The organism is Vreelandella sulfidaeris, assembly GCF_042429665.1.
GTDB lineage: Bacteria > Pseudomonadota > Gammaproteobacteria > Pseudomonadales > Halomonadaceae > Vreelandella.
In genome coordinates this window covers 345,347-402,025 of record NZ_JBHMAC010000013.1, presented here as the reverse complement: position 1 = coordinate 402,025, position 56,679 = coordinate 345,347, and the positions used below count along the sequence as shown (strand labels likewise).

Below are 56,679 nucleotides of genomic sequence, written 5' to 3'. Positions count from 1 at the left end.
TAGACATTTATACTCCTGCCAAATAGACGCTGGGTTGCCAATCTAAATGAAACGCTTGCGTAAACGCTGGGAGGCCACATCAAGCAACGTGACGGCGACGATGATGACCAGCATGATGGTGGCGGTTTCAGCGAACTGAAATCCGCGCATGGTTTCCCACAGCGCTACCCCAATGCCGCCGCCACCCACCATGCCGAGTACGGTGGCAGAACGAATATTCGACTCGAAGCGGTAAAGGCTGACCGATATCCATAGCGGCAGCACCTGAGGGATCAGGCCAAATGTGATCTCCTCGATACGCCCTGCCCCTGTCACGCGAATGCCCTCCATTGGGCCCGCATCGCTGGCTTCCACTGCCTCTGAAAAGAGCTTGGCGAGTACACCCGTTGTGTGTACAAACAGTGCCAGCGTGCCGGCAAAAGGCCCCAGCCCCACGGCCACCACGAACAGCATGGCAAAGACCAGCTCATTGATGGCACGGCACCCGTCCATGAGACGACGCATCGGCTGGTAAACCCACCAGGGCACCAAGTTTTCGGAACAGAGCAGGCTGCAGGGCACCGCGACAATGATGGCCAGCAATGTGCCCCAAATAGCGATTTGGATCGTTACCAGCATTTGATTGATGTAATGACCAAGATTGCCGAACTCGGGGGGAAAGAAATCCCCAGCCAACGTGGCCATGTTGTCAGCATTTGTCACCAGCAAGCTTGGGCGCATTTCGGCACCCTGCCAGGACCAGGCCAGCACACCCAAAAACACACCCCATGCGATTAGCGAAAACCAGCTGCGTCGACGCAGCAGCGGTGCGGTCATTTGAGAAGCGTGAGTATTCATGTTCTCTCCGGGCTGGAGGGGCGGCCAGCGCTCCCCCGCCGTCGATAATCAATTAAGCACGTGAACGTTATTCGGCGTTGGCCACAGAGGGAGCGTCCGATTCAGCCTCCTCCATTTCCTCGAGGCGTTGATTGAGTTCATCCAGCTGCTCGTCTAACGCCGTTAGCTGCGCTTCTCGCTCAGCGTCAGAGAGGCTCTGATCATTGGCGATATCAGCACGCTGGCTAAACAGCTCAAGCTGACGAATCGGTAATAGGCTATCGTTGCTGGAAACAGCAAAATGACTCCATTGCAGGGGGGCCAAAATTTCCTGCTGCTCATCGCTTTCGCCATAGTTGAAGAAGAAGTCTCGCAAGTTCTCCTTGGTCTCTTCGGGCAGGTTGCTACGCCATACGAGGGGATCAGAAGGGATCAGCGGCGATGTCCACACCACGCGAAGTTGCTCCGCTTTATCAGGTGCAGTGATCTCCAGGCGTGCCATACTCTCGGTATTAAAGGTCGCCACATCGACTTGACGGTTGGCAACCGAAAGCGCGTTCGTTTCATGATTGGAGTTCAAGGTGCGCTTAAAGGCAGAGGAAGCATCCACACCATTCTTGGCAAACACGTAGTAACCTGGCACCAAGTAGCCAGACGTTGAATTTGGATCGCCGTTACCAAAGGTGAGGTCAGACGCATTAGCTAGAACATCTTCGATGCTGTGCAGGTCGCTATCCTCATGCACAATCATCAAGCTCCAATACCCTGGCTCACCATTCTCCGGAATCGTCTGGGCAAACACCTCGCCACCCGCACGATCGACGGCTTCCATTGCCGACTTATTGCCGTACCAGGCGAGATCGATCTGATCGAAGCGCATTGCCTGGATCACCGCGGCGTAATCGGTAGCAAAGAAAGGCTCAACTTCTACCCCGAGACTCTGCGACATATCATCTAGAAACGGCTGCCACATAGGCCGCTGGTTCTGGCTCGACTCGGTGGAGATAATGCCAAACTTGAGTGTTTCGGCGGCGAAAAGCTGAGCGCTAGCCACCAGACCAATTCCCGCCAACAGCGGCAGAACCAAACGGCGATATTCAAACGTCATGGGTGTCTCTCCAGAGTAATAGGGTTATCAATGGCAGGTTTCATACGTGATCGGCACAGGTATCAGCCCAGCACCGGCGTTACGACGGTAGGTGGCGTTCTATCTCTGCGATCGCTGGGCAGCGCTTCGCCGTTTGAGGCTTCGCTTGCGCGGAGCTCATCCAGATCGGCATTTTCATAAAGCGCTTGTAGGCGTTCATCGGTGAGTTCGTTAATGGGGCCATCGAAGTACAGGCGGCCACCCTTAAGAGCAACGGCACGGTGGCAATAGCGACGCGCTATATCGACTTGATGAAGAGTGACGACGACAGTGCGGCCGTCTTCGGCATGGATACGACTGAGAATTTCCATGACTTCCCGGGCACTACGCGGGTCGAGTGAAGCAATGGGCTCATCCGCCAGGATCAGTTCGGCGTCCTGCATGAGTACCCGAGCAATGGCCACCCGCTGCATTTGTCCACCCGAAAGCGTATTGGCGCGCTGATCAATGAGCTCTTCCAGCCCCACTCGGGCCAAGCAAGCCCGCGCACGCTGACGCTCCTGATCGGTAAAGCGGCCGCAGAGAGCTCGCAGCCGCGACATGCTACCCAACTGCCCAACCAGCACATTGGTCAGTACGCTGAGGCGACCGACTAAGTTGAACTGCTGAAAGATATAACCGGTACGGCAGCGCTCGATGCGAGCGGCTCTGCGCAAACGACCGCTCGTCTGCACTTCACGTCCCATCAGCGACACACGGCCACCCTGGTTGCGATTTCCACAAGTAAGACCGACAAGGTGACGTAGTAACGTGGACTTGCCTGAGCCGGATGGCCCAATCAACGCAACCATCTCGCCTGTTGCAACGCGAAAGCTGACGTCATTTAACACCTGACGGTGTCCAAACGACTTGTTTAAGCCTTCAGCGTTAATAGTAGGAATAGACATGGCGCTTCTCCTTTAGGAATAGCGCCATTCTGGTTGAAGGAGATGACCCCCAGTTGTCTAGACAATGTCATTTTGATGATAATTTCAGCCCCTCCCCAGCCTCCTCTAAGCAACGCCAACAGTGTCGTTCACCCAATATCAAGGGCTTATCTCTTAATGACACACGTTTGAAACGTGTATGTCACCCGGTCGTCATAGTGTTATCCGACCACTCTCCGGCCACCCCGCTTGGCGTTATCCACCTCTAGCTCCTATGTTGTTTAAAGATTGGTTTTAAGGTCTGGCTTTAAAGACGGGGTACCGACAGCGCGATCCAGCGATTCCCCAAGCTCCAATGTTTCAACGAGCCATCACCTTGAGGGATGACAACCTGGAGTCACCGTTAAGCATCCGCTCACTTGCCAACGAACTAGGTATTACGTGGAGACGACTCAACCGTCTCTTCGCCCGTCATTTAGCGATATCGCCTCAGCAGGCGTACCTGGCTCGGCGCCTAGATCATGCTTGCTGGTTGCTGAGTAAAACGCCACATAGCATCATGAACATCAGTCTGGCCTGTGGCTTTACCCCCAAGTTGACATTAGCCAGTTTGGAAAGCTTACCAACGCGCGGAAGGCGATGGTCTCGTTCGCAATCCTTATCGACGACATTTATGAGTTCTGCACTGAGTACATAGGCAACTTTTCAGATTCGACTTGTTAACGCCCTAACCATGCGACATATAGCGTCGCACATTACAGGTATGCTGTGACTATATATAGCAAAGGAGCAGCGTAGCTTTTCCTAAAGTAATCAGGCTAAGTGCCGATAACTAAACAAATAACACCTAACCACTAATTAAAATTTACGTTTTCCAGAGAGAAGACTTTGGCATGACTTTGCTCCTAAGTTAACTAGGCTCATAAGTCCCTATGGTGTGTAAGCTGGAAATTCAGATGTATACACAAAAAGCATAACTATATGACATCAAGCGAGAAATTGATTAAGTGGATAATTTCTATGCATGACCACAAAAGTTGGCATCACATTGACTAAACACAAAGAGCAATCTTCAGTCACTCCTCTTCCTTTCAATATAATCATTTTGGCGACAATGAGTGCGGGGAAATCCTCATTCATCAATGCACTTATTGGGGATGACTTGCTGCATGCTGCCAATGAAGCCTCCACTGCATGTATCACGACTCTTAAACATGATGACCAAAGCGACTCAACCAGTGCTTATTGTTATGCCTACAACGGCGACCTGTTGGATTCGGTGGCCAATGTTCGGGCTGAGCAGTTAAAAGCATGGAACAGTGACGACCGAGTCAAAAATATTTCCTTGCGAGGGAACTTTAGTACTTATTGCCAACCTGCGCAGGGCCTAGCGCTGCATGACACTCCTGGCCCCAATAACAGCCAAGATCCCCGCCACGCCCAACTGACTATAGATGCCATTCAGAACATTCCATTCGATATGGTTTTTTACATTCTGAATGCCACTCAGCTTGGAACACACGATGACAGGGTTCTATTAACAACCGTCAAAAAAGAACTGGATCGGCTCCCCCATTCCTATGAGGTCATTTTTGTCCTGAATAAAGTCGACCAGTTGGATTGCGAAAAAGGTGAAAGTCTCACGAAACATGTTGAGCAAGCCTTTTCTTATCTTGTCGATATTGGCTTTACCAACCCCATCATCGTTCCCATGATCGCCAATGCGGCGCTTTATGCTAGGAAAAAACTGATAGGTAAGCCTCTTTCAAGAAAACAACGTCTTGAATTAACAAATTTCAAAGACGCCTGCTTGCAAGACAGTAGCGCTCTTATTAAAGCTTCGCATGTACCTGAAATTATTAACAAAAACGTTAAGAAGTACATGCAGTTCGAGGCTAGAAATGCAACTGACACCCCTGCTGACAAAAGTGAACTCTATCTTCTGATGGCGTATAGCGGATTGGCGGCAGTGGTTCTAATAATCAATCGGCAGCGGGCAGCACTCTTACAGGCACAACCCCGTAAAGAAAAAGCAAAACATAAGGTATCAACATGAATAACATTGAAATCATCCACAATCCCTTTACGGTAGATACCCAATTTAGGATCAACGGCCAATCACCGGCGGCTAGCTGCAAATTGTCTAGCTATTCCCAGTCACGTCTACAACAGTGGGTCGAAGGTCTATTCAACGAATTGAGCGAACTGTTCAACGGTGACGATAATTTCCACATTGTTTTCCAAGGTGTGGAATCAGACTTTCTAGATGTCCAGGAAGCTGCTAATGAAGCTATCGCCAACGGTATACAGGTAGAACTGGTATGGATAGAGTCCGAGCCAACCGATCAACGCCTGAAAAAAATCAGTAATCTAATAGATGAAGCGCACGAACATCCCAAATTCAAACGTTTTGTCGAAGAAAACGACGAAGCCCGCCAATCCTTAGCGGAAGCCTTCAACCGGGACTTTGACGTTTACGTCGTTGGCACTATGTCGTCGGGCAAGTCGACTTTGATCAACGCTATGCTGGGCCGCGACCTACTGCCCTCCGCCAATGAAGCTTCTACCGCCACCATTGCCCGAATTACCGATAATGACCAGATGCCCGATCACTTTAAGGCCAAACGCTACAACCGCAGCAGTCAGTTGGTAGGTGAGGAAGACAATGCCGACCAGGGGCTACTGAAGGATTGGAATGGAATGGACGATACCCAACTGATCGACATCGAGGGCAACATCGTCGCCATTCAGGAGCGTCCTGATGTACGGTTAGTGCTGACCGACACTCCCGGCCCAAATAACAGCCAAGATGAAGAACATCAGCTTACGACTATGGGCTTCGTTCAGGATTCCAATCGTAACCCGCTGATTCTCTATGTACTCAATGCTAGCCAATTAGGTACCAACGACGACCGCAATTTACTAGGCTTGGTCGCCGAATCCATGCGCAAGGTAGGAAAGCAAAGCAAGGACCGCTTTATCTTCGTAGTCAACAAGATGGACGTGTTCGACCCAGAAAGCGGCGAACACCCCTCACAGGTACTGGCGCGGGTTAAACAATACCTGATCGATAACGACATCCTTAACCCGCTAATCTACCCGGCCTCGGCTAACCTGACGCGCTTGATCCGCAAGCCCCAGGACCAGCACACTCGCAAGGAGCGCGGCGATTTCCGATCCATGGCCGACCTCTTCAGCGAAGAGCCGAGCATGAACCTGTTGCAATATATGCCGATCACCGAAAAGGTGAAACACAGTTTGCAGCAGAAAAACCTGTCTTCTTTGATGCTAAGCAGTGGCTTGCCTGCCGTCGAGACTATGATTGATGAGTACATCGATAAATACAATGTTCCACACCGCCTAAAGCGCGCCTATGACGCCTTGACCCAAGCCATTGACGTTGGCCTGAACGAAGCCGAAATGATTCAACAGCTCGACCAGAGCGAACGGCAATTGGAGCAACTCAACGAAGAGATCCAGACATTACAGCAGCGCCAAGAAAAAGGTTTTGATACAGTAGCCTACAAGGACGAATTAGAGCGAGAAGGCAGGGCATTACCTCAACAGACAGTAGAAAAACTAGTTGAATTACAGGGAAGCTTTATCCCTCTTCTTCAAGAGTTGAAAAAAGAATTTTCTAACAATAAGGCACAACCACATATCGCTAAGGAAAAGCTTCAAGAAGCAGAAAAAACCTTAAAGTTTGAGCATAAAAAATTAATTAATGAATACGAAATACTATTTATTACAAATCAAGAAGCTATCCGTAACGATTTATACAAAGAATACCAACGTTATATCGCTGATTTATTCGAAGATGTTGAAAATTTAAACCTTCCGATATTGGAGGGTATTAAGCAAGCTACTTCAAATATTTCATTTAACCTATCTCTAGAACAGAAGGAAGTAAAGAAAGACCGTAGAGAAATAAGTATCAGTAAATGGTATAACCCTTTTAGCTGGGGGAAAACAGAATCGTATGACAGCGGTGATTTTGTCGACTTAAATAAGGCGTGGGCAGAAAGAGCCACCCGAGTTAACGGGGCATTTAATAACCTTATCGAAAATGCTAGCGAACATATTGAAGAAAGCAACAATCTTCTTATTGATCAATTTTCTGCGTTCATGACTCGTGAGTTTTCTCATAAGTTCGATGAGTTATTAAAAGATTTGCGGAATAAAACGAGCGATCACGAAGCTCGTGAACGTGCCATCATAGCGGCCAAGGAGCAACATGCCTGGCTTATAGATTTTAGAAACAGGCTTGACAAGACATTGGCCATATCGACTGAGGGTGGGAAATAGCATGGATCCGCTAGAGTTAAAAAGAGCCAGAACAAACTATCTCAATTCGCTCCAAGACCCACAGGCGACAAATGTATTACTACAAGAGATGTTAGTCGAGCTAGAGAAAAAAGTGCCTGCGCTATTGGTCGAATACCAGCCAGAGAGCGGCCAGAATGATTTAGATCCCGATGATTTAAAATGGAGTGCCGACTATTTTAGCCGCCAGCGATTTCTTGCTAGGCAGAATTTCTCCCGTCGTCGGATAGAGCACTTGCTAGAAGTGCGTGCATACCTACGTACACAAGGAGTTAAGGGTTTTGTACCCAGGAATGATGCATCCACTTCTCGAACAGCTAGAACTGATAGCATAACAGCACACTATTCACCATCCGATAACCTGAAGAAATTTGTTAATGAAGGAGAACTACACACCATCCGAGCTGCGCTGGTAATGGAGTTACACGATAACAACCAAACGAGCGATGATTTACGGGCCGCAATAGACTGGACTAAAAGCCAAGCACCCGAGTTGTTTAAAGCCTACACACTAAAGGCATTTGCCCGAGAAACTGATGTTGATCAAACCCAATGGTCAAGCGAGTATTACAAAAAGCAAGTGGTTTACCTGGAACATAACTTCTCCGAAAGGCGCTTTCTCCATATAATCGATGTACGCGAAAGACTACGCCAACAGGGCGTGGAAGGCTTCACCCCCTTGCCGCTAAAGCCACGCACCAGTACTTGCCAAACGTCGCCTCCCTCTTCCTCGGCATTTCGGAGCTTCCAGCCTCACCCCGATAGAGCACCACCTCACCAGCCCGAGCACAACCCTATACTCAAGAAAGCACTAATTGTTGGGGGTGCAATAGCTGCCCTGGCGATTCTCCTGATTACTTTGATAAATGGACAGAACTGATGAGCGATACACCCTCTAAGTCACTGGCCATTCGTGAAATCCAAGAAAATGCTGCCCTTTCACTGGCAGCCTCACAAACTCTAATTAACCGCAGCTATCTGGCGGAACTTGAGCATTACCCAGTTCAAGAGACAAATACGTCAAAGGCACAGTTCAGCCGTGCCGCCGATATGCGGCTATTCCATATTGAACGTATTGTTCAGGCCAATAAGCAATCCGTGTTGGAAAGCACAACGGCTGCCTATACCGCTCTGGGTGCCGCCGGATATGCAGTATTCATACTGTTGAACTCCGATGGGCAGCAGACCGAGCTTTATCTCGGCACTCGTGGCGAGCCCGGCAAATTGCTGGGTAAGAATTCAGGCGACTTGTTAAAGGAAGTTTTCAAAGGACATTTTCCAGGCAGTGCATTGCACCCTCTACCGCTGATAGAAGCCAATCAACTGCTCGATAATGTTCAGGAGCAGCGTAATAACCCTTCTGCCTGCGTCACATCCGTGACAGGGGTTCCCGCGCTTTCCACAGATAATCGCGAACACTTCATGCAGGGGCTGGAGCGCTTCATTGATGCGGCTGAAGGCCGTGCCTATCAAGCTATTATTCTAGCCGAACCGGTTTCATCACAGAACCTAGATCTGATTCGTACAGGTTATGAGCAGGTTGCAACACAGCTTTCCCCGCTGCTGAAGCAGCAGTTATCGTTCGGTGAACAGGAAAGCGATAGTGTTGGCCTAAACATAAGCAAGAGCTTAAGCGAATCATTGGGCACAAGCCTGGGGCTGACCGAGACTAAAGGCACTACAGAGACCAAGGGGACATCAACGACGGAAACGACAGGTAACTCAGAGTCTTTAAGCTCACAAACGACTCTCTCTAAGGGAGCTGCAGCCATATTGCCAGCGGCTGGTGCTATATTGGGATCGGCAGGTGGACCATTGGGGACTATGCTTGGCGCTCAGGTGGGAGGCACCGTTGCTGGGTTACTCAACGAACAAGAAACCACTGGTACAAACCATTCGTCTGCTTATAGCACTAACGAAAGCTATAGCACCAACCAAAGCACTGCTACCTCCGAAACCACCTCAACCACACAAACAACGGGCGTTACTGATAGCCGTTCGCTGAACAAGACGCTCGGGGCAAGCAAACAGGTTTCGATTGAGGCCACAGATAAGAGTATCGAGCAGTTACTGCGCAGAATCGATCACCATCTGGAGCGTATCGACGAAGCCAAAACCTACGGCGGGTGGAACTCTGCAGCTTACTTTATTGGTGATAGCCAAGCGTCGTCCGAGTCATTGGCCAGTATTTTCCTGGGGTTGATCCGGGGCAGTAAATCCAGCCATGAAGATTTTGCTTTGAGTACCTGGAACTCCAGAAACAAGAAAAACATCATCGACTGGTTAGCGACATTTCGACACCCTCAACTTCAAACGAACTTCTCGAAACAGATCCCAATCACTTATCTTACGCCGGCTACATTGGTCTCAGGCAAGGAGCTTGCGATCCAACTGAGCTTACCACGCAGCTCTACTTCAACGGTTTCTGTCGTCACCACTGAAACCTTTGGCCGCAAGGTTCAGCGCCTGGACGATACGACAAGTGATACCGACGCGGTGAAAAGTCTGAACCTGGGAAAACTGCGCCACCTGTGGCAAAACCTACCCCAGAATATCTCGCTGAACCTTAATCATCTGACAAGCCATGTTTTCGTCAGCGGCTCTACGGGCTCAGGCAAAAGCAATACACTTTACGGTATGCTTGAACAGATCAGCGCAGCTGATATTCCTTTTCTTGTCATCGAACCCGCGAAGGGGGAATACAAGAATGTCTTCGGTCAATTGCCCGGCGTTCGCGTGTTCGGTACCAACCCGAATTATACCGAACTGCTCAAGCTTAACCCTTTCCGATTCCCATCAGGAATTCATGTGTTGGAGCACATTGATCGCTTGGTCGAAATCTTCAATATTTGCTGGCCAATGTATGCGGCCATGCCAGCAGTGTTAAAAGATGCGGTGCTGAATGCCTATCGGGATTGCGGTTGGAACCTTGATGATTCAACTAATTGTAATGGTAACGACCTTTTCCCTACCTTCGTGGATCTTCTTCAAGCATTGGAAAGAGTTATTGAGGACTCGGCCTATTCACAAGAACTTAAAGGCAACTACATTGGCTCGCTTTCTACACGGGTCAATTCTCTTACCAACGGGCTGAACGGGCAGATTTTCACTAGTGACGAAGTTGGCGGCGAAGTAATGTTCGATAGTCGCGTCATTGTTGATCTCAGTCGTGTCGGTTCTTCTGAAACCAAGTCACTCATTATGGGGCTTTTAGTCATGCGCTTGAGTGAATATCGCATGACGCAGGGTGGCATGAATCAGCCCCTGCGCCACATCACAGTACTGGAGGAGGCCCATAACATACTTCGCCGAAACCCAGACAGTAGTAGCGAGGGGAATGGCGTTGCCGCTAAAGCAGTTGAAATGCTCACCAATGCCATTGCCGAAATGCGCACTTATGGCGAAGGTTTCATTATCGTCGACCAATCTCCTAACGCCGTTGATATCGCTGCCATTCGTAATACCAATACAAAAATTATTCTTCGTTTGCCTGAAGAGGCTGACCGGCGGCTGGTGGGCAAATCAGTGGCCTTGCGTGACGAACAACTCGATGAGATTGCCAAACTGCCAAAGGGTGTTGCGGTTGTCTATCAGAATGATTGGCTGGAGCCAGTACTCTGCCAGATAAGTAAATTCGAGGGGAAGGAAACGCTTTATAGTAAATCTGCTGAAGAAACACAATTCAATTTTAAGCATTTCAATAAGGAAGCATTGAAACTCATCCTTAGAGAACGTGTACAGAGTGATATAAACTTTCCTCTCATAGAGCAGGGTTTAGCCAACCCAGCATTGAACAATGAAGCAGGCGCACTGCTAAGAGAAGAACTAAATAAATATAAAAATGATGTAAAAGGCACAGCACAAATACCAGATAACTTTTCTCTTAATGCTTATAAAGTGGTATCTCTGCTAAATTGCCATAACCTTATTCGTCAGATCTCTAAGCGCACACTCCCCCCAAGCCAGATTGCTGAAAAACTTGACAATATGGTAAGTACACTTGTGGGCGACATATCAACTGAGCTACGCCTCTCAACACAACAATGCCTTCTGAATAATCTTGTTCAAAAAGATAGTAGAAATATAGACATGTATGCCGCATGGCGTAACCATATTGAGCAGAGAGGCTTCTGATGGAACTCAACGAGTCATTTTTTCCGAAAGAAACATTTTTCTCCACCCCCTCTTCCATAGAAGCTAGAGAAACCCCCAGCATAGAGGATTTGGATAAACCTGTAATCGTCTCCTCTTCTGAAGAGCTAGTAGATACATCTAGTTTGGATGAAAAAATAGCCTTCCCGTTTTCTCATAACACAGAAGTAGAGTCTCATCTCTTTTCAGCGGAAGGAAGATATTTACCTGAAAACGGTGGGGAATGGAGTGGAGACAGGGGGAACTCAGATTGGGGTCCAGAGGATGGCATTTCCCCCAATAAACATAACCCGGAAGAAATGACATGGAGGCAGATAAAGGATGTGTTTGGTTTTGAGTCCATTCCTTTTGAAGAGGGAGAGCCTAACTTTGAGGCGGTTAGTGAAGCGACTGTTGAGATAGATGACTTTACGGTTGACCGAAATGCCAACTTCACTCAAGCCGATGAGGCTTGCGCCGAGCAGTGGACAGAGAAAAATGAAAATGGCAAAGCTTGGACTGCCGCAGAAGTAAGAGCATATCGTAAAGAAAATGGTCTAAGCTGGCATGAACGAAGCGATCAAAAAACCATGGATCTTGTACCATCACTGGTTCACGGAAACATACCACACACTGGCGGTATTTCAGCAGCAAAGAAGGGGACTGCATAAATGACTAAAGATGCCAACACCGCCACTCTGGATGATCCAATATTTGGAGAAATGGCGTACAAACACTCTTGGTATAGAAAACAAAGAATCCATTGGTGGAAAAACTCTGGCATGGTGGTTCAGATTACGGCCCATGCCTATAGCGGGGAAGGCATTTCTGCCCAGCAAAGAGCGTCCTTTTCTGAATATGAAGAAATAATTAAAGATGTTATTAAAACCTTCATTCCTAGTATTATTGAATATATACAGGAGGCTTATAAAAAAAATTATAGTGAAAAAGAAGTTTTTGATGCATTAACACCACGCAATGTTTTATTCATGGAGAATGGTGATTGGGGGATTCTGTTTGATGCAGATGTAGACATTGAGCAGGGAGTGGCATTATACAAAGAAAATGATGCTTTCAAAGTCGGCTCTCAAGATGATTTTTTATAAAGAAGTCTGACACAATGACCTCTTTATGCTGTCAGAGCCGCTGGGGCATGACTGACCCAAACGATGGATAACATGCATAGCCCTAGTGTTTTCTTAGCCATCAATTGCACGAGCTGGCTCATAAGTTTGTCTGAGTAGCATAACTGGCCACAATTGACGGCGCTATTCCGAGTAGCGCCGCCATGTATAAGTTTGTTGCACAAAGTTTAGATGCGGTAGAACTTGACCAACACCATGTTAATGCGGCATCAGCTGTCGCAGCACTGGCATAGCATACTACCTTCTTCTCTCAAATAAGGTAGGGATATGCAGATGTGCTCATTGACCGATTCGATGACCGCCCAACGAGAGCTCGCTAAGTGGCAAGCTGACCGAGACACCTGGGCTAGCACGCTTCCTATCATGAACTTTTTAAGTCAGTTATTAACGCTAACGCCGGTCGTGGCGCCGTCGTTTAATTCCGCGAGCACCGATGGGAAACATCTCTATTTCAGCCCGGACTACAGTGCTCTCCTTTCCGATGAATCACGCCGTTTTTTACATGCTCATCTAATTTGGCATTGCGTGGCAGGCCATTTAACCGCCCCGCTAGTGGCTAACCGGCACCGTTGGCACCTAGCATGCGACCATGAAGTCAATACGTTGCTTTTAGCTCTCGGTTTACCGCTGCCTTTAAATGCGTTGCTATTTCCCGCATGCGTTGGAAAAAGTGCAGTAGATGTATATCGCTGGCTTGAAGGGCACCCTGACATTTCCCTGGAGATCTCCGTCGACATTCACCCCGCCGCGTTATGGAACTACCTGCCCAATACAAGCTTAGATCAACGCATGATTTCGCTATGGCAACGCCGAGCTCATTTGATCGCCCAAGAACCAAACGTACTGCCCGAGAGAGTCGCTAAGTTTTGTGAGGCACGTTAAACTATCTTGCTTTCACTTATACAATCAGGGATTAGCGTCACTATGTCCGATGCGCGCGATACGCTATTTCGTTATTTGACGTTACTTCAGCTGATACCCCGTTACCCAGGGCGAATTTCTACCCCTGTGCTGAAAGAGAAGCTCGCTGAACGTGGCTTTCATATTGATACGCGTTCGTTACAGCGCGATCTAAGCCAAAAACTTTCTACGCAGTTCCCTATAGGTTGCGACGATAGCCGAAAACCTTACCGTTGGTATTTTGATCGCGATTTCCAGTGCCACTTGCCTGCACTGGACGTTCCTAGTGCATTAACGCTTGTTCTTGCCGAAGAGTACCTTAAAGGGCTGCTACCCCCCGTAGTAGTAGGCCAATTATCGGCCCATTTTAACGATGCTCGGCAGCTGCTTGATGGGCTCGCTTCGAACGGTCTTAGCAAGTGGGCTCGCTGTGTACGCGCTATTCCTAATGGCAAAGCATTAATACCCGCAGAGCTAAATGAAGAGACTTGGCAGACGGTGGCACAGGCACTACTAGAACAAAAGGCAATTGACGTTAATTACTTATCTCGCACGTCAGGGAAAAAAAGGCCGCTAACACTTCACCCTCAAGGCATTGTTAGCCGGCATAGCGCTACTTACCTACTCGCACATGTCGATGGCTTTGAGGATCTGCGCCAGTTCGCGCTTCACCGGATCAAACACGCGACGTTCAGCCAGCGCGCCTGGCAAGCCCGTGACGATTTCGATATTGATCACTATATCCAAAGCGGTGCATTTGGCTATCTCCAGGGTCCTGATGATGTGATTTTAGAGGCAGAGATCGCACGTCCGGTCGCTTGGCTACTACAAGAAACACCGCTGTCTGACCAACAAACCATAGAGGCTCTACCTAACAGCGAGTGGTATCACCTGACCGCCCGCGTACCCGACGATCAGCAAACCTTGTGGTGGATAATGGGCATGAGCGCTAATGTCAAAGTGCTCGCGCCTATCTCATGGAGGGAGACCCTAAAAAGTAATGCGGCCCAGGTGCTTGCGAATTACCAGGACACCCAAGGCACATGCGACACGCATTAAAAGTGACTGTCGATAGCCACGTCATTTTGAGGAGATCGTCATGCTCTGCTTTGCTTATGGGTCTAATATGTCGACGCAGCGCTTAGCCGCAAGGATTCCGGCACACTTTGTGACCACCGCCCTGCTACCTGCGTATCGGTTAGCATTTCATCAGAGTAGCGGGGACGGCTCAGGCAAATGCGATATTGTACCTACGTTAGAGCAATCAGCGGTGTATGGCGTAATTTGGGAAGTTGCTTCTCGTCATAAGCCCACCCTTGATCGTTACGAGGGGCTTGGGGTGGCCTACAGCGAAACATGGCTGACGGTCACGGATCTGACCAGCAACAGGCAGTTTGAGGAGCAGGCTTATATTGGCAATGTCACCGCCGTCGGGATTCGTCCATATACATGGTACAAGCACCATGTGCTGGCCGGTGCACAAGAACATGGGTTACCCGCCAGCTATATTCGCGCGCTTGAACGTATCGATGCTAACCACGATCTTGATACCGAACGCCACACTCTCGAAATGGCGCTGCATGGTCACGCTGAACCGTCAGTGCGGGGGGCATGATGGACAATGACGCGCGCTTACTCGCATTTTATCGTGGTGAAGGCCACGATCATAAAGGGCGTCTACTTAAGGACATCTGGGTACTCTCCCCCTTCTGGCTTGAGCATACCCACGACTACATTCAGTGGCTATTTCCCATTCCGGAAGCTGGTCGTTTTAACGCGTTTGCGCCTTTACTGGCGACCGAAGTACAAGCGGCTTTTGAGAGTGAAGCATCCCTACGCCATCACCAGCAACGTTCGCTTGATGTCATGCTGGATTTTTTTGGACTCACTCGTGATGACAACGTCATAACCGCCCAGCCAACATTATCGATACAAACTCATATCTGGTTGAAAGCCGGTGGCCACAACCACCTGCGCATTACCCGTATCATTCGGTCGTTAGCGCTATGTCATCAGCCAGAACTGGCGCGTGCCGCTCAGAAAGCCGTAGTTGATTTGGGCACACAGCACGGCGTGGTATCAGAAACATCGTTGAGGTATTGGCGAGATGCATTTTAAACAGCTTTAACAGCTCATTTCCCTGCTACACAACAAGCCTGCGGAATAATCAACAATATGAAAAATATTGCTTACATAGAAGATAATATCGTCCCACAGTTATTCAATATGCCATTACAGGGATGCGTTAAAACATGCAGGAAAAGATGATAACAATTCATTTTTGAGGCAAGCCGAGCAGTTAATATCTAATTTTGACCAATCAACATGGTGGATTGGCATAAGAAGCGGCTGTTATGACCCCCGTCGGGTAAGGAACGGCCTTTCCGCCGCTATGCGGCTACAAGCCCGCCTTAAAACCGGGCGTTTAGCACAAATAGGAACTGGCAGTATCATGCAGAATACAATTTACATTGCCGAGCCAATTTTTTCGGAAAAACTCCAAAAATTTGATGGCGAAGCATCTTTTCCTCCCATCAAAAAAATTGGTGTTACAACCGACCTTCCCGATCGGAGAGAGAAGGAGCTTCTGGGGACAAAAAGTCCTGTAAAAATATCAATTGTCAAAGCTTGGACGAGCTTGAATGCTCGAAAAGTCGAATCTATGCTTCATACAATTCTCGACAACCGAGCATACGCCTTTAATGAAAGATCATGCAGAGCATGACGCCAATATCGCAGCCGATGCAGGTGAAACAACCGAGGGGTTCCCGACGCAGGAAGACAGCAGCAGTATCGAGGAAAAGGCAGCTACTCCTTAATCATAAATTCGCCCTGCCCTATCACCAACCGCCGTTCATGTTGTGAACGGCGGTTTTTTATGCCCTTTTTTAATTAGGGTTCTCATTTTTTGGCGGTAAAATGGTATTAGATAAAACGCTAAAGCAATCAACCTCTCATATAGGGAACTACGAATGAAGAAGACTACGATTATTGCCTGCTTTACTACGGTCTCCCTGCTTGCAGGCTGCGCCAGCTCAGCGACACCTACTGGTGACCGTCATTACAGCAAAAATAACAGCCATGCCTATAACTTGGTGCGTGCGGGCGGACTTAATGAAGCTCGTGATACGCAGCTAGCGGACGAAGAATACAGCTACATGATGAGTAATATGGCTGGAGGTGCTAGCACTGCGCTGTCACTATCCAATTCGTCAGGCTTTGGTCTGTCCGGTGGTGCATCTTTAGGTATCGGTATCGCTTCAGCCCTACTCTCCGGGCCTGGGATGATGGGCCGAGATAGTGCCTTTGCCTTTGTACCTGAAACAGAAGCGTCCAGCTCAACAGATGCAACACAGGTAATACGCAAGCGCTTTTTGGAAGCAGCCAAAGTAGCGGCAGAAGATAACGAGTTTGAGCTTGAAGTGATTGATAAAATTCTTGATCTTCGCCTCGATCGATACCGCAATATGATGGTGCTGGGTTTAACCAACGAAGCCATTGGCTGTATGGCGGAAGCTAATGCTACAAACCCGGATGAAGTGTGTTCAATCTCACTTTATTACCCTGAAAAAGGGTCAACGCTCAGAGAAACACCGACGGTGGCTAAGGATGCTGCGGGTGAACAGAGTTACCAATATTTTGCTGCTGATAGCCGCTATGCACTGCGTACCGTTGCAAAGCTATCTAACGAGTTGAATGCGAGACTTGGCGAACAGGAGGCTGAAACTTTCCGTCTAGCTCTACTAACAAGCTTGTCTAGCGCGATGCCAGATTGGTTCTACATTTACGAAAGCGGCAAGGAGCATTTACCACCGATGGTATTGGCTAACGGTGAAATGGAGTTTTTCGTTACTCGCCAATAATTGCATCTAATAGTAGGTGGCTGCCTTTAAGCAGCCACCTCGCTATCGCTTAGTAAGTCGAACCCGGTAACTGATCTTGACCAACTCGCCTTGCTTGATCAACGTCGATATCTTCAAAACGCTTAGTGGCCCTGTCGGCAGAATTTGCGCGACGCCAGTATCTAACGCTGATCCAATCCCTGTCAGGCTTTCTATATCAAACGCGCCATCCACGGCAAACATACCCTGCGAAGATAGGATGGCAAGCCACTCATCAAGTTTGACTTGCTCCCAATTAATACTCGCTAACGTCTCTACAGGTATCCCCCACACTGAATAGCTACGGCTATAGTTTGGTATAACCGACGTCACCCCATCTTCAGTAGCAGCCCGGTTTAGAGTCCGAAGTGACTTTATCGTGTTTTACCGCCAGTTGCTCGGCATAGGCTAATGGGAGTAACCCATTAATACCCTTCTTAAGCCTTTATTGGCCCCGCCGCAAAGCTTTAGTTGTCGTCGAGCGGCGTGTTATTTTCGTTTGTTGGAAATACCTCCTAAATGTCCGGCGTGTGCCCGTATGGTTTCCAACATAGCGGTTGCTGCAGCAGAGGGCGAACCACGGGATGGTGTAATGATACCCAGCGAGCGAGGAACATAAGGAGCGATTAAAGGACGCCAGCCTATTCCTTCCGCAGAAATCTGTCGGAAGCTAAGTGAGGGAAGCGCAGCAACCCCGAGGCCTGCGGCGACCATTCGTCCGGCGGTACCAATCTGGCTTACTTCACACATCAAATCCATTTCCAAGTTCAGGTCTTTTAACACACGTTCAATCGCCTCGCGCGTACTCGAAAGACGGCTCAACCCAATAATGGGATAGTGCAGTAGTGTTTCCCAAGGAACAGTTTCCAACGCCAACAAGGGGTGCCCAACCGGACATACCGCTACAAAGTAGTCTTCTACGAGTGATTCAAAATGGGTTGCTTCTGCGAGTAGCGGCTGTACCGATAGCCCAATATCTGCCCGATGGTCACTCACCAAGTCATCCACCTGGGAGGCCAAAACATCGTGAACACTAATGGCAATATTGGGAAAGCGTTGACGGTAGTCGGCTAGCACTGTCGGTAAAAAACCTGCCGCTAATGTCGGCAACGCTGCTAACGTTATTTTGCCTCTCTGTTTGTTAAACAGCTCTCCAAGGTCGCCCAGCGCTTCATCCCAATCGCTAATCAACCGTCTAGCGGTGGGCAGAAAAAACTTTCCTTCCGGGGTGAGCTGCACTCCGCGAGGAGAACGGTTGAACAGCACGCCACCCACACACCCCTCTAACTTGCGAATGGCAATACTTAACGCTGGCTGTGACATGTGCAAGCGCTCGGACGCCTCAACGAAACTGCCGAACTCGGCAATCGCTACAAAGGCTTTTAGTTGTCGGATTGAAGGCTGCATAAATAAAGTAAAAGTCTCGTTAGTATAATTATATTAGACAAATACTAGCAGGCTCTCCCATTCTTAATACGTCAAATGACATACATCTTCTGGAACCAACAACCCATAATACCCAGAGAGAGAGCAATTGATATGTACTCACTAAAAACGCCGCTCTTAACCGCCATCCTCAGTGCTGGCTTGTTCGCTGGCCCTTCGGCCCAAGCAGAAGAACAGCTTTTAATTGGCTCTACCTCCACATCGTCTAGCCAATACGGCTATTTCGTCGCCGTTGGGCAAATTATTAATCAGCATGTGGATGGTGTGCGCGCCTCGGTAGTAGAAACCGGTGCCACAGTGGACAACTTGCGCCGTATTTTAAGAGACCAAGTCGATATGGGGCTCGTCACCACCAACGTTGGCTATCACGCCTATGCGGGTGAAGGTGAGTTTGAGGGCCGCCCCGTGGATAACCGCCTTCTTTGGGTCTACTCCCAGGCACCACAAAATGTAGTTATGCGCGAAGATGCTGGCGTTACGAGCATGGCGGAATTGGACGGTGCTCGTCTCAACCCAGGCATTACCGGTTCGGCTACCGAGGCAACCACTATCGCGGTCATGGAGACGTTGGGTCTAGCTCCGGAATATGTACGTGGTTCCACCACTGATGTGGTTGCCGGTTTAAAAGACAACCGCATGGCGGGATACGTCAAATCCGGCGTGGGCGAAAAGCTGGATGGCTCCTCCATGGACATTGCCACCTTTACGCCCATCCAAGTGCTTTCCCTAAGCGATGAACAAACTGAAATCCTGAGTGAACAGATGCCGGATATTTCAGTCGTTAACATTCCTGAGGGAGCAGCTGATGGTATGCCTGCTTACTCCACTTGGAGCTTTGGTTTAGCGATGCATTCAAGCCCTGATCTCAGTGAAGAAACGGCCTACCAAATTGTTAAAGCCGTTATGGAGAATCCTGAACCGCAAGTAAGTGCGCTCGCTAATCTTGCCGATGTCGATATCGCCGAGCTCACCCTAAGCAGTGGAACGGTGCCTTTTCATCCAGGTGCCGCGCGCTATTTTGAAGAGCAGGGATACGAGATTCCTGAACATCTGATGCCTTCAGAATAAGGCGAGGAGCTCGGTTCCATGCGTAATAAGCTGCTAATGCTGGTCGCCCTGTTATTGGGCGGCTTCATCTTCTACACCTCAGCGACCGGGCCTTTTGAAAGCTTGGTTCACCGCAGTCTTTTTCTTGCGCTGGTCATCGGGCTGGGGGTACTCACCTATCCATTGGGCGCTGGTAAAACTTGGCGCCCCTTAGGGATAGTAATTGATTGCCTATTAGCTCTGGGAGCAATAACCGCCTGCCTGTTTATTACTTTCAACGCTAACAGCATCTTGACTACCTTGCCCTGGGCAACGACGCAGGATATGGCGCTCACTGCTATTTTAGTGGTGTCCATTTTGGAAGTTGCCCGACGGGCTATTGGATGGGTATTCCCACTACTAGTGACACTGGGTATCGCCTATGCCCTGCTGGGAGACCGACTTTCAGGACCGCTCAGTCATCGCGGTTTTGATGCTAGTTTCGTGACGGAAACGCTGTTTCTCGGTGATTTAGGCGTATGGGGGATGCTACTAGGCGTAGCCGCCACCACCATTGCCGCGTTTGTACTCTTTGGAAGCCTGCTGCTCCACACAGGTGGCGGCCAAACCTTTATTGATCTTTCAATGCGCATCGGCGGGCGTAGCCAAGGGGGGGCCGCCAAAATTGCGACGGTGGCTTCCAGCCTGTTCGCTATGGTCAGCGGAAGCGCGGTAGCCAACGTAGCCACCACGGGCAACTTCACCATACCTATGATGAAACGGCTCAAATACCCACCGGCCTTTGCTGGCGGGGTGGAGGCCGTTGCATCTACCGGGGGCCAGATCGCGCCGCCGATTTTAGGCGCGGCGGCCTTTATCATGGCCGAGATATTAGGTGTCAGCTACGTCACGATTGCCTTAGCCGCCGTGTTACCCGCGTTCCTTTTCTATGTGGCAGTTTTTTTTACGCTGCACTTAGTGGCTGTGAGAAACGCATTTCCTTTAGTGCCTGAAAGCGAGCTTCCCGCTTGGCCAGACGTACTCCAATTTAAGCGTCTAATTCCTATTCTTGCCGCTCTGGGTGGCTTGTTTGGTGGCGTTCTCAATGGCTACTCCATTCAATTCGCGGCTTTCCTGGGTATTACCTTCCTGTTGATCAGTTACCTTTTCTTTGCTTTCTTGGATCGAACGCCGCCTCGTCAAATCGTACGTGCACTACTGACAGGCCTAGAGGATGCCGGTAAAGGCATGGTCATCATTGGCGTTTTGCTAGCAGGGGCACAGATTCTGGTGGCAATGCTCAACCTAACGGGTATTGGCGTCACGCTTTCAACACTAGTGGTCAGTGTCGCTGGTGAGCAGGTTCTCCTGGTGGCGTTAATTGTCGCAGTCATCTGCCTCATTATGGGCATGGGTATACCTACCACCGCTGCCTATGTGCTGGTCGCTGCCGTACTGGCACCTGCGCTGACCCGCATCGGTATCGAACCCTTGGTCGCCCATCTGTTCGTGTTCTATTTTGCGACCATCTCAGTCATCACACCGCCCGTGTGTATCGCGGTCTTTGTTGCCGCAGGGATCGCTAAGGCGGGCTGGTTACAGGTCGCGGGCCACGCGATCCGCCTGGGGGCCACCACCTACATTATTCCGTTCCTGATCCTGGCATACCCCGCGCTTATCGGTTTAGGCGACGCCTGGGACATTACTCTCGCGGCTGCTCGTGCCATGGCCTTTGTATTGGCTTTCGCCGGCATATTGGGGGGCGCTCGTATCTTCGGCAACCGGTTAGTGGATAGTGCACTGTTGGCAACCGCGGGGCTATTGGCGCTGGTGCCGAATATCGTACTAGGGTTAGTGGGCATTGCGGGCGTGACAGGACTCTATTTATGGGCGTGGCAATCCTCTCGGCGTATTGCACTTCAAGGAGCGGAGCTATGAGTCACCAAGGAGTGTGCATGAATAATATTGCGATGATTGGCTGTGGCACTATCGGCATTAGTTGGACCGCCTACTTTCTTTCTCGCGGTTTACATGTCACGGCTTTCGACCCCGATGCCAACGCCCGCGCCAGCTTTGCTCAGCGCGTGGCTGAGGATATGCGAGCCCTTGGTGCCGATATCCGCACGCCCGTGGTTGCGCCAACATTGGCAGAGGCCTTACAGGGCGCAGAGCTGGTCGTCGAAAATGCGCCTGAATCCGTAGCGCTCAAGCAACAACTATTAGCAGATATTCAACAGGCAGCGCCATCGCAAGTGTTGGTGGTGAGCAGCACTTCCTCTTTAAAGCACTCTGATATCACAAAGGGTGCGCCTGCGCCTGAGCGCATTATTATCGCTCATCCCTTCAATCCGCCCCATCTAGTCCCTCTTGTCGAACTCTATGGGCCGGATACTGAGCTAGTGCAACGGTTGGTCGATTTTTATCGACGTATCGGTAAGCAACCGGTGATGCTACGTAAAGAGATGATCGGCCATATTGCGAATCGTCTCTCTTCGGCATTGTGGCGGGAAGCGCTTTATCTATTACAGGAAGGCGTAGCCAGTGTGGAAGACATCGACCTTGCTGTCACAGCAGGCCCGGGGTTGCGTTGGGCCATTCAAGGACCGTTCCTAACCTATCATCTGGGCGGCGGCCAAGGTGGCATTCGTCACTACTTAGAACACCTCGGCCCCAGCCAGGAGTATCGCTGGGCAAGCTTAGGCCAACCGACCATGAACAACGAACTTTATGAGCAAGTGATCCATGGGGTTGAATCCGCGACGCAAGGGCAGTCACTGCCTGACCTTTTTTCTGAACGAGACCGGCAGTTGACGGCTATTCAGCAAGCGCTAGCGATTAACGTAAAACAGGAGGAGACCCTGTGAGCCTCTCACCTTGTTTGCTAATGGTAGCCCCCAATGGGGCTCGGCGCGTCTACCATGACCATCCCGCTATTCCTCTCACCCCGGAAGAGCTCGCACGAGATGCACAAGAGTGCCTGGCGGCGGGCGCCTCAGCCATGCATGTGCATGTGCGTGAAGCCGACGGGAGTCATTTACTTGATGCTGGTGCCTACCAAGATACGATTAGCGCTATTAAAGAAGCCGTAGGAGATCAATTACTTCTTCAGGTCACTAGCGAAGCCGGTGGGCGTTATTCTCCTTCAGAACAGAGACGTGTCATTGAGGCGTTACAGCCAGACTACGTTTCTATCGCGGTGCGTGAATGGTTCGGCGATACTCATGAGGTTCAAGCCAGTGGCGAGCTATGTCGTTACTTGGCAAGTCGCGGTACTCATATTCAATACATCGTGTATTCGCCTGAAGACCTTACCTACTTCAATCGCTTAAGAGAGCAAGGCGATGTGACCAATGGCCCGGCTTTATTACTCTTCGTACTTGGGCGCTACGCGGATCCACCCATTGCCGACCCAAGCCGCCTACCGGACTTTCTACAAGCATTAGTGGCTGGCGACCATTGGGCGGTCTGCGCGTTTGGGTCGACTGAAGGAGATTGCTTAGCGCTGGCGGCCCAGCAAGGTGGTCATACCCGAGTCGGCTTTGAAAATAATCTATGGCGAGCGGATGGCCAACTCGCCACTAACAATGCCGAGCTCGTCGCCGCGACTAAAGCTCGTATCGAAGCGACTGGACGCCGGGTAATGAGTGCATTAGAAGCACGTCGTTTTCTCGCACTTACCACCGCTGCTAACACAGAGGTGACATTATGACGGTCGTGGTAGGTTGTGGCGCGGGCTTCTCTGGTGATCGTACCGATGCGGCTAGGCCGCTGGTCGATGCTCTCATGTCTTATGATGCCCCTCGTGCGCTGATGTTTGAAACACTCGGGGAGCGCACGCTGGCGGCTGCCCAGTTACGCCGGATCAAAGATCCTGACAGCGGCGATGAGCCGTTGCTGGAAGAGTTTTTATCGCCTGTTCTGAGTGACTGTCTGGCTAACCACATTACGATTTTGGGTAACTTTGGCGCGGCTAACCCAGATGCCGCGTGTCGTCGCATTCAGCAGTTGGCTAAGCGCTTAGGCCACTCTCAAGCGTGCTTGGCCACTATTCAAGGTGATGACGTTAGAGATCGCCTGCATGCACTTGACTGGCAGTCGTGGGAGGGCGAAAAGCGGTCTATTTCAGCACTTGAGCAAGTGGTAGCAGCCAATGTCTATCTCGGTGCAGATGCCTTAATAGAGGCAATGACCCAAGGGGCTCAAGTCGTGATTGCAGGACGGGTGGCCGACCCCTCACTGGCGCTTGCCCCGCTCTGCTATTACCACGACTGGGCAAGCGATGACTGGCACAGGCTAGCAGCCGGCGCGCTAGCAGGCCACTTGATTGAGTGTGGCACGCAAGTGACCGGCGGTTACTTTGCTGATCCAGGGGTTAAAGAGGTACCTGGCATGGCCTCCTTAGGCTACCCCCTCGTTGAAGTTGAGCGTAACGGACGGCTGATAGTGACCAAGCCACCCGGCACTGGCGGTTTAGTCACAGAGCAAACGGTAAAAGAACAGCTACTGTATGAAATACATAATCCCAGTGCTTACATCACTCCCGATGTCGTGATCGACCTTGAGCGCGTCAGGATCAAGCAACTTGCCAAAGATCGTGTTGAAGTCACCGGTGTACGAGGCAAGCCAGCGCCTGCTCGCTTAAAAACCACCGTTAGCTTTCTGGATGGCTACCAAGGCGAAGCCGAGATCTCCTATGCGGGCCCTAATGCCTTCGCCAGAGCAAACCTAGCCAGAGAAACTCTCCGCCAACGGCTGGAATTACGCTGCCCCGCCAATCTGCGCACACGTTTTGACTTAATTGGTATTTCCAGCGTTTTCGATGGCGACTCCCAACCCACCGCTCAAACTATAGAGGAAGCCGCTAGCGACATTCGCCTTCGTCTTGCCGTAGAGCACGCAGATAAAAGTGTGGTGGAATTAGCAACGCAGGAGTTATTAGCACTCTATTGCTGTGGGCCAGCGGGCGGCGGCGGCGTACGCCGTCACCATACACAACGCTTAAAAACCGCCTCATATTTGGTACCCAGGCAACAGGTTGTCCCCATCGTTACATTGCATCGAGGAGAGGGTAATGAGTGAGCTATTGCACCGCTACGCCCATGCCCGGGCAGGAGACAAAGGCGACCGACTCAGCTTAGGGGTTTTTGTTTATCAAGAGGCTCACTTTTCCTGGTTGGTTGAGCAACTTTCGGAGTCAAACGTTGCAGCGTTATTTGAGCATCGAGGTGTTAGCCACGTAACCCGCTACTTACTACCTCATCTTAATGGAATGAACTTAGTCCTAGACGATGCGCTACAAGGGGGGGTAAATGGTGCACTCAACTTAGATGGACATGGCAAAACGCTGTCGGCCTTACTGTTATCTATGAAGGTGACGCCACCCCCAAATTAGCTGCCTACGGGCGGAAGGTTGTTGCCAATCATCTGCCCCAAGCAAATCAAGTGCTTTAAAGGTTGTTATCATCATGATGGGCGCTCTGCCCAGCTATTATCAAATTGCTCTGGCTGGTAGGGAAACGTAGGACTACCAACCGATATAGACGAAAATCGAAAGACACGCTGCGTACCTCCGGTTTATCAACCGTGGAAGAGTATCCAGCCACTGAGCTGACTGAATCGCCCCGGATATTCTAGACACCCGTTAGGCTCTTAAAGTAACGCCTTTCATACTCAACCGGTGACAAGTTATCACTTGTGCCGTGTCGGCGCTTTGGGTTGTAAAACATTTCGATATAATTGAACACGTCGCGTCTAGCCGCTTCCCGTGTCGAATAAATCTGTCGCTTGATCCGCTCTCGCTTGAGGAGTTGAAAGAAGCTTTCAGCAACGGCGTTGTCATGACAGTTACCACGTCGGCTCATGCTGCCCACCAGGTGATTAGCTTTCAAAAAGCTTTGCCAGTCTCCACTGCTAAACTGGCTTCCTTGATCCGAATGCACCATCACAGTTCCTTGTGGCTTGCGTCGCCAAACGGCCGACAATAAAGCATCCAGCACTAACTCCGTGGTCATACGTGACTTCATCGACCAACCAACCACTTGACGAGAAAACAGGTCGATAACCACCGCTAAGTAAAGCCATCCTTCGTACGTTCGGATGTACGTAATATCCGTCACCCAAGCAATATTTGGCGCTGTTACTTCAAACTGACGGTCTAAATGGTTGGGTGATACGATGGCCGGCTTTCCACCGCTATAGCAGCCAGGGCGTCGTCGATAGCCGGTCTGAGAGCGTAAACCTTCTCTACGCATCAGACGGGCCACTCGGTTCTTACCGCAGGCTTCGCCAGCCTCACGCAAATCCTGGTAGACCTTGCGATATCCATAAACACCGCCGCTTTCAAGCCACGCATGCTTGATCAATCCCAAGAGGCGCTGATCAATCCGGTCTCGATTAGACAGCGCTTTTTTGCACCATGCGTAGTAGCCGCTAGGGTGCACGGCCATCATGCGGCACAAGCGACGTACCGGATATTGGCTCGCATGCTTTTGAATAAACGCGTACCTCAGTCGGACTCCCTGGCGAAGTTCTGGGCGGCATTCCGACGGTGGCCTTTTTTAATATATCTCGCTCTTCTGACACGCGTTTTAGTTCAGCCTTCAAACGACGGTTTTCAGCTTGGAGATCATCATCTTCTTGCCGTTGTTCTACCGGCTTATCGTAGCGTTTGATCCAGTGGTACAAGCTGTGGCCTGACACGCCTAAACGCTCAGCGACCTCGGCAACTCGATGGCCACGCTCTACCACCTGTTTAACGGCTTCGATTTTGAATTCTTCAGTGTAACGGGGACGGCTCATGGATCCTCCTAGATACCTTTAGTATAAGGCCTAGAGGTGTCTACGAAACCTGGGGCGATTCAGAAAGACCTGATTCCAGGAGGACTAGGAAGTCTTCTTCGATATCTGCCTTGACATAAAGGTATTTTTTTAACTCGTCCTGTTCTTCTTGCCTCTGACCCAGTGTGGTGACCGCTTGAGCTGACGACCTAGCAAGAGTGTCTAGCAACCGTTTGAACTGCACGTTGTTTTCTCATCCCTAGTTTGACGATCACGATGAATGGCACAATTTCCAACACACCTCAAAGGCCGAAGGTCATTTCAGGCTACCATAGTGCTTAATTTTAGTGAATCTAAGAGAACGTACACATGTGACCGTACTAGTGGCAAGAAAAAGCCAAAGGTCATAATCAAATAGACATGCAAGGCATGTAATGAAGAGGTTGTGGCCACGACTTGGTCACAGGGTGGTCACAGACAAAAAAAAAGGGCTTACGCGTTAACGTAAGCCCTTGAAATGTTGGCGCGCCCGGCAGGATTTGAACCTGCGACCCTCGGCTTCGGAGGCCGATACTCTATCCAACTGAGCTACGGGCGCTTGTGGGTGCGTATCGTAACCGTGCAGGGCGGCTGTGTCCAGCCGCTAAGCGGTTTGCAGGCGTCGTCAATTGACCCTTTTCCCTTCTCTGGTGCATGCTTTGCAAGCACTTCTGCACCATTGTCCATTGGGAACACAATAAAATGAAAACATTTACACGTAGCACGCTGGCACTGGGCCTCTCACTGGCGCTGGTGAGCGCCGCGAACGCCGCTGATTTTGCTGATATGGACCCCTTTACTTTGCGCCTGGCCCATGTGGTCAATGAGCAGGATGGCTTCCACATCGCCGCCACCAAGTTTGAAGAGCTGGTGGAAGATCGCACCGAGGGCAAGGTGGATATCGAGATCTATCCTAACGCCTCGCTTGGTGACGAACGTACGCTGCTGGAAGGCATGCAGATTGGCACTGTGGATATGGGCGTGATTACCAACGGCCCGGTAGCCAACTTTGTCGAAGAGATGGCGGTGTTTGAACTGCCGTTCCTGTTCCCCTCACCTGAAGCCGCTTACGCAGTACTCGATGGCCCGATTGGTCAGGAACTGCTCGACAAGCTTTCCGAGGTGAATCTGAAAGGCCTGGCCTATGCCGAGCGTGGTTTCCGTAATCTGACCAACAGCGAGCGTGCGGTGAATGCACCGGAAGACCTCGACGGCCTGCGCATTCGTGTAATGGAGAATCCTGTCTACACCGATACCTTCCGTGAGCTGGGTGCCAACGCGATCCCCATGGCATGGACCGAAGCGCTCACCGCCATGCAACAAGGCACCATTGACGGTCAGGAGAACCCGGTGAACGTAATTCACTCGTTCAACCTGGATGAAACCCAAAACTACATGACGCTCTCGCGCCATACCTACGCACCCGCTATTTTCGTGATGGGCATGCCAGTCTGGAGCAAACTGCCGGAACAGGCGCAAGAGGTGCTGTTAACAGCCGCCCAGGAAGCGGCGGAATATGAGCGTCAGGTAAACGCAGAGATGGAGAGCGAGCAGCTACAAGCCCTTCGTGAAGCGGGTATGGAGATCAACGACTCTCCGAATATCGAGGCGTTCCAAGCCGCCGTGGTGCCGGTCTATGAAAAGTACGGCGAGCAGTTCGGTGATTACCTACCGCGCATTCAGGAGGCGCTCAAGTAAGTGACCACCTCGACTCAACCGCTGTTAAGGGTGCTGCGGCGAATTGAGCACGGGCTGGATGCCATCATCCAGCCCGTGGTCTTTGCGGGCATGGCCGCGCTGATTGGAGTGATTACCCTGCAAATCGTTTCACGGGTGCTGTTCACCGCCGTTGGCTGGACGGAAGAGGTTGCCCGCTTTCTGCTGGTGTGGATCACCTTTTTGGCGGGCACGCTGGCGTTTCAGCGTGGGCGCCACATTGCCGTGACGTTTGCCGTCAACGCCCTGCCCGGTCATCTGCGCCAAGCCGCACGGATTGCCGCGTTGCTGGTGGTGTTGGCGTTCATGATTACCCTCATGGTGATTGGTTACCGCTATATGCAGGTGCAGAGCTTTCAGAAATCAGCCTCGCTACGGCTGTCGATGACTTACGTTTACGCGGTGATGCCGATCTGCGCGGCGATCATGGCCTGGTATTCGCTGGTCGATATTATAGAGCTGCTGATCAACGGTGAAACCACTCAGCCCCAGGAGGAGCCGCTATGACGCTGCTGCTATTTGGGCTGTTCTTTCTGTTTATGCTGATGGGCGTGCCGATCGCCTTTGCGATTGGCGCAAGCTCGCTCTACGCGCTGTATCAATCCGGCGTGCCGCTGATGGTGGTCACCCAGCAGATGTTTCAGGGCATTAACTCCTTTGCCTTGGTCGCTATCCCGATGTTTATCCTCGCCGGGGATTTAATGGCCCAGGGCAAGGTGAGCGAAAAGCTGGTCAGCTTTGCCGATTCACTGGTCGGCTTTATGCGCGGCGGGCTGTCGATTGTATCGGTCATGGCAGGCATGTTCTTTGCGGCCATTTCAGGGTCGGGCGCTGCCACCACCGCGGCGGTGGGCTCCAGCCTGGTGCCGGAGCTCAAGCGCAAAGGCTATGACCCGGCGTCAGCAGCCAGCTTGATCGCTGCCAGCGGCACCATTGGGGTGGTGATCCCACCTTCGGTGCCCATGATCATCTACGCCGTTATCGCCCAGCAGTCGGTTTCCACGCTGTTTTTAAACGGCTTTTTGCCGGGGTTGGCGATGGGGTTGGGATTAATGGCGATCGCCATTGCCCAGGCGTATAAGCGTCAATACCCCAAGGGTACACCGCTGTCGCTTTCAACCATCTGGAATACGTTTAAAGACGCCAGCTGGGGTTTGATGACGCCGGTTATTATCCTTGGCGGTATTTTCTCTGGGATCTTCACGCCGTCAGAAGCGGCCGTCGTGGCAGTGAATTACGCCCTACTGGTCTCGCTGTTTGTGTATCGTGACCTGACGTTGCCGCAGGTGTATAAGCTGCTGATCCGTTCGGCGATGACCACCGCGGTGATCATGTTGGTGATTGCGATGTCGGCGGTACTGAGCTGGACGCTCTCCAGCTGGCAGGTGCCGGGTGCCATCGCTCAGGCGGTGCTGTCGCTTTCCACCAATCCTTACGTGATTATGCTGCTGGTGGTCGGAGTGATTCTGCTTACGGGGGTGTTTATTGAGACCGCCAGTGCACTGATTATTCTTACCCCGGTGCTGCTGCCGCTGGTGCTGCAGCTGGGAATTGACCCGATTCACTTTGGCTTGATTATCGTGGTGGGGCTCTCCATCGGCATGATTACCCCGCCGGTGGCGATCAATCTCTACGTGGCGTCCTCTATTACCCAGTTGCCGCTAGAGCGCATTACCCGGGCGATTATCCCGTATCTGTTGGGATTGATCGGGGTGCTCTTGCTGGTCGTCTATGTGCCGATTTTGCTGGGGTGGTCGGGCAGTTAGTCGTGTGTCCTTTCCATGCGCAAACGCCAGAGACGTGTCACCAGACACGTTCTTGGCGTTTTTTTGCGGCGCCTACCGCTATAAAAGAGAATCCACGTTAAGAATCTCACCACATCGATTAGGGCTGTAGCCCGGCAGTTTTCGCACCGCCTCCTGAAAGGCATCGCCACGCAGTATCTCTAGAAAGGCCATGAAACGTGGCTCTTTTAATGAGCGGTGGTGGCAGGCGAGCAGGTAGTCTTCGGTGGCCAGCGGAATGAAATCAAGCCCGAACTTCTGGGCGGCAGCCTCGACGCCAAAACCGCAGTCCGCCATACCAGCGGCCACGTAGGCAGCCACGGCGGAGTGGGTAAATTCTTCCACCTCAAATCCACGAATCGTTGTGCTGGAAACCGCTGCCTCTTGTAACAGGCAATCCAGTAGCGAGCGTGTACCAGAAGACACCTGGCGATTGACGAACCGCACGCCACCATCAGCCAGGGATTCAACGCCCCGAATGCCAAGCGGATTACCCTTTGCCACTATCAGCCCCTGGGTTCTGGCAATAAAGCCGATGACTCGATGCTGGCGAGGCTTTAGCACTCCTTGGTAAGTGATACGCACACGCTCGCCCACCTTGTCACGCGGCAGGTGAAAACCGGCCACATCACACGTGCCTCGGTTGAGTGCGGCCAGCGACTCCTGAGGGCTGCAGTACTGTAAATCCAGCGGCAGCGTTTCAAGATGCTTGGGCAGTAGCTCTATCGCAAAGCCATGACTGGCGTGCAGGCGTAGTACCGCAAGCGTTCCCTGTTGCTGCTGTTGGATAGCCAGGTTGAGCTCGGACCCCAGGCTTTCCAACTGTGGCCCCAGGCGGGCAATGGCGCGCTGCTCGGCCCACAAGAGCTTTTCCCCCAGCAGTGAAAGCTGCGCGCCTCGGCCGCGCTGAAGCTCAACCAAGGGGGCGTTAAAAAACTCCCCTCCCTGGCGCAACAGGTTCCAGGCATGCCGGTAGGAGATCCCCACCTCAGCAGCGGCTCGGGTCAATTTGCCATGGCGGTGAATCGCCTCCAACAGGCGAAGTAGATGTAAATCAAGCTGATTGCCTGCCTCGTCGCGAAAGCACCACGAGGGAATGACACTTATTTTTTTCATAGGAAGTATCTTTCATATTTTGTACTGATAGCGTAGATGCTAGCTTGTCAATCAACGTGGTGCACACCTTTTTAACCCATACATATAAATAGGCAAGGTTGTGCATATTTAATAGATAATAATCAGCACCGGGGGAGACATGATGAATAAGTCTCGAGAATGGTCGTTGCAGTCGATTCAAGCCGAAATCAACGTGCTAAAACACAAGCCGGGCGCGTTGTTGCCGATTCTTCATGCCCTCCAGGACCGATTTGGTTTCATTCCTCCCGATGCCGTTCCTCTCATCGCGGACTCACTCAACCAGACCCGCGCCGAGGTGCATGGCGTCATCAGCTTCTATCATCATTTTCGCACCGCCCCACCGGGGCGCCATGTGGTGCAGATATGCCGCGCAGAGGCGTGTCAGGCAGTGGGCGCGCGCCAGCTCGAAGCGCATGCCAAGACCCGCCTGGGCATCGATTACCATCAGACCACGTCCGATCATGACATCACCCTTGAAGCGGTGTACTGCCTGGGTAACTGCGCCTGCGGGCCGTCTGTCCGCGTAGACAACAACGTGCGCGGCCGAGTCACGATTGATGCCTTCGATGCACTGATGGATGAACTGCAAACCCGCCCGCTGGAGGTGATGGGATGAGTATTCGCGTTTTTGTACCCCGCGATACTACAGCGTTGGCGCTGGGCGCCGATGTGATCGCCAACCGCTTGGTGAGAGAGGCAAGCGCCCGAGGCCAGTCAATCACCCTGGTACGCAATGGCTCCCGCGGGCTTTTTTGGCTTGAGCCGTTGGTCGAGGTAGAAACCCCGACCGGCCGTTTCGCCTATGGCCCGGTGTCACCAGACGATGTATCTGCCCTGCTCGATAGTGGCCTATTCGAAGGCAGCGTCAGCCATTCCCTGGCGCTTGGTCCTACCGAGGAAATCGAGTATCTAGCCCGCCAACAGCGCCTCACCTTTGCGCGTATCGGCATCACCGACCCACTATCGATTGAGGACTACCGCGCCCACACGGGGTTCTGCGGCCTTGAGGCCGCGCTGCAACGCGAGCCACAGGATATCGTTAAGGAGGTAAAAGCCTCCGGACTGCGCGGGCGCGGTGGGGCAGCGTTCCCGACCGGGATCAAATGGCAGACGGTGCTCGACACACCCGCCGATCAGAAATACATCGTCTGCAACGCCGATGAAGGCGACTCCGGCACCTTCGCCGACCGGCTGGTGATGGAGTGTGACCCCTACATGCTCATCGAGGGCATGGCGATTGCTGGGCTCGCCGTCAAGGCAACCCAGGGCTATATCTACCTGCGCTCAGAATACCCGCTCGCCAAGGAGATCCTCGACGAAGCTATCGCCCGCGCCGAGCAGGCCGGGTATCTGGGTGACAATCTTCAAGGAAGCGGCCGCGCCTTTCATTTGGAAGTACGTCTTGGCGCAGGTGCGTATATCTGCGGTGAGGAAACGTCGCTTCTGGAAAGCCTGGAAGGTAAACGCGGCTTGGTGCGCTTCAAGCCGCCGCTGCCCGCCATCGAAGGGCTGTTTGGCCGCCCCACGGTCGTCAATAACGTGCTCTCGCTGGCCGCCGTGCCGTTTATCCTGGCTGAAGGCGCCGAAGCCTACGCAAGTCATGGCATGGGCCGTTCGCGTGGCACACTGGCGCTGCAGCTGGCAGGTAACGTCAAGCGCGGTGGTCTGGTGGAACTGGCCTTTGGTACTACGTTGCGCATTCTGATGGAAGAGTTCGGCGGCGGCACGTTGAGTGGACGGCCGCTACGAGCTGTGCAGGTAGGTGGCCCGCTAGGCGCTTATCTGCCGGAATCCCAATGGGATTTGCCGCTGGACTACGAAGCCTTTGCTGCTGATCAGGCGGTGTTGGGGCACGGCGGCGTAGTGATGTTCGACGACAGCGTCGACATGGCCGAACAGGCGCGCTTCTCGATGGAGTTCTGCAAGGTGGAATCCTGCGGCAAGTGTACGCCGTGCCGTATCGGCTCGACCCGTGGCGTGGAGGTGATCGACCGTATTCGCGCCAACCACAACCGCGAGGCCAACCTCGCCCTGCTCCATGACCTCTGCGAAACGATGGTGGATGGCTCGCTCTGCGCCATGGGCGGCATGACCCCCTTTCCGGTGCAAAGCGCCCTGACCCACTTCTCTGACGATTTTCAGCGGGCAGCAAACGGAGACAGATCATGATCGGACACTTTGATCCTAAACAGTACGCCAGAAACCCCGCCCACGATAAAGATTTAGGCACTCCGTTTCCGGCTCAGTCGCTTGGCACCGCATTGGTGAATCTGGAAATCGACGGCGTCACCATCAGCGTGCCCGAAGGTACCTCGGTGCTGCGCGCGGCGGCACTGGCAGATATCAACATTCCCAAGCTGTGTGCCACCGACAGTCTTGAGCCCTTTGGCTCCTGCCGGCTGTGCGCCGTGCAGGTAGAAGGACGTCGCGGGCTGCCGGCTTCGTGCACCACGCCCGTGGCGGAAGGCATGAAGGTGACCACCCAGAACGAGCGCCTGGCCAAGCTGCGTCGCAACGTGATGGAGCTTTATATCTCCGACCACCCGCTGGACTGCTTGACCTGCCCCACCAATGGCGATTGCGAGCTACAGGACATGGCGGGTAGCGTGGGCCTCCGCGAAGTGCGCTATGGATTCGAGGGCGATAACCACCTTGACGCCGCCAAGGATGAATCCAACCCCTACTTTAGCTTCGACCCCAGCAAGTGCATCGTCTGCTCGCGCTGCGTGCGTGCCTGCGAGGAAGTGCAAGGCACCTTTGCCCTGACCATCGACGGCCGCGGGTTTGAATCCAAGGTATCGGCGGGGCAAAACGAGGCGTTCATGGATTCGGACTGTGTCTCGTGTGGCGCCTGCGTGCAGGCCTGCCCCACCGCCACGCTGATGGAAAAAAGCGTGATTGACCACGGCGTGCCAGATAGAAGCGTGGTCACCACCTGCGCCTACTGCGGTGTGGGCTGCTCGTTCGAGGCCCAGATGAAGGGCGATAAGCTGGTGCGCATGGTGCCTTACAAGGGCGGTGACGCCAACCACGGCCATTCCTGCGTGAAGGGGCGCTTTGCGTTTGGCTACGCGTCGCACCCGGACCGCCTGACCACTCCCATGATCCGCGATAGCATCGACCAGCCCTGGCGCGAGGCCAGCTGGGAAGAGGCCATTGGCTTTGCCGCCAGCCGCTTGAAATCGATTCAGACCGAGCATGGCCGCGAGAGCATCGGCGGTATTACCTCGTCGCGCTGCACCAACGAAGAGACCTACCTGGTGCAGAAGCTGATCCGCGCGGCGTTTGGCAACAACAACACCGATACCTGCGCGCGAGTCTGCCACTCGCCGACGGGCTACGGCTTGAAAACCACCCTAGGCGAATCGGCGGGCACCCAGACCTTTGACTCGGTGATGAAGTCTGACGCGATTATCGTCATTGGCGCTAATCCCACCGACGCCCACCCCGTGTTTGGCTCGCTGATGCGTAAGCGCCTGCGCCAGGGTGCGAAGCTGATCGTCGCCGACCCACGCTATATCGATCTGCTCAAGACCCCGCACCTGGGCGAGGCCCAGCATCTGCCGCTGCGCCCGGGCACCAACGTGGCGCTGGTCAACGCACTGGGCCACGTGGTCATCACCGAAGGGCTTGAGGACAAGGAGTTCGTGGCCAAGCGCTGCGACACCGAGGCCTACCAGAGCTGGCGTGCATTTATCAGTGAAGAGCGCCACTCCCCGGAGGCAAGCGAAGCCATCACCGGCGTGCCCGCCGAAGCCGTGCGTCAGGCGGCGCGCACTTACGCAACCGTTCCCAACGGCGCGATCTACTACGGCCTGGGCGTGACCGAGCACAGCCAGGGCTCCACCATGGTCATGGGTATCGCCAACCTGGCCCTGGCGACCGGCAATATTGGCCGCGAAGGCGTGGGTGTGAACCCGCTACGTGGCCAGAATAACGTGCAGGGTTCGTGCGACATGGGCTCATTCCCGCACGAACTGCCGGGCTACCAGCACGTGGCTGACCCCATCGCCCGTGGCCGTTTCGAGGCCGTATGGGGCGTAAAACTGGACAACGAACCGGGGCTGCGGATTCCCAATATGTTTGATGCCGCCATCGAAGGCAGCTTCAAGGCACTTTATGTGCAGGGCGAGGATATCGCCCAGTCCGACCCTAACACCCAACATGTTGAGGCGGCGCTGCGTTCGCTGGATTGCTTGATCGTGCAGGATATCTTCTTGAACGAGACGGCCAAGTTCGCCCACGTGCTGCTGCCAGGGTCGAGTTTTCTGGAGAAGAACGGCACTTTCACCAACGCCGAACGGCGCATCAACCGAGTGCGTAAGGTCATGCCGCCGGTGGCGGGCAAGCAGGATTGGGAAATCACTCAGGACCTCGCCAACGCGCTGGGCTACCCGATGCACTACACGCATCCCTCCGAGATCATGGATGAAATCGCCCAGTTGACGCCGAGCTTTACTGGGGTGAGCTACACCAAGCTCGAAGAGTACGGCAGCCTGCAATGGCCGTGTAACGATGCCAATCCACACGGCATGCCGACCATGCACGAGTTCGATTTCCCGATTGGCCTGGGTCGCTTTGCGATTACCGAGTATGTGGCCACCGAGGAGCGTGCCAACCGCCGCTTCCCACTGCTACTGACCACAGGGCGGATTCTCAGCCAGTACAACGTAGGCGCCCAGACCCGGCGTACCGACAACCAGCAGTGGCACAACGAGGACGTGTTGGAGCTGCACCCCAGCGATGCGGAGCTTCGCGGCGTGCGCGACGGCGACTGGCTGGGCATTACCAGCCGCTCGGGCCAGACGGTATTACGCGCACGGCTTAGCGAGCGCATGCAGCCAGGAGTGGTCTACACCACCTTCCACCACCCTGGCAGTGGTGCCAACGTGATCACCACCGATAACTCTGATTGGGCCACCAACTGCCCCGAATACAAGGTCACGGCGGTGCAGGTGGAAAAAGTCAGCCAACCCTCTGCCTGGCAGCAGCGGTTTAGCGCCTTCGACCTGGCTCAGCGTGATCATCTGGGCAAGGCCCATCAGGAGATGCCATGAGCGCAGCACATACAGACGGCTCGGTGCCAGGGCTGGAGACGAGCGTGGAGACAGCCCTGACACGGCAGCCAGTGGAAGTACGCCGCGGCACTTCCGGCTGGTACGCCGCTCCCCAGGAAGACCTTCTGGCTCTGGAAACACCAGTGGCTCTGGTCTACAACGGCATCTCTCATGCGGTAATGATGGCCAGTCCGGCGGATCTTGAGGACTTTGCACTAGGCTTCAGCCTTTCTGAAGGTATCCTGGCCAACGTCAACGAATGCTACGACCTGGAAGTACACGAAGAGCCTCAAGGCCTCGCTGTTCATCTGACCATTGCCAGCCAACGAATGGCCGAGCTCAAGCAACGGCGGCGCAGCATGACCGGGCGCACGGGATGCGGGCTATGTGGCACCGAAGGTCTGGAACAGGCAATACGGCCGATTCCACATGTCACGGCGCCTTCGCTTAGCGATGCCGCCATCCAGCACTCCCTCAACATGTTGGGCGCCCACCAGCCGCTGCAGGCGGCGACGGGGGCCAGCCATGGGGCCGCTTGGTGCGATGCCCAGGGCCGCATTCAACGCGTGCGCGAGGATGTCGGGCGTCACAACGCGCTGGACAAACTGATCGGCGCTCTCGCCCGCGAGGCCCTCCCGCTCAGCCAAGGGTTCGTGTTGGTTACCAGCCGCGCCAGCTACGAAATGGTCCATAAGTGTGCCAGTGCGGGTATTGGTGCCCTGGTAGCTGTCTCGGCGGCTACCGCCCTGGCCGTAGAGCAGGCCCAGGCCTCGGGGCTGCTGCTGGCAGGTTTTGCCCGGCCAGGACGCCATTTGATTTATCACCGCCCCATGACGGCGGCTATTGCCCAACGTTGAGGAAAGTCGCCATGTCGTCGCACAACGATACCAATTTAATTCATATGACCAACCAGATCGCCGCTAATCTGGAGGGTGGTCGCGATGAAGAAGCGGCCGCAGCGGCCACCTGCCGACACCTGGAAACCTTCTGGGCACGCTCAATGAAACAACGCTTGGTGGCCACACTGGCGCGCGAGGATACCGAGCTTTCGCCGCTGGCACGACGGGCCGTCATCATGTTGGAGGAAAAGCTGGTCAAGCAACAGGCCAGCTAAACCGACAGCGTAAACGCAACGGGGCTTGCCAAGTGGCAAGCCCCGTTTTTCATCACTTATTAAGTCTGGCTATTTATTGCCTTACTCAGCGTGTCAGAACGCTTCCCAGTCATCTTCTGAAGCCCGTGTTGTGGAAGGCCGTGTAGTTGAAGACTGGGCTGCTGAAGACTGTGCAGAAAGCGCCGGACGCTTTAGCGCATTATTGGCACTGCCAGGTGAGGCTAACGCTTGGCGCTGTTGCGTAGGTGCGTCTTCGCCAAGCACGAAAGTGTTAATCAACTGACTTAGACGCTCCGCATGATTACGCATATTGGCGGCAGCGGTCGTTGATTCCTCCACCATCGCAGCGTTCTGCTGCGTCATGGTATCCATTTCAGCCACGGCGGTGTTGATCTGACCGATACCAGCGCTTTGCTCTTTAGCACCGGCGGTGATTTCGCCGATTACATCGGTGACTTTCGCCACGCTTTCAACAATCTCACGCATGGTCTCGCCAGCATTGCGCACCAGCTTCGCACCAGAATTGGTATGCTGAACCGACGCATCGATAAGCGCGCGAATTTCTTTGGACGCATCGCTGGAGCGGCTCGCCAACACGCGCACTTCCTGCGCGACTACCGCAAAGCCACGCCCATGTTCACCCGCCCGCGCGGCTTCAACCGAGGCGTTAAGCGCCAGGATATTGGTCTGGAACGCAATGGAGTCGATCATGCTGATGATATCGCTGATACGCGCTGCCGAATCGTTAATATCCTGCATGGTGCTCTCGACCTGCCCCATTGCGCTTTCGCCTTCACGGGCGACTTCAGCAGTGGACAGTACCAGTTGGTTGGCCTGCTGAGCGTTGTCGGCACTGTGATTAACGGTCGAGGTGATCTCTTCCATGGAAGCGGAGGTTTCTTGAAGGTTAGCCGCCGCCTGTTCGGTACGAGTAGCAAGCTCTTCAGAGCTTTGTGAAATTTCACTGGCCGCCTGATGTACGCTAAGCGTGCTGGTGCGCACATCGCGCAAGGTGTCCTGCATCCGCGCCACAAAGGCGTTGAACTGCGTGCTAAGCTCGCCAATTTCGTCGCCGCTTTCAACCGCCAAGCGACGGGTTAAGTCACCGCGCCCTTGGGCAATATCGTGCATCGCGGCAGTGGTGCGCCGAATGGGCCCCAGCGTGCGCCGAACAAAGCCAAAAGCGATCAGAGCAATGATTGAAAACAGTACCAGCCCCAATAACGATGCAAAAATAATACCTCTGCGCAAATCAGCGGCCGCATCGGCTTCTATGGCGGCCATCACCTCATCCACGTCAGAGATGTAAACCCCCGCGCCGACGACCCAGCCCCATTTTTCTAGCTGACCAATATAAGAGAGTTTAGGCTGTGGTTCGTTGGTACCTGGATATTCCCATGGGTATTCGTAGTAACCGCCGCCCCCTTGGCCAACCGAGATAAAGTCGCGCACGATATAGGTGCCATCAGGCGCCTGCAAATCGCTTAGATCCGTGCCTTCACGGGCTGGCGACAGCGGCAACACCACGTTGGTGCCATCCTCTGCGTATACAAAAATATAGTTTTCGCCATCAAAGCGCATAGCCCGCAGTATCTCAGCGGCTCGGGCTTTGGCTTCTTGGTCGTTAGCACCGGCTTGCTCATAAATAGGTGCGATGGCGCTAGTCGCCATTTGCACAATGTCGCGTACCGATTCTCGGCGCTCTTCAATCAATAGCGCTCGTTGTTCACTCAGTGAGTCATAGGTATCTTGACGGGTATGAAATGCACTAAATGTTTCCAAGGCAAGCGTCACGATTAAAACAGGCAGTAATACCAGCAGCAGTACCTTGGCTTGCAACCCCAGGCCTCGTTTAGCATTTGTATTCGTTGTAGCCATTGTGTTCCTTCCAGAATCCGACTTAAGAGAAATATTATTTTGTTAATAAGCGGACTATTTATCGGCCTGGCATGTGTCAACTTTAAACACTTTTGGCGTTTTTTTACTTTATGCGCAATTATTTACCTGCCAATTACACTACCCATAACCTAGGTTAAGGTAGTAAACCGCGAAGACGTTCATGGTGGACGAGTGGTGGCCAGGGATGGCCCGTTTTAGCAAGATGCTAACCACGGTTCTTCGGTTGCCCTGATCTTTTCTACCGCCTGATCAGGGCGACCTTTTTGTCTGTTGCCAACTCTATCCTTCAGCCTTCATTACCAGAATCCCGGCTAGACCATTGCCTGGCGCTTGTTCTTTGCTATCGCTATCAGCGTATCATGGCCTTAGCGTACAAGGAGAGTGGCAAGCCATGATTCGCACATCCCGTTTAATTAACTCAATCTCGCTACTGTTACCTCAGTTGGCTTACTTTGCCTGGCGGGTAGTGTGCAATTTCCTCAGAAATCGCGGCATTTTGTTGGCTGGTGGCGTGGGCTACAACATCCTGCTGTCTATCGTCCCGCTATTCGCCCTACTCTCCGTGCTGTTGACTCAAGTGGTAGATGAAGAGCAATTGTTAGGCGTTCTGGCGATACAGGCACGCCATATGGCGCCTGCTCATGCCGAGGTACTACTGGAAGCCGTGCGCAGCCTGCTAGATTCACGCGATGTGATCGGCATTCTCAGTTTTCCTATCCTGCTTCTCTTTAGCTCGTTCGCTTTTCGTATGCTGGAAGACGCGCTTGCGATCATTTTCCACGCGCCGGAAAGCCCACATATCAAGCGCAGTGCCTGGGTCTCGGTGATGCTCCCCTATGCCTTCATGCTCGTGCTGGGTGCGGGGCTGATGATGCTGACACTGGTGGTCACCCTTGCCAGCTCACTTAATACCTTAGTCATGATGCTGTTTGATCGGCAGCTACCGCTAGCGGGGTTATCAGGAACGGTACTTAACCTGACCAGTTTCGTGGGCGTTTTTCTGCTTTTCAGCGCTATCTATAAAGTGTTACCGGTGGTTCGTATCGCCCTACATCGGGCACTAGTGGGCGGATTTGTAGCCGCGCTGATGTGGGAAGGGGTGAGGCTGCTGCTGGTTTACTATTTCGCCAATCTGTCGTTTGTAAACGCCGTGTATGGCTCGTTGGCGGCGCTGGTGATTGTGCTGATTAGCCTGGAAGTGGGCGCCGTTATTTTATTACTGGGCGCCCAGGTGATTGCCGAACTTGAACGCAATAAACGCCTTGGCCTGCCATGGCATGTTGATCCACGCCGTCAGCCGATCACGCGGGTCGATTGACCCGCTATAACATAAGCGAAATGATACTAGCTAACGGTCACCGCGACCTGGGGGCGGCGCTCATCCAACATTCCCTTGTCGAGGATAAAGCGGATAATCTCTTCAAGCCCTACACCGTCATACAGATTGGTGAAGACGAAGGGCCGTTCGCCGCGCATTTTCTTCGAATCCCGCTCCATCACTTCTAATGACGCATGCACCTGTTCAGCAATATCGATCTTGTTGATGATCAGCAGATCTGACTTGGTAATGCCCGGCCCCCCTTTACGGGGAATTTTATCTCCCGCGGATACGTCGATCACATAGAGCGTAAGATCAGAAAGCTCAGGGCTGAACGTGGCCGACAGGTTATCTCCTCCGGACTCGACCATCACCAGTTCCAGCTTGGGATGTCGTGCCTGTAGTTCATCGATGGCCGCCAGGTTCATGGAGGCGTCTTCGCGAATCGCGGTGTGCGGGCAGCCGCCCGTCTCCACGCCCAGTATGCGATCCGCTGGCAGCGCATCGTGCTTAAGCAAGAAATCGGCGTCTTCGCGGGTATAGATATCGTTCGTAACCACGGCAATATCGTAGTAGTCGCGCAGTGCCAGACAGAGCTGCTTGAGCAGCGCGGTTTTACCAGAGCCCACCGGGCCGCCCACCCCAATGCGTAAACAATGCGTCATCGTTCTTTCCTCATTAATTTCAACGTTATTTGATTTCTCACTATTTAACTTCTAAACAGGCGTGAATATTGGGTTTCGTGCAAGGCGCTGGCCAGCGCCAAACCGGGCAGCACGGGGCCAAGGTCGTCATCATCGAGCGTTAGCGCTACCTCTACCGCCCTAACCAGTTCTGGGCGCAACTGCTCAATAATTCGTTGAGCGGCGGTATGGCCCAGCGGTAACGCTTTACAGGCTACCGCTAGCTGGTTCTCAAGCCACGCCCAGGCAAAGCCCAGTAGTGTATGGCGCACGGACACGCTTCGTGAATGAGCAGTGTAAGCAAACAGCGTCACATAGCCCGGCTGGGACGGTAGCAAGGGCGATAGTAAGCCCTCACTTGAACGTTGTTGCTCGCTGGGCAACAAGTCCAAGCTGCCTAGTAGGCGCTTTAATGAGGCCCCCAGACGGCTGTCTTCAGCGGCAAGCTCAGCGGTTTCGCGAGTAGCGGCCAGCCACTCATCCCACGCGGCGATCGTTTCGCTCGCCGCGTCGCGGTCTGCTTGATCGAATGCTTGATACAGTCGCGCCAGCACCGGCAGTTCACAGCGCGTCAGGCCGTCTTCCAGCACCCCGCTTAGCCAGTCGGCAAGGCTTGGCTCATCGCGAACCCACTCCAGTTCAAACGCACTCTCCAGGCCTTGCGAAAAAGCAAAGGCGCCGATGGGCAGCGCGGGGCTTACCAGTTGCATCAAGCCCAGCAGGGCCAACTCATCGTGTTGGCTTTCTACTGTCACTCTATCAGTGGGCATGGTGATGCTCATGCCCGTGTTCATGGTCATGCCCGTGGTCGTGAGAATGGCCGTGATCGTGGTCGTGAGAATGAGCGTGCCCGCCGCCCACCTGGTTATAAGCCCCCGGTTCCGGGTCGAAGGTGGCGTTGTGGTGCTCCAGCTCGGCACCCAGCAGCTCGGCGAGTTCTTCCAGCACGTGGTCTGGCGGGAAGCGCACCCAGCCGCCTATTTCATCTTCACCCAGCGCCAACTGCACGTGACGATTGCCCAAGTGGTAGGCCAGCCGCGCCAGCGGTAAGCCAGCACTTACTCGCGCGGTAACCACCGGCTCGACAGCGGCGCATACGCGGATCACCTCGCCGCTTTCGGCTTTCAGGCCTTCACCGCTACGCAACACTGGGCCGCGATCCAGGAACAGCCCCAGCTCGCGGCCACTATCGCTGTTGGCTTTCAAACGCCCGCGAATGCGTAGCTCAAAGGGCAACGTGAGCGTGTCGCTGGCGGCACTCGCCTCCACTGGCCCTAAGCGTTCTATCAGTTTCAGCATCTCTACCGTCCTTTCGCTATCTATGAGATTGTGCCGCGGGTAGGCCTACGAGAGGGCGCTGTGAATACCTCCCTGCACGCTACTTTTGCCATCTGACCGCCATGGATGGCGGAAATGCCGGAAATGTATGGAACATTTTCCGGCCATGGCAAAAGACCCTCTCTACGACCTACCCGCTTCACCTCTACCTAAATGAAATAGCCTCAATTAAAACAAATGATAGCGCTGGGCCAGCGGCAGCTCGGTGGCGGGCTCGCAAGTCAGCAGTTCGCCATCGCAGCGCACTTCATAGGTTTGCGGGTCAACGCTTAGCTCGGGGCAAGCATCGTTGTGCTTCATATCCTGCTTGCGCACCTGGCGCACGTTTTTACACGCTGCCAGTTCGCTATTGAGCCCAAGGGTCTCTTTAATGCCTGCATTAAGCGCGGCCTGGCTGACAAAGCTGAGCCGGGTTTGGCTCGCCGCCCGGCCGAAAGCGCCAAACATATAGCGGTAATGCACCGGCTGCGGCGTCGGGATCGACGCATTGGGGTCGCCCATGGGCGCCGCCGCAATCATGCCGCCTTTTAAAATCATCGCTGGCTTCACACCAAAAAAGGCGGGCTTCCAAAGCACCATATCCGCCAGCTTGCCGACTTCAATAGAGCCGACCTCGTGGGCAATGCCATGGGTAATCGCCGGATTGATGGTGTACTTGGCGATATAGCGCTTGGCGCGCAGGTTATCGGCGCCCAGGGCTTCGTCTTCCGGCAGCAGGCCGCGCTGCACTTTCATCTTGTGCGCCGTTTGCCAGGTACGGCAGACCACCTCACCCACGCGCCCCATGGCTTGCGAATCAGAGGCGATCATCGAGATCACGCCCAGATCATGCAGAATATCCTCGGCAGCGATGGTTTCGCGACGAATGCGTGAGTCGGCGAAGGCCACGTCTTCAGGAATATTGGGGTCAAGGTGATGGCAGACCATCAGCATATCGAGGTGCTCGTCGATGGTGTTGACCGTGTAGGGCCGCGTGGGGTTGGTGGAGGACGGCAGCACGTAGGCTTTCGAGCAGGCGGTAAGAATATCCGGCGCATGGCCGCCGCCTGCCCCTTCGGTATGGTAGGTGTGAATACAGCGCTCTTTAAACGCCGCCAGGGTATCTTCCACAAAGCCGGATTCATTCAGGGTATCGGTATGGATCGCCACCTGTACATCGTACGCATCGGCCACGTTAAGGCAGTTATTGATCGACGCTGGCGTGGTGCCCCAATCCTCATGCAGCTTGAGGCCCATGGCACCCGCGTTGAGCTGTTGTTCAAGGGATTCAGGCAGGCTGGCGTTGCCTTTGCCCAGAAAGCCGATGTTCATCGGCATGTCGTCCACCGCCTGAAGCATCTTGCCAATGTGCCAGGCGCCGGGAGTGCAGGTGGTGGCATTGGTGCCGGTCGCCGGGCCAGTGCCGCCACCCAGCATGGTGGTGACGCCACTCATCAGCGCTTCTTCTATCTGCTGAGGGCAGATGAAATGAATATGCGAGTCGATGCCGCCCGCGGTCAGAATCTTGCCTTCACCGGAAATGATTTCGGTGCCAGGCCCAATCACGATCTCGACATCAGGCTGCACATCCGGGTTGCCGGCTTTGCCAATTGCCGCAATGCGACCGTTTTGAATGCCTACGTCAGCTTTGACAATGCCCCACCAGTCGAGAATCAACGCATTGGTGATCACGGTATCCATCACCGTCTCGTCAGCCCGCTGGCTTTGGCCCATGCCGTCGCGGATCACCTTGCCGCCGCCGAACTTCACTTCATCGCCGTAGTGGGTGGCGTCCTTTTCGACTTCAATCCACAGCTCGGTATCGCCCAGGCGCACCCGGTCGCCAACCGTGGGGCCGTACATATCGGCATAGGCTTGCCGACTGATCTTGTTGGTCGGCTTCATTGTTTACCTCCATCGAGCGCACCCATGACATCGCCCCGAAAGCCGTAAATTTCGCGCTTGCCGACAAAGGGGATCAGCGTGACTTCGCGGGACTGGCCGGGCTCAAAGCGGATCGCCGTGCCTGCGGCCACATCCAGCCGGTAGCCACGCGTTTTGGCGCGGTCAAACACTAATGCGGGGTTGGCTTCGGCAAAATGGTAGTGGGAACCGATTTGAACGGGTCGGTCGCCGGTATTCGCCACCTCGACGCTAATCCGCTCGCGCCCAGCACATAGCTCAATATCACCTTCTTTTAACTGATACTGCCCTGGAATCATTGGGCTGGAAATCATGGCAGCCTCCTGGTTGCTGATGACTAATTGATTGGCGTGTGAACGGTCACGAGTTTAGTACCGTCAGGGAAAGTGGCTTCAACCTGCACCTCATCGGCCATGTCGGCCACGCCGTCCATCACGTCCTCGCGGCTGAGTATCTCGCGGCCATAGCTCATCAAGTCCGCGACGCTTCGCCCATCCCGAGCACCTTCCATAATCTCAAAGCTGATCAGCGCCACCGCTTCGGGGTAGTTGAGCTTCAAGCCACGCGCTTTACGACGCTCTGCCAGTTGGGCAGCAGAAAACAACAACAGCTTGTCTTTGTCTCTCGGGGTTAATTCCATGGGGCGTTTCTCCGCATCACAATAGGTAACATCAACAGTAGAACCATAAGGTTGTTCAGGTTAGCCAAATCCGCGGCGTGTGAGCCTCGCGCTCAATCCACCGGGGGCGCAGCACATGCCAGGCCTGCTCGCATAGCGCCCAGGCTTCATTACGGGAACAACCTAGGTAACGTAGCAGCAGCACACCCTGACGCACGGTCACCGCCCAACGAGGATTGTCCGGCAGTGCATCGCGCAGCGCCTCGACGGCCGCGGGCGCATCATTGATACCCACCGCCCATAGCGTGGCCTGTACGGTAGCGCCGCCCTGCCCCCATCGTCCGCTAAAACGCGGGTGCAACGGATCGAGCGGCTGGCGTTCAAGCCACAGCGGCTTGCCATCCAGCGTTAAGCGAAAATGCTGTTCAATACGGCCGGATATATAGGGTAAATCGCTTGCTGGCCGACCCAATGCCATCACCTCCCAGCCCAAGCAACGCGCGCTGCCATGCAGATCAATATGCGTGCGCTGCTCGCCTTTAGAGCCATCAAACGCAATGGTTTCCTGGGGCAACCACTCAAGGGTGCCGCCATCGTCAACGCTGAGGTGGGTGTGCTGGGTCCATGCCACGCCCTGGCTGTCTGCCTTATATAGTTTGTTGGCAGCGGGGGTGGTTAACAGCGCATGCGCGCCGGACTCGATATGTGCCCTCACCGTCAATGCGTCGCCACTCACCAAGCCCCCTGGCGGGTGAAGCACGTATACATGGCATGCACCTGAGCGGCCTTCCGGGTAAAACGGCCGCTGCACGCGCAGTGGCCCCTCATGGCGCGCCTGGGTGAGCCGCGTAACGCCTTCGCGTTGGGCAAAAGTGAGCGCCAGTGATGCTGCCCAGTGGCGGCCTTCATCAAAGCGGTGACCAGAAGTAACCGGCGGTGTTACGAGTTCGTACTGGGTCATGGGTAGCAAAGGCTGCCTTTTCAGTAAGCGATTGCCATATAAATGCAATTTGTGCGCCAAAATGGTGAAAATGAGCCCTAGCGGTCATTCTCATGCTCACATTAGCGGTATAAAAGACCTTCGCTATCGGCACCATCGTTTATATGCACCAATCAGGGTCATTAAAATAATCAACTGCCCCATCATGGAACATTCGCCTAAGCTACGCGTGCGTAAAGTACATACGCGCGAAATACTGGCGCGATACGGGCGCCTGACCCTTCATTGCTCCCTCTTTCAAGCGAGTCATGAAAGCGCTGCACTCACCTTGACATTGCCGTCTATACGCAAGAAACTTAGCCAAGGCTATACTTCTTACTCCATGCAAACCTAATATCACTGCTCAATACTTGCTCACCCTGACTCGACGCTTGGAGCTTAATCATGGCAACAAAGTATGCAATGGCACTCCTGGGACTACTTCCACTCAGCACATTAGCGTCCGCTGAAGAGGCGCCGTTAAATGTCGTGACGACCATTGGCATGATTGCCGATGTCGCTCAAGAAGTCGGTGGCGAGTGCGTCAGCGTTGAAGCCATGATGGGCCCTGGGGTAGATCCCCATCTTTACCAGGCGAGTGCCAGCGACGTGGCCACTTTGCGTGGGGCAGAGCAGATTATTTATTCGGGTTACTCGTTAGAGGGCCAATTGGGTTCGGTGCTGGAAAATTTCTCCCAGCGCACACCGACACTGGCAGTGTCGCCGGCCTCCATCGACCCCAGTTCGTTGATTACGTCACAGGATGTCTATGGGATTGACCCACATTTATGGATGGACGTCTCGTTATGGGCGCAAACCTTACCCGCACTAAGCGAGACGTTCAGCGAGGCGCGTCCGGCCTGTGCCGACACCATCGAGGCCAACACCGAGCGCTACCAAGCCCAACTGCTTGCGCTGCATGAATGGGTCAAGACAAGTATCGCCAGCATCCCCGAGCAACAGCGTGTTCTGGTGACTGCTCACGACGCGTTCAACTATTTTGGCCGCGCGTATGGCATTGAGGTAGAAGGTATTCAAGGGATCAGCACCGAAACCGAAACGGGTATAGCCGATATTCGCAGCATGGCGGATACCGTGGTGGAGCGTGAGATTCCCGCCGTATTCATCGAGAGCACCATTAATCCTCGCACGATCCAGGCAGTGATTGATGCGGCACGCCAGCGTGACCACGACGTGGCGATTGGCGGTGAACTTTATTCGGATGCCATGGGCGATACAGGCACCGTTGACGGCACCTACATGGGTATGATTTATCGCAACACTCAGCACATTGTCGACGCATTGGGTGGGACGCTTGCGCCCCTGCCAGACCCGCTGACCGACTGGGCTGACGAATGGGAACTCGCTCACTGAGCAAGGTAGGCAAATCACACATGGCAAACCCCAGCCCAACAGACACGGCGCTCAGCACCCGACAACTGACCGTTAGCTACCATAACCAGCCGGTGCTTTGGGATATTAACCTGGAGGTGCCTGCTGGCGTCATGGCGGGCATTGTCGGCCCGAATGGTGCGGGCAAAAGCACGCTAATCAAAAGCCTGCTCGGGCTGGTGCCGACACTCTCGGGCGAGGTATTGGTGCATGGTCAGCCTTATGCGTCGCAGCGCAAGCGGGTGGGCTATGTACCACAGCGCTCCAGCGTTGACTGGGACTTTCCTACCACTGCGCTGGATGTGGTGACCATGGGCCTTTACGGTCGCCTGGGCTGGTTTCGACGGCCCGGCCGTAAGGAGCGCCAAGAGGCGCTGGAAGCCTTGGAAATGGTCGGCATGAGTGCCTTTGCCGACCGCCAGATCAGCCAATTGTCCGGCGGGCAGCAGCAGCGGGTTTTTCTCGCCCGCGCGCTAGTTCAACAGGCAGATGTTTATTTTCTCGACGAACCGATGGCCGGTGTGGATGCCACCACCGAGCGCGCGATCATCGATATCCTGCGTCGCCTACGTGATGACGGCAAGACGGTCATTGTCGTACATCACGACCTGCAGACGGTGCGCAGCTATTTCGACTGGCTATTGCTGCTCAATGTGCGCGTCATTGCCAGCGGCAACACCGACGATGTGTTTGACATCAATCATCTTCGCCAGGCCTATGGCGGCCAAATCGCCCTGCTTAACGACAATGATGCGTTAATGTTGCCCACCGCAAAGGGGCAATAACCATGCAGTGGCTCGATCTTCTATCTGATTACACCTTTCAAAATGTCGTCATTGGCGCCTCGTTGCTAGGGCTGATCAGCGGCCCGCTGGGCTGCTTTGCAGTGCTGCGCCGCCAGAGCCTGCTGGGAGACGCCATTTCTCACGCCGCACTCCCCGGTATATGTCTAAGCTTCATCATCACTGGCAGCCGCGAGATAGGCGGCATTATTATTGGCTCATTGGTCACCGGCTCGTTGGCAGCGCTGACCATGCTGATGCTGACGCGCATGAGTCGACTGAAAACCGATGCGGGCCTCGGCATCTGTTTAAGTATCTTCTTTGCCGTCGGTATTGTGCTGTTAACTTATATACAGGGCACTAACAACGCCTCCCAGGGTGGCCTGGAAGCGTTTCTATTTGGCCAAGCCGCCGCCACCTTGCGCTCAGACCTGTGGGTAATGGGCGCCATCACCCTAGCCACGCTCACACTCATTGCCTTGCTGTGGAAACAGGCCAAGTTAGTCACCTTCGATGCCGAGTATGCCCGCACGCTGGGCATGCCAGTGGCCACCATCGAAGCGCTGCTGACTGCCATGGTGGCCCTGGCGGTGGTAGTCGGGCTGCAAATGGTCGGGGTCATCTTGATGGCATCCATGATCGTGGCGCCCGCAGCCGCCGCCCGCCAATGGAGCCGTCACCTCGGCGGCATGCTGGTCATTGCCGCAGGTGTCGGCGTAGTTAGCGGCATCTCTGGTGCGACCATCAGCACCTTGTCGCGGGGGTTGGCGACAGGTCCACTCATCGTTCTTACGGCCACGGTGATCGTGCTGACGTCATTGGCGTTAGCACCGGGGCGAGGCCTGATCTGGGGCATTATCAAGCACTACCGGCAGAAAGGTCGGTTACACAAGCAGCAGCTGCTTTATGCTTTCTACAAACATCCCGAGGGCAGCGCCAGCCCTCGCTTGCAAGCTACCTGGTGGTCACGCATCACCCTTCGCCGACTCAAGCGCCAAGGCTATCTCACCCGCACACACGCGGGCCAAGCATCGCCTGGCAAGGCTCGCTGGGGGCTGACAGCAGCCGGTTATGAGGAAGCGAAAAAAGTGGTCGCGGCGTTTGAGGAAACGACTTCATGATAGCGGACATACTCAACAGTAGCGCCCTACAGATTATGCTGGTGGGAGCCATGGTCGGCATTGCCTCTTCGGCAGTAGGAACGTTTCTGGTCTTGCGCGGGAACAGCATGCTCTCGGATGCCATTAGCCACTCGATTGTCTTCGGGATCGTAGTGGTGTGGTTGCTCACTCATCAGCAAAGCGGACTTGTTCAGCTCGTCGGCGCCGCGCTGACTGGCCTATTGACCGTACTGCTGACCGAGGCCCTGGCCAGTACCAAGCGCGTTAAGCAGGATGCCGCCATTGGGCTTGTTTTCCCTGCGCTTTTCTCTATTGGCGTGTTGTTACTCAATATCTACGCCCACGATGTGCATATTGATACGCACACCGTACTGCTAGGTGAAATCGGCTTTGTATGGCTAGACACGACCGAGCTATGGGGAATCCATATTCCTAAGGCGGTCATTACCATGGGCATCATGACCGCCTTCAACTATGGATTTATCGTCTTGTTCTATAAAGAGTTAAAGATCTCGACCTTCGACCCGGCCTTGGCTAAAACCCTGGGGTTTATGCCGACGCTGCTGTTCTATGTATTGCTGATGTTAACCAGTTCTACGGCGGTTGCCGCGTTTGATGCGGTGGGCGCGGTGCTGTTTATCGCCTTTGCGATTGTGCCGCCTTCGGCGGCGTACCTGTTGACCGACCGGCTATGGGCCATGTTCATCATTGGCGCCTTTATCTCGATTGCTTCCAGCATTTCAGGCTATTACCTTGCTGTTTACTGGAATGTTTCTATCGGCGGCATGATGGCGGTGATGACCGGCGTCTTCTTGATGCTCGCGTTTTTGGCAGGCCCGCGTTACGGCGTGATCACCCAGCGCCTGGAGCGGCGCCGGGCGCGCCAAGCTCCAACGGCGCCTCCCGAGGCCCACTCGGAACACTAGCCACACTAACGCAATGATAGGATGACGCTGGTTATTAGCGAGAGGAGATCAACTGCCTGATATCTGCAACGATGGATTCTGTCGTGTCGTTTTCACGGATCATGAACTTGGCGTCACCTTGCTGATCAAACGCAAACACGGCGCTTGTATGGGTAACGTCGTAGTGACCGTTGGCATTCGCATCACCGTATGAGTAGCTAATGCGGTACCGGTTAGCCACGGCGTCGATATCTTCCCTGTCGCCCGTCAGGCCCGAAAACTCAGGTCCAAATGCGTCAGTATAAAGACGCAACACTTCGGGCGTATCGCGCTCGGGGTCGACTGTAATGAACAACACCTGTATCTGCTCGCGCGCATCAGCATCAAGCTGCCTTATCGCGGTCGCCAAGTTGGCCAGGGTAATAGGACAAATATCCGGACAATGGGTATAACCGAAATAGACCAGGTTGGCTTTGTCGGCGTAGTCGGTTTCGTCGACCTCACTCCCCTGCTCATTGACCAAATCAAAATCGAGCACAGGCATTATTTCGGAGATATCGGTCGTTCGCCAACGCTCTTCGCTACAGCCGACCAAGCCCAGCAACCCTATCGTTAAAAACAGCCTTTTGAACATGGGCAAATATCCAAACCAAGCAGGTGTTTATTGTGAACCGGGGGCAACCACCGTGAAAGTGACCGGCAGCGGTTGCTGATCTTCGAAATGAAGCAGCACCTCTACTTCATCGCCTTCAGCCAACGACACCGTTCTATGCATAAACATCAGGTGATATCCCTGAGGAGCAAAGGAGAAATCTTCACCCGGTGCTACCTCGACCTCATCCACTGCGTGCATGCTCGCAACACCCTCTTCATGCTTGCTCACATGCATTTCAGTCATGTGGAAAGCGTCACTTTCGGCGCCTACCAACACCATTGGCTCATCACTGGTATTGGTAATAGTGAAGTAGCCAGCACCAGGCAGATCCCCAGGTAACAGGCTTAACCGTGCGTCAGTAATCTCGGGTTCCGCCGCGAGCACGCTGCCGGCCGATAGCATGAGCGTTAGAAGCCCCAACACAACGTTATTCAATACGGTTCGCATTTGCCTTTCCTTCACGGTGAGTAGACGAGTGCCTTTACTTATACCCAACGGCGTTATGAACAAATGGACGCAAGGCCACAGCTCGACTGATAACGTTGGGAGTTGATATCAAGCGTGAGATGACTGTTGACCGAGTCGTAATAAAAAGGCGCAAAGCCTTTTTCAGCTGACGATGTCTTGTATAGACCACACACACCGTAGCCATAGTTGACGCTTTGAAGATGCTGAAGTTCTATGTCACTGGAGGTATCGAGAGCCGTTGCCAACGCATGTTGGACATCAAAATCCACCTCGTTCTCGGACATCGCCTGACGACCAAATATAAATCCCCCCAAGAGCAGTATGGCAGCAAGGGGCAAGGCAATGAGCAGTGTAAAAGCACGTTTTTGGCGCATAGCTGAGCTTTCTAGCAGGTCTCGTGAATGTCATTTTAAACCATCGATCACTCTACCGGCTGGTGCCCTATATAGCCAATGGGAGCGGCTTATTGCGCCAATCTGCCACACCCGTAGAACGCACTATCATTCATTGCTGCTAGCACGTTTTCCCCGCAAAAACGACGACGTGGGCGATGGCTGGCTGGCATCCGACCAGAGTTTAGCCCTAGCGCTCCCCAGCGTCGTCGTGCCGAGAGAGCTCAATTACATGCTCAACCCGGCACATCCCCTGTTTGCTGAGATCGTCTCGTCAGCCGAGCCGCTTCCCTTTCAGCCCGACCCAAGACGTTAAACCGGGTGTGGATAACTTAAACCGTCAGATGCTGCTTGATCAGCTCATTGGAAAGCTCGCTAATATCGCCTTTGGCGACTGGGCGGCCACGGTCCATGATCACGAAGCAATCCGCATATTTGCGTGCAAACGGCAGCTTCTGCTCAACGAGCAGCACCGTAAGACCATCCTCGTCGATTAGCTTACGTATCACCTGACCGATCTGAGCGACGATATTGGGTTGAATCCCCTCGCCTGGCTCATCAAGAATCAACAGTTTGGGTTCGATGACCAGCGCCCGACCAATGGCCAGCTGCTGCTGTTGACCACCGGATAAGTCCCCACCTCGGCGGTGCTTCATCTCTTTCAGCACAGGGAACAGCTCATAGACCCGCTCCGGGATCTTTTTCAGCCCGTCGCCGCGCGCGGCAAGACCGGTACGCAGATTCTCTTCCACGGTGAGCAGCGGGAAAATTTGCCGTCCCTGAGGCACATAGCCAATCCCTAACCGCGAACGTGCCTCCACCGCCTGTTTGGTCAGCTCAACCTCGCCTGCCTTACTGCTTTTATTGGCGTCCAGATTGGCGGCCTTACTATTACTAACAGGGCTATAGCGCAGTGCACCACTTTTAACCGCTACTTCGCCCATCACTGCTTTTAGCAGCGTGGTTTTCCCCACGCCGTTGCGGCCCATCACGCAGGTACACTGGCCTGCAGGCACCTCGAGATCCAGATCCCAAAGGGTGTGGCTTTCGCCATAAAACTGGTTCAACTTTTCAATCGCTAGCATCAGGCAGCCTCCTCGTCATCAGCGCCGAGATACACCTCTATCACGCTAGGATCGCTGGACACCTGGTCCATGGTGCCTTCCGCCAGCACACTGCCCTGGTGCAGCACGGTTACCTGGCGGGCAATCGAGCGCACAAAGCCCATGTCATGCTCCACCACGACCACGGACTGCTTACCGGCAAGACCTGTGAGCAATTCAGCGGTGCGCTCCATTTCCTGCTCGGTCATCCCCGCTACCGGCTCATCCACCAGCAATAGACGCGGGCGCTGCATCAACAGCATGCCGATCTCCAGCCACTGCTTCTGGCCGTGGGAAAGAATGCCCGCTGGCTGATAGCGCAATGCTGTCAGACCAATGGTTTCCAGCACCTCGTCGATGCGATCCTTGATCTCGCCGGTCATGCGCGCGGTAAGTGTAGGGAAAATCCGCTTGTCTGCCGCCATGGCCAGTTCCAGGTTTTCAAATACCGAGAGCGCTTCAAACACGGTGGGCTTTTGAAACTTGCGGCCAATGCCCAGGCTCGCGATATCAGGCTCGTTCATGTGGAGCAGGTTATGACGGCTGCCGAACCACACGCTGCCGCTGGTAGGGCGGGTCTTGCCGGTGATGATGTCCATCATGGTGGTTTTACCCGCCCCGTTGGGGCCGATAATGCAGCGCAGCTCACCATCGTTGATGGTCAGGTTGAGGTTATTGATGGCTTTAAAGCCATCAAAGCTGACGGTGACATCTTCCATATACAGGATAGGCCCGTGGCGTACATCCACCGGCGACGCCTGAGGCGCCATAAAATCGAACACCCGGTCACGCTGGGAAAGCGATTGGAGCAAGCTCATGCGGAAGCCTCCTTGTGCGCGCGTGGGGAGTCAGAAGCGCCTGTTTGATCATCACGCGTGCGACGCTTGAAGTAGTGAAACAGCCCCGCGACCCCTTTGGGCAGAAACACCGTGACCAGCACGAACATCGCCCCTAGCGCAAACAGCCAGGCATCGGGCATCACCCCGGTAAAGATGGTTTTCGCGTAGTTGACCAGGATGGCACCGATGACCGCCCCATACAGCGTGGCGCGACCGCCCAGGGCAACCCAGAGCACAATCTCGATAGAGAAAATCGGTGAGAACTCGCTGGGATTGATAATCCCCACCTGGGGCACGTAGAGCGCCCCGGCCAGGCCCGCCAGCATGGCCGACACCACGAACACAAATAGCTGAAAGCGCTCGACCCGGTAACCGAGAAATCGGGTGCGCGCTTCGGCGTCACGCGTGGCAATACTCACCCGCCCCAGCTTGCTGGTGACTATCGCGCGGCAGAGAATAAACCCCAGCGCCAGGGCAATGCCGGTGGCCAGAAACAATCCCAAGCGCGTGGCGTCACTTCTCAAGTCAAAGCCAACAATTTCGCGGAAGTCGGTGAGCCCATTATTGCCGCCAAAGCCCATTTCATTACGAAAGAACGCCAGCATCAGCGCGAACGTCAGCGCCTGGGTGATGATTGAGAGATAAACCCCGGTGACCCGTGAGCGAAACGCCAGAAAACCAAACACCAGCGCCAATAGGCCCGGCGCCAACAGCACCATGGCGAAGGCGAACCAGGCCATATCAAAGCCTTGCCAGAACCACGGCAGGCTGTCCCAATTCAAGAACACCATGAAGTCCGGTAACACCGGGTGGCCGTAGGTACCGCGATCGCCAATCTGGCGCATCAGGTACATGCCCATGGCGTAGCCGCCGATGGCGAAAAAGGCGCCGTGCCCCAGACTCAAGATGCCCAGATACCCCCATACCAAATCCACCGCCACGGCCAGCAGTGCGTAGCTTAGGTATTTGCCGAACAGGTTGACGGTATACGCTCCGATATAAAGCGGGTTATCCGGCGGCACCGCCACATGCAGCAGCGTGACCAGCGCCAGCGCCGCCACCAGTACCCCTAAAAAAATCTGTGTGGAGCGTTCACTGAACGGACGTGTCAGCCAAAAACGGGATGATTGCACACTTGATGAGATTGTCGATGTCATCGCTTAGCCCTCCGCAGCCCGGCCCTTCTGCGGGAAGAGTCCACGCGGGCGTTTCTGAATGAATAGAATGATGAAGACCAGCACAATGATCTTGGCCAATACCGCTCCGGCCCAGGGTTCCAGCACCTGATTGATCACCCCAAGCGATAGCCCGGCGACCAGCGTTCCCCACAGGTTGCCCACGCCGCCAAACACCACCACCATGAACGAATCGATGATGTAGTTTTGTCCCAGGTTGGGGCCAACGTTGGTGAGCTGGGAGAGCGCCACACCGGCAAGACCGGCAACGCCGGAGCCCAGCGCGAACGTCATGATATCCACACGCGTGGCGCGAATGCCCATGGAGCGTGCCATGGCGCGGTTCTGGGTGACTGCACGCACTTCGAGCCCCAGCCGCGTACGACGCATGATCAGCATTAGCCCGACAAACACCACCAGCGCGAAACCGAGCACGAACATGCGGTTGAGCGTTAATGACAGCGCATCGTTAACCACCAGTGAGCCGCTCATCCATTCGGGGGTAATCACGGTGCGGTTTAGTGGTGAAATCACCGTGCGCACCAGCTGCTGCAAGATCAAGCTAACCCCGAAGGTCGCCAGCAGCGTTTCAAGAGGGCGGCCTTTAAGGAATTGAATCACTCCGCGCTCAATGGCAATACCCGCCAGTGCGGCGACCATGAAGCCAGCAGGGATCGAGAGAATCAACGCCAAACCAGGTTGGCCGGGCAACAGTTGCTGCATCGCCCAAGTGGTGTAGGCCCCCAGCATCATCAGCTCGCCATGGGCCATGTTGATCACGCCCATGACGCCGAAGGTGATCGCCAGACCAATCGCTGCCAGTACCAGCACCGAGCCAAGGCTCAAACCGAAATAGAGCGTCTCCAGCCCGCGGTTAATTTTAAGCTGCTGCTCGATACCCGCCAGCGAAGCCGCGGCGGCATTGGCCACTACTGGGTCGTCGCTATTGGCCGCGCGGCTTAACGCTACGCGTGAACGCGGATGCAGACTGCCGTCGAGGGCTTCGACGCCGGCCATCTCGCCCGCTTCAGCGCGATAAATCGCCACCGCCTGGGAGAGCCTGGAACGCACCTGATCGTCCTCTTCCTGTTCAATCAAGTCATTGAGCGTCGGTACTAATTCTGCGTCTACTTCGCCCAATAAACGCACCGCGGAGGTACGCCGACGCTCAACATTGGGCGAGTAGAGGTCGACGACCGCAATGGCGCTGCGCAACTGATTGCGCAGGTTGTTGTTGATGCCGATACGGTCCAGGTCGCGGCGGGACATCTCGCCCAGCGCCTCGCCGGTTAACACATCGGCGACGGGCCAATCACGACCACGGTTCTCGAGCACCAGCACAAATCGGCCATCCTCGGTGCGCTGTAGGCGGCCATCCAGCAATGCCTGGAGCCACTCACGAGCGCGTTCGTCGTCGCTTTGTAAAATAGCGGTGATGGCTTCGCCTTTAGCGGTATACGACTCAACGTCTAACGCTTCTAACAGCTTGAGCGCGGCGGCGTCATTGGTCGGGCTACTGGCGGTGTCCGTTTGCGCCTGCGCGGTGAGGGAAACTCCCACCAGCAAAAAGCAGAGCAGCGCCAAGGAAAGGAAACGCCTCATAGGGTTCTTCCTTTGGTTATCTGAAAGGGAAAGATAGCGTGCTCCTTGCCGCGCCGTGGTGAACGACGCAGCAAGGGGTTATTTCAAAAAGCGCGTTACTCGGCCAATGCCGCTTCGGCTTCTTCTACGGCGGTGCTACCGCCACACGAGCCGTTGACGACGTTAAAGTTGCCGCACTCCATCGGCTTGCGCCAATCGGCAA

At 54.0% G+C, this 56,679-nt stretch carries 55 protein-coding genes, 1 tRNA gene and 1 pseudogene (2 of these 57 only partly in view); 33 read left to right on the top strand and 24 right to left on the bottom strand.

The annotated features are described in order from the left end of the window. The 4 genes from phnF to phnC all read right to left on the bottom strand — a co-directional run. Nucleotides 1–7, bottom strand: partial view of a phosphonate metabolism transcriptional regulator PhnF gene (gene phnF / locus ACFFLD_RS16470; RefSeq protein ID WP_386042305.1) — the 5' end (the start) only. Its footprint begins 740 nt before the window's first position; only the first 7 of its 747 coding nucleotides appear in the window; it begins with the start codon at nt 5–7; its stop codon lies beyond the left edge, outside the window. Between the two features lie 35 nt (nt 8–42). After that, nucleotides 43–837: a phosphonate ABC transporter, permease protein PhnE gene (phnE, locus tag ACFFLD_RS16465; RefSeq protein WP_386042303.1), complete on the bottom strand. Its 795-nt coding sequence runs from the start codon at nt 835–837 to the stop codon at nt 43–45. A gap of 67 nt (nt 838–904) precedes the next feature. Continuing rightward, on the bottom strand, nt 905–1,924 hold the full coding sequence (gene phnD, locus ACFFLD_RS16460; RefSeq protein WP_386042301.1) for a phosphonate ABC transporter substrate-binding protein: 1,020 nt from the start codon (nt 1,922–1,924) through the stop codon (nt 905–907). A 62-nt stretch (nt 1,925–1,986) separates the two neighbouring features. Next, the gene (gene phnC, locus ACFFLD_RS16455) at nt 1,987–2,850 is read right to left on the bottom strand and encodes a phosphonate ABC transporter ATP-binding protein (protein ID WP_386042299.1); all 864 of its coding nucleotides are present in this window, start codon (nt 2,848–2,850) and stop codon (nt 1,987–1,989) included. Nucleotides 2,851–3,184: 334 nt separating this feature from the next. Between phnC and ACFFLD_RS16450 the strand changes: the two genes are divergently transcribed. The 13 genes from ACFFLD_RS16450 to ACFFLD_RS16390 all read left to right on the top strand — a co-directional run bounded on the left by ACFFLD_RS16450 (nt 3,185) and on the right by ACFFLD_RS16390 (nt 17,191). Next, nucleotides 3,185–3,526 carry a helix-turn-helix domain-containing protein gene (locus ACFFLD_RS16450; RefSeq protein ID WP_386042297.1) on the top strand — a complete coding sequence of 114 codons (342 nt, stop codon included), beginning with the start codon at nt 3,185–3,187 and terminating at the stop codon, nt 3,524–3,526. 327 nt (nt 3,527–3,853) lie between these two features. Next, the gene (locus ACFFLD_RS16445; protein ID WP_386042295.1) at nt 3,854–4,885 is read left to right on the top strand and encodes a dynamin family protein; all 1,032 of its coding nucleotides are present in this window, start codon (nt 3,854–3,856) and stop codon (nt 4,883–4,885) included. After that, nucleotides 4,882–7,134 (top strand): dynamin family protein, encoded by a 2,253-nt coding sequence (locus tag ACFFLD_RS16440; RefSeq protein ID WP_386042293.1) that lies wholly within the window; start codon nt 4,882–4,884, stop codon nt 7,132–7,134. The genes ACFFLD_RS16445 and ACFFLD_RS16440 overlap by 4 nt, the downstream gene beginning before the upstream one ends. A gap of 1 nt (nt 7,135) precedes the next feature. Further along, nucleotides 7,136–8,032, top strand: a complete 897-nt coding sequence (locus ACFFLD_RS16435) for a hypothetical protein (RefSeq protein WP_386042291.1) — start codon at nt 7,136–7,138, stop codon at nt 8,030–8,032. After that, complete coding sequence (locus tag ACFFLD_RS16430; protein WP_386042289.1) at nt 8,032–11,286, top strand: ATP-binding protein; 3,255 nt, start codon at nt 8,032–8,034, stop codon at nt 11,284–11,286. The genes ACFFLD_RS16435 and ACFFLD_RS16430 overlap by 1 nt, the downstream gene beginning before the upstream one ends. Next, the gene (locus ACFFLD_RS16425; protein WP_386042287.1) at nt 11,286–11,954 is read left to right on the top strand and encodes an HNH endonuclease; all 669 of its coding nucleotides are present in this window, start codon (nt 11,286–11,288) and stop codon (nt 11,952–11,954) included. The genes ACFFLD_RS16430 and ACFFLD_RS16425 overlap by 1 nt, the downstream gene beginning before the upstream one ends. Continuing rightward, nucleotides 11,955–12,389 (top strand): DUF6985 domain-containing protein, encoded by a 435-nt coding sequence (locus ACFFLD_RS16420; protein ID WP_386042285.1) that lies wholly within the window; start codon nt 11,955–11,957, stop codon nt 12,387–12,389. It abuts the gene before it with no gap. A 306-nt stretch (nt 12,390–12,695) separates the two neighbouring features. Further along, on the top strand, nt 12,696–13,310 hold the full coding sequence (locus ACFFLD_RS16415) for a DUF2201 family putative metallopeptidase (RefSeq protein ID WP_386042283.1): 615 nt from the start codon (nt 12,696–12,698) through the stop codon (nt 13,308–13,310). A gap of 42 nt (nt 13,311–13,352) precedes the next feature. Then, a complete protein-coding gene (locus ACFFLD_RS16410) occupies nt 13,353–14,387 on the top strand; it encodes a helix-turn-helix transcriptional regulator (protein WP_386042281.1) in 1,035 nt (344 codons plus the stop codon). A 40-nt stretch (nt 14,388–14,427) separates the two neighbouring features. Further along, nucleotides 14,428–14,943 (top strand): gamma-glutamylcyclotransferase family protein, encoded by a 516-nt coding sequence (locus ACFFLD_RS16405; RefSeq protein WP_386042279.1) that lies wholly within the window; start codon nt 14,428–14,430, stop codon nt 14,941–14,943. Continuing rightward, nucleotides 14,940–15,446 (top strand): opioid growth factor receptor-related protein, encoded by a 507-nt coding sequence (locus ACFFLD_RS16400; RefSeq protein WP_386042277.1) that lies wholly within the window; start codon nt 14,940–14,942, stop codon nt 15,444–15,446. The genes ACFFLD_RS16405 and ACFFLD_RS16400 overlap by 4 nt, the downstream gene beginning before the upstream one ends. A gap of 334 nt (nt 15,447–15,780) precedes the next feature. Beyond that, the gene (locus ACFFLD_RS16395) at nt 15,781–16,053 is read left to right on the top strand and encodes a GIY-YIG nuclease family protein (RefSeq protein ID WP_386042275.1); all 273 of its coding nucleotides are present in this window, start codon (nt 15,781–15,783) and stop codon (nt 16,051–16,053) included. Nucleotides 16,054–16,300: 247 nt separating this feature from the next. Beyond that, the gene (locus tag ACFFLD_RS16390) at nt 16,301–17,191 is read left to right on the top strand and encodes a hypothetical protein (RefSeq protein WP_386042273.1); all 891 of its coding nucleotides are present in this window, start codon (nt 16,301–16,303) and stop codon (nt 17,189–17,191) included. A gap of 507 nt (nt 17,192–17,698) precedes the next feature. Here ACFFLD_RS16390 and ACFFLD_RS16385 read toward each other — a convergent pair. Next, on the bottom strand, nt 17,699–18,616 hold the full coding sequence (locus tag ACFFLD_RS16385) for a LysR family transcriptional regulator (RefSeq protein ID WP_386042271.1): 918 nt from the start codon (nt 18,614–18,616) through the stop codon (nt 17,699–17,701). Between the two features lie 132 nt (nt 18,617–18,748). Between ACFFLD_RS16385 and ACFFLD_RS16380 the strand changes: the two genes are divergently transcribed. The 6 genes from ACFFLD_RS16380 to ACFFLD_RS16355 are packed head-to-tail and all read left to right on the top strand — an operon-like array spanning nt 18,749 to nt 25,073. Next, the gene (locus ACFFLD_RS16380; protein ID WP_386042269.1) at nt 18,749–19,723 is read left to right on the top strand and encodes a TAXI family TRAP transporter solute-binding subunit; all 975 of its coding nucleotides are present in this window, start codon (nt 18,749–18,751) and stop codon (nt 19,721–19,723) included. Between the two features lie 18 nt (nt 19,724–19,741). Then, complete coding sequence (locus tag ACFFLD_RS16375) at nt 19,742–21,619, top strand: TRAP transporter permease (protein ID WP_386042267.1); 1,878 nt, start codon at nt 19,742–19,744, stop codon at nt 21,617–21,619. A gap of 17 nt (nt 21,620–21,636) precedes the next feature. Next, the gene (locus ACFFLD_RS16370) at nt 21,637–22,545 is read left to right on the top strand and encodes a 3-hydroxyacyl-CoA dehydrogenase NAD-binding domain-containing protein (protein ID WP_386042265.1); all 909 of its coding nucleotides are present in this window, start codon (nt 21,637–21,639) and stop codon (nt 22,543–22,545) included. Beyond that, entirely contained in the window at nt 22,542–23,390 is an 849-nt protein-coding gene (locus tag ACFFLD_RS16365) for a 3-keto-5-aminohexanoate cleavage protein (protein ID WP_386042263.1), read from the top strand. The genes ACFFLD_RS16370 and ACFFLD_RS16365 overlap by 4 nt, the downstream gene beginning before the upstream one ends. Next, complete coding sequence (locus ACFFLD_RS16360; RefSeq protein WP_386042261.1) at nt 23,387–24,760, top strand: acyclic terpene utilization AtuA family protein; 1,374 nt, start codon at nt 23,387–23,389, stop codon at nt 24,758–24,760. Before ACFFLD_RS16365 ends, ACFFLD_RS16360 begins: the two co-directional genes overlap by 4 nt. Continuing rightward, the gene (locus tag ACFFLD_RS16355) at nt 24,753–25,073 is read left to right on the top strand and encodes an AtuA-related protein (protein ID WP_386042259.1); all 321 of its coding nucleotides are present in this window, start codon (nt 24,753–24,755) and stop codon (nt 25,071–25,073) included. Before ACFFLD_RS16360 ends, ACFFLD_RS16355 begins: the two co-directional genes overlap by 8 nt. A 238-nt stretch (nt 25,074–25,311) precedes the next feature. On the opposite strand, the pseudogene ACFFLD_RS16350 reads toward ACFFLD_RS16355, so the two are convergent. Beyond that, nucleotides 25,312–26,479: pseudogene (locus tag ACFFLD_RS16350) on the bottom strand (IS3 family transposase). A gap of 500 nt (nt 26,480–26,979) precedes the next feature. Continuing rightward, a tRNA-Arg gene (locus ACFFLD_RS16345) sits at nt 26,980–27,056 on the bottom strand. A 143-nt stretch (nt 27,057–27,199) separates the two neighbouring features. Between ACFFLD_RS16345 and ACFFLD_RS16340 the strand changes: the two genes are divergently transcribed. The 3 genes from ACFFLD_RS16340 to ACFFLD_RS16330 are packed head-to-tail and all read left to right on the top strand — an operon-like array spanning nt 27,200 to nt 29,979. Then, on the top strand, nt 27,200–28,195 hold the full coding sequence (locus ACFFLD_RS16340; protein ID WP_386042257.1) for a TRAP transporter substrate-binding protein: 996 nt from the start codon (nt 27,200–27,202) through the stop codon (nt 28,193–28,195). Next, nucleotides 28,196–28,720 (top strand): TRAP transporter small permease, encoded by a 525-nt coding sequence (locus tag ACFFLD_RS16335; protein WP_386042255.1) that lies wholly within the window; start codon nt 28,196–28,198, stop codon nt 28,718–28,720. Beyond that, nucleotides 28,717–29,979, top strand: a complete 1,263-nt coding sequence (locus tag ACFFLD_RS16330) for a TRAP transporter large permease (RefSeq protein ID WP_386042253.1) — start codon at nt 28,717–28,719, stop codon at nt 29,977–29,979. The genes ACFFLD_RS16335 and ACFFLD_RS16330 overlap by 4 nt, the downstream gene beginning before the upstream one ends. Before the next feature lie 78 nt (nt 29,980–30,057). Here ACFFLD_RS16330 and ACFFLD_RS16325 read toward each other — a convergent pair whose 3' ends face one another. Next, the gene (locus tag ACFFLD_RS16325; RefSeq protein WP_386042251.1) at nt 30,058–31,113 is read right to left on the bottom strand and encodes a substrate-binding domain-containing protein; all 1,056 of its coding nucleotides are present in this window, start codon (nt 31,111–31,113) and stop codon (nt 30,058–30,060) included. Nucleotides 31,114–31,255: 142 nt separating this feature from the next. Here ACFFLD_RS16325 and ACFFLD_RS16320 point away from each other — a divergent pair, with 142 nt between their 5' ends. Genes ACFFLD_RS16320 through ACFFLD_RS16300 form a run of 5 tightly spaced genes read left to right on the top strand, consistent with a single transcriptional unit; the run spans nt 31,256 to nt 37,305 of the window. After that, nucleotides 31,256–31,750: a formate dehydrogenase subunit gamma gene (locus ACFFLD_RS16320; RefSeq protein ID WP_386042249.1), complete on the top strand. Its 495-nt coding sequence runs from the start codon at nt 31,256–31,258 to the stop codon at nt 31,748–31,750. Then, entirely contained in the window at nt 31,747–33,303 is a 1,557-nt protein-coding gene (locus ACFFLD_RS16315) for a formate dehydrogenase beta subunit (RefSeq protein ID WP_386042247.1), read from the top strand. Before ACFFLD_RS16320 ends, ACFFLD_RS16315 begins: the two co-directional genes overlap by 4 nt. Beyond that, a complete protein-coding gene (gene fdhF / locus ACFFLD_RS16310; RefSeq protein ID WP_386042245.1) occupies nt 33,300–36,191 on the top strand; it encodes a formate dehydrogenase subunit alpha in 2,892 nt (963 codons plus the stop codon). Before ACFFLD_RS16315 ends, fdhF begins: the two co-directional genes overlap by 4 nt. Next, a complete protein-coding gene (gene fdhD, locus ACFFLD_RS16305) occupies nt 36,188–37,048 on the top strand; it encodes a formate dehydrogenase accessory sulfurtransferase FdhD (protein WP_386042243.1) in 861 nt (286 codons plus the stop codon). The genes fdhF and fdhD overlap by 4 nt, the downstream gene beginning before the upstream one ends. Nucleotides 37,049–37,059: 11 nt before the next feature. Continuing rightward, a complete protein-coding gene (locus ACFFLD_RS16300) occupies nt 37,060–37,305 on the top strand; it encodes a formate dehydrogenase subunit delta (RefSeq protein ID WP_386042241.1) in 246 nt (81 codons plus the stop codon). A gap of 93 nt (nt 37,306–37,398) precedes the next feature. On the opposite strand, the gene ACFFLD_RS16295 is transcribed toward ACFFLD_RS16300, so the two are convergent. Continuing rightward, a complete protein-coding gene (locus ACFFLD_RS16295) occupies nt 37,399–39,183 on the bottom strand; it encodes a methyl-accepting chemotaxis protein (RefSeq protein ID WP_386042239.1) in 1,785 nt (594 codons plus the stop codon). 412 nt (nt 39,184–39,595) lie between these two features. Between ACFFLD_RS16295 and ACFFLD_RS16290 the strand changes: the two genes are divergently transcribed. Then, nucleotides 39,596–40,522: a YihY/virulence factor BrkB family protein gene (locus tag ACFFLD_RS16290; protein WP_386042237.1), complete on the top strand. Its 927-nt coding sequence runs from the start codon at nt 39,596–39,598 to the stop codon at nt 40,520–40,522. Between the two features lie 26 nt (nt 40,523–40,548). Here ACFFLD_RS16290 and ureG read toward each other — a convergent pair whose 3' ends face one another. From ureG to ACFFLD_RS16255, 7 genes are all read right to left on the bottom strand, one after another. Then, on the bottom strand, nt 40,549–41,187 hold the full coding sequence (gene ureG, locus ACFFLD_RS16285) for an urease accessory protein UreG (protein WP_386042235.1): 639 nt from the start codon (nt 41,185–41,187) through the stop codon (nt 40,549–40,551). A 44-nt stretch (nt 41,188–41,231) separates the two neighbouring features. Continuing rightward, the gene (locus ACFFLD_RS16280) at nt 41,232–41,975 is read right to left on the bottom strand and encodes an urease accessory protein UreF (protein ID WP_386042233.1); all 744 of its coding nucleotides are present in this window, start codon (nt 41,973–41,975) and stop codon (nt 41,232–41,234) included. Beyond that, entirely contained in the window at nt 41,965–42,504 is a 540-nt protein-coding gene (ureE, locus tag ACFFLD_RS16275; protein ID WP_386042231.1) for an urease accessory protein UreE, read from the bottom strand. The genes ACFFLD_RS16280 and ureE overlap by 11 nt, the downstream gene beginning before the upstream one ends. Before the next feature lie 207 nt (nt 42,505–42,711). After that, nucleotides 42,712–44,427: an urease subunit alpha gene (gene ureC, locus ACFFLD_RS16270; protein ID WP_386042229.1), complete on the bottom strand. Its 1,716-nt coding sequence runs from the start codon at nt 44,425–44,427 to the stop codon at nt 42,712–42,714. Beyond that, nucleotides 44,424–44,744 (bottom strand): urease subunit beta, encoded by a 321-nt coding sequence (locus ACFFLD_RS16265; RefSeq protein ID WP_386042869.1) that lies wholly within the window; start codon nt 44,742–44,744, stop codon nt 44,424–44,426. Before ACFFLD_RS16265 ends, ureC begins: the two co-directional genes overlap by 4 nt. 38 nt (nt 44,745–44,782) lie before the next feature. After that, nucleotides 44,783–45,085: an urease subunit gamma gene (locus tag ACFFLD_RS16260; protein ID WP_386042227.1), complete on the bottom strand. Its 303-nt coding sequence runs from the start codon at nt 45,083–45,085 to the stop codon at nt 44,783–44,785. A gap of 55 nt (nt 45,086–45,140) precedes the next feature. Continuing rightward, complete coding sequence (locus ACFFLD_RS16255; RefSeq protein WP_386042225.1) at nt 45,141–46,025, bottom strand: urease accessory protein UreD; 885 nt, start codon at nt 46,023–46,025, stop codon at nt 45,141–45,143. 423 nt (nt 46,026–46,448) lie between these two features. On the opposite strand from ACFFLD_RS16255, the gene ACFFLD_RS16250 reads away from it, so the two are divergent. Genes ACFFLD_RS16250 through ACFFLD_RS16235 form a run of 4 tightly spaced genes read left to right on the top strand, consistent with a single transcriptional unit; the run spans nt 46,449 to nt 50,264 of the window. After that, entirely contained in the window at nt 46,449–47,417 is a 969-nt protein-coding gene (locus ACFFLD_RS16250; RefSeq protein WP_386042223.1) for a metal ABC transporter solute-binding protein, Zn/Mn family, read from the top strand. A gap of 20 nt (nt 47,418–47,437) precedes the next feature. Further along, a complete protein-coding gene (locus ACFFLD_RS16245) occupies nt 47,438–48,220 on the top strand; it encodes a metal ABC transporter ATP-binding protein (RefSeq protein WP_386042221.1) in 783 nt (260 codons plus the stop codon). A 2-nt stretch (nt 48,221–48,222) separates the two neighbouring features. Further along, a complete protein-coding gene (locus ACFFLD_RS16240; RefSeq protein WP_386042219.1) occupies nt 48,223–49,338 on the top strand; it encodes a metal ABC transporter permease in 1,116 nt (371 codons plus the stop codon). Further along, nucleotides 49,335–50,264, top strand: a complete 930-nt coding sequence (locus ACFFLD_RS16235; RefSeq protein ID WP_386042217.1) for a metal ABC transporter permease — start codon at nt 49,335–49,337, stop codon at nt 50,262–50,264. The genes ACFFLD_RS16240 and ACFFLD_RS16235 overlap by 4 nt, the downstream gene beginning before the upstream one ends. 34 nt (nt 50,265–50,298) lie before the next feature. Here ACFFLD_RS16235 and ACFFLD_RS16230 read toward each other — a convergent pair whose 3' ends face one another. The 3 genes from ACFFLD_RS16230 to ACFFLD_RS16220 are packed head-to-tail and all read right to left on the bottom strand — an operon-like array spanning nt 50,299 to nt 51,740. Beyond that, nucleotides 50,299–50,877: an SCO family protein gene (locus tag ACFFLD_RS16230; protein WP_386042215.1), complete on the bottom strand. Its 579-nt coding sequence runs from the start codon at nt 50,875–50,877 to the stop codon at nt 50,299–50,301. Nucleotides 50,878–50,904: 27 nt separating this feature from the next. Beyond that, nucleotides 50,905–51,345: a copper chaperone PCu(A)C gene (locus ACFFLD_RS16225; protein ID WP_386042213.1), complete on the bottom strand. Its 441-nt coding sequence runs from the start codon at nt 51,343–51,345 to the stop codon at nt 50,905–50,907. 53 nt (nt 51,346–51,398) lie between these two features. Next, nucleotides 51,399–51,740: a hypothetical protein gene (locus ACFFLD_RS16220; protein ID WP_386042211.1), complete on the bottom strand. Its 342-nt coding sequence runs from the start codon at nt 51,738–51,740 to the stop codon at nt 51,399–51,401. 133 nt (nt 51,741–51,873) lie between these two features. Here ACFFLD_RS16220 and ACFFLD_RS16215 point away from each other — a divergent pair, with 133 nt between their 5' ends. Further along, a complete protein-coding gene (locus ACFFLD_RS16215; protein WP_386042209.1) occupies nt 51,874–52,074 on the top strand; it encodes an RES family NAD+ phosphorylase in 201 nt (66 codons plus the stop codon). Between the two features lie 16 nt (nt 52,075–52,090). On the opposite strand, the gene urtE is transcribed toward ACFFLD_RS16215, so the two are convergent. The 5 genes from urtE to urtA form a co-directional block, all read right to left on the bottom strand. Next, the gene (urtE, locus tag ACFFLD_RS16210; protein ID WP_386042207.1) at nt 52,091–52,843 is read right to left on the bottom strand and encodes an urea ABC transporter ATP-binding subunit UrtE; all 753 of its coding nucleotides are present in this window, start codon (nt 52,841–52,843) and stop codon (nt 52,091–52,093) included. Then, complete coding sequence (gene urtD / locus ACFFLD_RS16205) at nt 52,843–53,679, bottom strand: urea ABC transporter ATP-binding protein UrtD (RefSeq protein ID WP_386042205.1); 837 nt, start codon at nt 53,677–53,679, stop codon at nt 52,843–52,845. The genes urtE and urtD overlap by 1 nt, the downstream gene beginning before the upstream one ends. Beyond that, nucleotides 53,676–54,857 carry an urea ABC transporter permease subunit UrtC gene (urtC, locus tag ACFFLD_RS16200; RefSeq protein ID WP_386042203.1) on the bottom strand — a complete coding sequence of 394 codons (1,182 nt, stop codon included), beginning with the start codon at nt 54,855–54,857 and terminating at the stop codon, nt 53,676–53,678. The genes urtD and urtC overlap by 4 nt, the downstream gene beginning before the upstream one ends. A 3-nt stretch (nt 54,858–54,860) precedes the next feature. Continuing rightward, nucleotides 54,861–56,477: an urea ABC transporter permease subunit UrtB gene (gene urtB, locus ACFFLD_RS16195; protein WP_386042201.1), complete on the bottom strand. Its 1,617-nt coding sequence runs from the start codon at nt 56,475–56,477 to the stop codon at nt 54,861–54,863. A gap of 95 nt (nt 56,478–56,572) precedes the next feature. Continuing rightward, on the bottom strand, nt 56,573–56,679 hold the 3' portion of the coding sequence (gene urtA, locus ACFFLD_RS16190; protein WP_386042199.1) for an urea ABC transporter substrate-binding protein. Its footprint extends 1,285 nt past the window's final position; 107 of the gene's 1,392 nt are visible here — the last part of the coding sequence; its start codon lies beyond the right edge, outside the window — the gene reads right to left on this strand; it ends in the stop codon at nt 56,573–56,575.

Excerpts from the sequence above, each read along its gene's own strand:
- phnE (WP_386042303.1), bottom strand. The coding sequence starts at position 837 with ATGAATACTCACGCTTCTCAAATGACCGCACCGCTGCTGCGTCGACGC.
- phnD (WP_386042301.1), bottom strand. The coding sequence starts at position 1,924 with ATGACGTTTGAATATCGCCGTTTGGTTCTGCCGCTGTTGGCGGGAATT.
- phnC (WP_386042299.1), bottom strand. The coding sequence starts at position 2,850 with ATGTCTATTCCTACTATTAACGCTGAAGGCTTAAACAAGTCGTTTGGA.
- ACFFLD_RS16450 (WP_386042297.1), top strand. The coding sequence starts at position 3,185 with ATGTTTCAACGAGCCATCACCTTGAGGGATGACAACCTGGAGTCACCG.
- ACFFLD_RS16445 (WP_386042295.1), top strand. The coding sequence starts at position 3,854 with ATGACCACAAAAGTTGGCATCACATTGACTAAACACAAAGAGCAATCT.
- ACFFLD_RS16440 (WP_386042293.1), top strand. The coding sequence starts at position 4,882 with ATGAATAACATTGAAATCATCCACAATCCCTTTACGGTAGATACCCAA.
- ACFFLD_RS16435 (WP_386042291.1), top strand. The coding sequence starts at position 7,136 with ATGGATCCGCTAGAGTTAAAAAGAGCCAGAACAAACTATCTCAATTCG.
- ACFFLD_RS16430 (WP_386042289.1), top strand. The coding sequence starts at position 8,032 with ATGAGCGATACACCCTCTAAGTCACTGGCCATTCGTGAAATCCAAGAA.
- ACFFLD_RS16425 (WP_386042287.1), top strand. The coding sequence starts at position 11,286 with ATGGAACTCAACGAGTCATTTTTTCCGAAAGAAACATTTTTCTCCACC.
- ACFFLD_RS16420 (WP_386042285.1), top strand. The coding sequence starts at position 11,955 with ATGACTAAAGATGCCAACACCGCCACTCTGGATGATCCAATATTTGGA.
- ACFFLD_RS16415 (WP_386042283.1), top strand. The coding sequence starts at position 12,696 with ATGCAGATGTGCTCATTGACCGATTCGATGACCGCCCAACGAGAGCTC.
- ACFFLD_RS16410 (WP_386042281.1), top strand. The coding sequence starts at position 13,353 with ATGTCCGATGCGCGCGATACGCTATTTCGTTATTTGACGTTACTTCAG.
- ACFFLD_RS16405 (WP_386042279.1), top strand. The coding sequence starts at position 14,428 with ATGCTCTGCTTTGCTTATGGGTCTAATATGTCGACGCAGCGCTTAGCC.
- ACFFLD_RS16400 (WP_386042277.1), top strand. The coding sequence starts at position 14,940 with ATGATGGACAATGACGCGCGCTTACTCGCATTTTATCGTGGTGAAGGC.
- ACFFLD_RS16395 (WP_386042275.1), top strand. The coding sequence starts at position 15,781 with ATGCAGAATACAATTTACATTGCCGAGCCAATTTTTTCGGAAAAACTC.
- ACFFLD_RS16390 (WP_386042273.1), top strand. The coding sequence starts at position 16,301 with ATGAAGAAGACTACGATTATTGCCTGCTTTACTACGGTCTCCCTGCTT.
- ACFFLD_RS16385 (WP_386042271.1), bottom strand. The coding sequence starts at position 18,616 with ATGCAGCCTTCAATCCGACAACTAAAAGCCTTTGTAGCGATTGCCGAG.
- ACFFLD_RS16380 (WP_386042269.1), top strand. The coding sequence starts at position 18,749 with ATGTACTCACTAAAAACGCCGCTCTTAACCGCCATCCTCAGTGCTGGC.
- ACFFLD_RS16375 (WP_386042267.1), top strand. The coding sequence starts at position 19,742 with ATGCGTAATAAGCTGCTAATGCTGGTCGCCCTGTTATTGGGCGGCTTC.
- ACFFLD_RS16370 (WP_386042265.1), top strand. The coding sequence starts at position 21,637 with ATGAATAATATTGCGATGATTGGCTGTGGCACTATCGGCATTAGTTGG.
- ACFFLD_RS16360 (WP_386042261.1), top strand. The coding sequence starts at position 23,387 with ATGACGGTCGTGGTAGGTTGTGGCGCGGGCTTCTCTGGTGATCGTACC.
- ACFFLD_RS16355 (WP_386042259.1), top strand. The coding sequence starts at position 24,753 with ATGAGTGAGCTATTGCACCGCTACGCCCATGCCCGGGCAGGAGACAAA.
- ACFFLD_RS16340 (WP_386042257.1), top strand. The coding sequence starts at position 27,200 with ATGAAAACATTTACACGTAGCACGCTGGCACTGGGCCTCTCACTGGCG.
- ACFFLD_RS16330 (WP_386042253.1), top strand. The coding sequence starts at position 28,717 with ATGACGCTGCTGCTATTTGGGCTGTTCTTTCTGTTTATGCTGATGGGC.
- ACFFLD_RS16325 (WP_386042251.1), bottom strand. The coding sequence starts at position 31,113 with ATGAAAAAAATAAGTGTCATTCCCTCGTGGTGCTTTCGCGACGAGGCA.
- ACFFLD_RS16320 (WP_386042249.1), top strand. The coding sequence starts at position 31,256 with ATGAATAAGTCTCGAGAATGGTCGTTGCAGTCGATTCAAGCCGAAATC.
- ACFFLD_RS16315 (WP_386042247.1), top strand. The coding sequence starts at position 31,747 with ATGAGTATTCGCGTTTTTGTACCCCGCGATACTACAGCGTTGGCGCTG.
- fdhF (WP_386042245.1), top strand. The coding sequence starts at position 33,300 with ATGATCGGACACTTTGATCCTAAACAGTACGCCAGAAACCCCGCCCAC.
- fdhD (WP_386042243.1), top strand. The coding sequence starts at position 36,188 with ATGAGCGCAGCACATACAGACGGCTCGGTGCCAGGGCTGGAGACGAGC.
- ACFFLD_RS16300 (WP_386042241.1), top strand. The coding sequence starts at position 37,060 with ATGTCGTCGCACAACGATACCAATTTAATTCATATGACCAACCAGATC.
- ACFFLD_RS16295 (WP_386042239.1), bottom strand. The coding sequence starts at position 39,183 with ATGGCTACAACGAATACAAATGCTAAACGAGGCCTGGGGTTGCAAGCC.
- ACFFLD_RS16290 (WP_386042237.1), top strand. The coding sequence starts at position 39,596 with ATGATTCGCACATCCCGTTTAATTAACTCAATCTCGCTACTGTTACCT.
- ureG (WP_386042235.1), bottom strand. The coding sequence starts at position 41,187 with ATGACGCATTGTTTACGCATTGGGGTGGGCGGCCCGGTGGGCTCTGGT.
- ACFFLD_RS16280 (WP_386042233.1), bottom strand. The coding sequence starts at position 41,975 with ATGCCCACTGATAGAGTGACAGTAGAAAGCCAACACGATGAGTTGGCC.
- ureE (WP_386042231.1), bottom strand. The coding sequence starts at position 42,504 with ATGCTGAAACTGATAGAACGCTTAGGGCCAGTGGAGGCGAGTGCCGCC.
- ureC (WP_386042229.1), bottom strand. The coding sequence starts at position 44,427 with ATGAAGCCGACCAACAAGATCAGTCGGCAAGCCTATGCCGATATGTAC.
- ACFFLD_RS16265 (WP_386042869.1), bottom strand. The coding sequence starts at position 44,744 with ATGATTCCAGGGCAGTATCAGTTAAAAGAAGGTGATATTGAGCTATGT.
- ACFFLD_RS16260 (WP_386042227.1), bottom strand. The coding sequence starts at position 45,085 with ATGGAATTAACCCCGAGAGACAAAGACAAGCTGTTGTTGTTTTCTGCT.
- ACFFLD_RS16255 (WP_386042225.1), bottom strand. The coding sequence starts at position 46,025 with ATGACCCAGTACGAACTCGTAACACCGCCGGTTACTTCTGGTCACCGC.
- ACFFLD_RS16250 (WP_386042223.1), top strand. The coding sequence starts at position 46,449 with ATGGCAACAAAGTATGCAATGGCACTCCTGGGACTACTTCCACTCAGC.
- ACFFLD_RS16245 (WP_386042221.1), top strand. The coding sequence starts at position 47,438 with ATGGCAAACCCCAGCCCAACAGACACGGCGCTCAGCACCCGACAACTG.
- ACFFLD_RS16240 (WP_386042219.1), top strand. The coding sequence starts at position 48,223 with ATGCAGTGGCTCGATCTTCTATCTGATTACACCTTTCAAAATGTCGTC.
- ACFFLD_RS16235 (WP_386042217.1), top strand. The coding sequence starts at position 49,335 with ATGATAGCGGACATACTCAACAGTAGCGCCCTACAGATTATGCTGGTG.
- ACFFLD_RS16230 (WP_386042215.1), bottom strand. The coding sequence starts at position 50,877 with ATGTTCAAAAGGCTGTTTTTAACGATAGGGTTGCTGGGCTTGGTCGGC.
- ACFFLD_RS16225 (WP_386042213.1), bottom strand. The coding sequence starts at position 51,345 with ATGCGAACCGTATTGAATAACGTTGTGTTGGGGCTTCTAACGCTCATG.
- ACFFLD_RS16220 (WP_386042211.1), bottom strand. The coding sequence starts at position 51,740 with ATGCGCCAAAAACGTGCTTTTACACTGCTCATTGCCTTGCCCCTTGCT.
- urtE (WP_386042207.1), bottom strand. The coding sequence starts at position 52,843 with ATGCTAGCGATTGAAAAGTTGAACCAGTTTTATGGCGAAAGCCACACC.
- urtD (WP_386042205.1), bottom strand. The coding sequence starts at position 53,679 with ATGAGCTTGCTCCAATCGCTTTCCCAGCGTGACCGGGTGTTCGATTTT.
- urtC (WP_386042203.1), bottom strand. The coding sequence starts at position 54,857 with ATGACATCGACAATCTCATCAAGTGTGCAATCATCCCGTTTTTGGCTG.
- urtB (WP_386042201.1), bottom strand. The coding sequence starts at position 56,477 with ATGAGGCGTTTCCTTTCCTTGGCGCTGCTCTGCTTTTTGCTGGTGGGA.